Here is a 41,602-nt window from a genome sequence, read left to right as displayed (position 1 = left end):
TGTCCACCGGCTTGAGCTCGACCAACAGCAGCGTGAGCAGCTTGTCGACATCGACGTCGTCAGGGTTGAGCACGGCGACCAGTGGCATCTCCAGCCTCTCGACCGGCTTGAGTTCGACCAACAGCAGCGTGAGCAGCCTGTCGACTTCGACGTCGTCGGGGTTGAGCACGGCGACTAGCGGTATCTCCAGCCTCTCGACCGGTTTGAGTTCCACGAACAGCAACGTGAGCAGCCTGTCGGCCTCGACGTCCTCGGGTCTAAGCACAGCGACCAGCGGCATCTCGAGCCTGTCGACGGGTCTGAGCTCGACCAATAGCAGTGTGGACAGCCTTTCGACCTCTACTTCATCCGGCCTGAGCACCGCCACCAGTGGCATCTCCAGCCTCTCGACCGGCTTGAGCTCGACGAGCAGCAGCGTGAGCAGCCTGTCGACTTCGACCTCGTCCGGCTTGAGCACGGCGACCAGTGGCATCTCCAGCCTCTCGACCGGCTTGAGTTCGACCAACAGCAGCGTGAGCAGCCTGTCGACCTCCACATCGTCTGGTCTGAGCACTGCAACCAGCAGCCTCGACAACCTGTCTACGTCAACGTCCAGCGGACTGAGCACGGCGACGAGCGGCATTTCGAGCCTGTCCACCGGTCTGAGCTCCACGAACAGCAGCGTGAGCAGCTTGTCGACCTCGACCTCGTCCGGTCTGAGCACTGCGACCAGCGGCATCTCAAGCCTGTCGACTGGCTTGAGCTCGACCAACAGCAGCGTGAGCAGCTTGTCGACTTCCACTTCGTCTGGCCTGAGCACCGCAACCAGTAGCATCGATAGCCTGTCCACGTCGACGTCCAGCGGTTTAAGTACGGCGACGAGCGGCATCTCCAGCCTCTCGACCGGCCTGAGCTCGACGAACAGCAGTGTGAGCAGCCTCTCGACCTCCACGTCGTCTGGCCTGAGTACCGCAACGAGCAGCATCGGTAGCTTGTCCACGGGTCTGAGCACGGCAACCAGTGGCATCTCGAGCCTGTCCACCGGCCTGAGCTCGACGAACAGCAATGTGAGCAGCCTCTCGACCTCCACGTCGTCTGGTCTGAGTACTGTCACCAGCGGCGTCTCCAGCCTTTCGACAGGGCTGAGTTCGACCAACAGCAGCGTCAATAGCTTGTCGACCTCCACCTCGTCCGGACTGAGCACGGCAACCAGCAGCATCGATAGCCTGTCCACGTCGACGTCCAGCGGACTGAGCACGGCGACGAGCGGTATCTCGAGCCTTTCGACCGGGTTGAGCTCCACGAACAGCAATGTGAGCAGCCTGTCGACCTCGACGTCGTCTGGTCTGAGCACTGCCACCAGCGGCATCTCCAGCCTGTCGACAGGTCTGAGTTCGACCAACAGCAGCGTCAATAGCCTGTCCACGTCGACGTCCAGCGGACTGAGCACGGCGACGAGCGGTATCTCGAGCCTTTCAACCGGGTTGAGCTCGACCAACAGCAGCGTGAGCAGCCTGTCGACCTCGACGTCATCTGGCCTGAGCACGGCGACCAGCAGCATCGGCAGCTTGTCCACGGGACTGAGCACTGCCACCAGTGGCATATCGAGCCTGTCCACCGGCCTGAGTTCCACGAACAGCAGCGTGAGCAGCCTGTCGACCTCGACGTCATCGGGCCTGAGCACGGCGACGAGCAGCATCGGCAGCTTGTCCACGGGCCTGAGCACGGCAAGCAGCGGCATCTCGAGTCTGTCCACCGGTCTGAGCTCGACCAACAGCAGCGTCAACAGCCTCTCGACGTCCACGTCGTCTGGCCTGAGCACTGCGACCAGCGGCATCTCGAGCCTGTCGACCGGCCTGAGCTCCACGAACAGCAACGTGAGCAGCCTGTCGACTTCGACGTCGTCTGGCCTGAGCACGGCCACCAGCGGCATCTCGAGCCTGTCCACCGGCCTGAGCTCCACGAACAGCAACGTGAGCAGCCTGTCGACTTCGACGTCGTCTGGCCTGAGCACGGCCACCAGCGGCATCTCGAGCCTGTCCACCGGCCTGAGCTCCACGAACAGCAACGTGAGCAGCCTGTCGACTTCGACGTCGTCTGGCCTGAGCACGGCGACCAGCAGCATCGGCAGCTTGTCCACGGGCTTGAGCACCGCCACCAGCGGCATCTCGAGCCTGTCCACCGGTCTGAGCTCGACCAACAGCAGCGTGAGCAGCTTGTCGACCTCCACGTCGTCTGGCCTGAGCACCGCCACCAGCGGCATCTCCAGCCTCTCGACCGGCCTCAGCACGACGGACAGCACCGTCAGCAGCCTCTCGACTTCCACGTCGTCCGGCCTGAGCACCGCAACGAGCAGCATCGGTAGCCTCTCCACGGGCCTGAGCACTGCGAACAGCGGTATCGGCAGCCTGTCGGTCGGCCTGAGCACTGTCACCGTCGGCATTTCCAGCCTCTCGATCGGCCTGAGCACCGCCACCAGCGGTATCTCGAGCCTCTCGACCGGCCTGAGCTCCACGAACAGCAACGTGAGCAGCCTGTCGACTTCGACGTCGTCTGGGCTGAGCACCGCCACCAGCGGCATCTCGAGCCTTTCTACCGGCCTGAGCTCCACGAACAGCAATGTGAGCAGCCTGTCGACCTCCACGTCGTCGGCGCTGAGCACCGTGACCAGCAGCGTCGACAGCCTGTCGACCTCGACCTCGACCGGCCTGAGCACCGCGACCAGCAGCATCGGCAGCCTGTCCACGGGCCTGAGCACCGTGACCAGCAGCGTCGACAGCCTCTCGACGGGCCTGAGCACGACGAACAGCAACGTCAACAGCCTGTCCACGTCGACCTCGACCGGCCTGAGCACCGCCACCAGCGGTATCTCCAGCCTCTCGACCGGCCTGAGCACGACCAACAGCAACCTGGACAGCCTGTCGACCAGCGTGGGCTCGGCAACGAGCGGCATCGCGAGCCTGTCGACCTCCACCTCGACCGGCCTGAGCACGGCGACCAGCAGCATCGGCAGCCTGAGCACGACGGTCAACACCATCAACGACAAGGGCACGAAGTACTTCCACACGGGCTCGACGGCCGCCGACTCGGTAGCCAGCGGCCAGGACTCCGTGGCGATCGGCCCGCAATCGGTCTCCAGCGGCGCCAACTCCTTCGCCGCCGGCAACGGCGCGAAGGCAACGGCGGACGGCGCCGTGGCGATCGGCTTCGGCGCGCAGGCCACGGGTGCCAACGCCATTGCCATCGGCTCCGGCGCGCTGGCGACCGGTTCGCAGGCGATCGGTGTCGATTCCCGCGCGGGCGGCGGCGGCGTGGCGTTGGGCGACAAGGCCGACGCCGGCGGCACGGTGCTGAGCAAGGCGCAGAACGTCTCGCAGGGCACGGCGATCGGCTTCGGCGCGGTGGTCACGCAAAGCGGCGGCGTGGCGCTGGGTGCGAACTCGGTGGCATCGACCGCGGCAGGCGTGGCCGGCTACATCCCCGGCAGCGCGAATGCGCAGCAGGAAGCGGCCATCCGGGCCACGACCAGCACGCAGGCCGCGGTGTCCGTGGGCGACGCAGCCAACAACCAGTTCCGCCAGATCACGGGCGTGGCAGCCGGCTCGGCCGACAGCGATGCGACCAACGTCGCGCAGCTCCGGGCCGCATCCAGCGCGGCCAAGGCCAGCAGCGTGCAGTACGCGACCAACCCCGACGGGACGGTCAACTACAACCAGATCACGCTGGGCGGCGGCCAGGCACCGGGCGGCACGCGCATCAACAACGTGGCGCCAGGCATCCTGCCGAACGACGCGGTCAATGTGCAGCAGCTGAACCAGGTGCAGAGCCAGGTCGGCGACGTGGCTCGCATCGCCTACTCGGGCTCGGCCATGGCCTTCGCGATGTCGGGCACCTACCTGCCGACGCTGTACCCCGGCGAGAAGACCGTGGGCGTGGGCTTCGGCAGCTACAAGGGCTACAGCGCCGTGGCGCTGACCTTCAAGGCACTGTCGGACGACGGCAAGATGTCCTGGGGCGCGGGCCTGTCCACCACCGGCAAGGAGTGGGGCCTGAACGCCGGCATCGGCTGGAAGTGGAAATAAGCCACTAAAGTAGCCGCCGCAACGTGGCTCCCGCGCCGATGGTGCGGGAGCCATTTTCTTTTGGTACACACTTCGGCCCCATGCGTATTGGTATTTCAGTCCTCACCCATGCGGGGCAGAACATCTGGGAAAACGGGATGGGGCAGAACGTCCTCTTTCTGGCCCGGTTGCTGCAGCGCATCGATTTCGTCGAATCCGTCACGCTCGTCGATGCGGGCGACCAGCAGGCCATGCCGCCCCAGGTCGACCTGTCCGCCATGGGCCTTGCATTCGGCCGCGCCCGCGAGCTGACCGACGCGCTGGACGTGGTCATCGAGATGGCCGGCGCCCTCGACGTGCAGTGGCTCTCCTACTTCCGTGCCTGCGGCGGGCGTTCGGCCTTCCATTGCGTGGGGCAGCCCTTCGTGGCACTGGCCGAGCCGATCGTGTTCAGCGACAAGGGCCATTTCAGCAAGCCCGACCGCTGCGACGAGGTGTGGCTCTTGCCCAAGGACGCCGTCTTCGCGCCGATGATGCGAACCCTGCACCGCCGCCCGGTGCACGAGGTTCCCTACCTCTGGTCTCCGCAGTTCCTGGCCCAGCGCGTCGCCGAGGTCGAGGCGTCGGGCTATCGCTTCGGCTACACGCCGCGCACCGCGGAGCAGCCCGGGTTCCGCGTGGCGATCTTCGAGCCCAACATCTCGGTGGTGAAGTCCAGCAGCGTGCCCATGCTGATCTGCGACGGCGCCTACCGCGTCGACCCGAATGCCGTGACCTCGATGCAGGTGCTCAACACCCTGCACCTGAAGGACCATCCGACGATGCTCTACATGGCGAACTCGCTGGACATCGTGCGCCAGCACAAGGCCATCTTCCATGGCCGGCACGATTTCGCGGGCTTCATGGTGCAGTTCGCCGATGCGGTGGTGTCGCACCAGTGGCAGAACGACCAGAACTACAGCTATCTCGATGCGCTGTACGGCAACTATCCGCTGGTGCACAACTCGCCCTGGCTGCGCGATGCCGGCTACTACTACCCCGACTTCGACATTGCCGCCGGCGCAGAGCAGCTGCTGCAGGCGGTGCGCGGGCACGACGCGCAGCTGGACGACTACCGTGCCCGCAGCCAGCGCGTGTTCGACGCGATCGATCCGCTCCATCAGGCGAACATCGATGGCTACGCGCAGCGCCTGCTGCACCTGGTGGGCGGCGACCCCGCGTTCCGTGCCGATGGCGTGAGGACCGCATGAGCGCAGTGCAGAACACCCCTTCATCCGCAGCCATGCCCGCCAAGCTCAGGGTCGGCGTTTCCATCTTCATCCGCAAGGGCGAGCAGAGCCTCTGGGAAAACGGCGTCTACCAGAACTGCCTGTTCCTGGTGATGCTGCTGATGCGCTCTCCGCGCGTGGCCAGCACCGTGCTGGTGGCGGGCGGCGGCGACGGCGGCCCGGCGGACGCCACCAACTTCCTGGCCGATTCGCCGGTGCCGATCATCGACATGGCCACCGCCGCGCAGGAGCTCGATCTCATGATCGAGATGAGCGCGCAGCTGGCGCGCGAGTGGTCGGAGGCGTTCAAGGCGCGGGGCGGCAAGATCGTCTCCATGCGCGTGGGCAACGACTTCGTGATCGACATCGAGCGCATGATCTTCGACAAGCCGCACGGCATGCTCGTCTCGGGCGCGCCCTATGACGAGGTCTGGACGCTGCCGGAGTACGAGGCCTCGTGCAAGCCGTACTTTGCGAGCACGTTCCGCGCACCGGTGCGGCTGATGCCGCACCTCTGGAGCCCGATGGTGCTGCAGAAGGCCATGGCACGCGCCGGAACCAACGCCGATGGCAGCGCCAAGCCTTTCGACTACGAGCCCGGGCGCAAGCGCTGGCGCGTCGCCATCTTCGAGCCCAACATCTGCATGGTGAAGACCAGCTTCATCCCCATGCTCGGCTGCGAGGCGGCGCACCGCGCGCAGCCGCGGCTCATCGAGCGGGTGTGGGTGTACAACAGCTTCCACCTGAAGGAGAAGCCGCTGTTCGTGGGCTTTGCGCAGAGCCTGGACATCGTGCAGCACGGCCTGGCCACCTTCGAGGGGCGCTTTCCGCTCTACCAGGTGCTGCCGGGCAACGTCGATGCGGTCTTCGCGCACCACTGGGAAAACGCGCAGAACTACCTCTACTACGAGGCGCTCTACGGCGGCTATCCGCTGATCCACAACTCGCACCTCATCGGCGATTGCGGCTACCGCTATCACGGCTTCGACTGCGAAGAGGGCGGCCGCGCGCTGCAGCAGGCCTTTGCCGAGCACGATGCCAACCTGCCGGCCTACCGCGAGCGCGCACGCCAGCTCATCGCGAAGCTCGACCCCGAAAGCGAGGAGAACGTGCGCATCTACACCGCGGCCATCGAGAACCTCTACGCCTGAGAACCCAGATGAAGACACCCACACAACGACTCGCACGGCTGCTGCCTGCGGTGGCAATCTGGGCCCTGGCCGGCACCGCGTTCGCGCAAGGCGTGCTGGTGCCGCAGGCGCCGGCCGCGCCGCCGCAGGACACGCTCACGCGCGCGGCCACCAGCGTGGGCATCAAGCGCTGCCTGCCCGCCATCACGCGGCTTGCGACGCTCACCGTGCAGGGCAGCCGCGGCCACGACGTGCTGCTCGACTGGGACCGCAAGCGCCCCGACGACGGCCCCATGTTCTCGCTGGTCGGCATCCAGTACCCGAATGCCGGCGTGGCGGCCTCGATCACCGCGATTCCCGGCGACAGTGGCACCTGCACCGTGTCGGCCGAGCGCATCTCGGTCGCGCCCTTCACCTGCCAGAGCGTTGCCGAGCAGGAACTCAAGGACTACCAGATGACGCGCCTGCTGCCCATCTACGCGGTCTACACCGATGCCAAGGAGCCGACCTCGTCGGTCTCGCTGATCGATTCGCCGCCGGGCTGCCTCGTGATCCGCCGCTATGTCGAGTACGGCTGGCGGGACCCCGCGGCGGCGGTCGCAGCGCCGGCCTCTGCAGCGCCCGCCGCGCCTGCGGGACAGGCCCCCAAGCGCCGCTAGCCGGTCACTCGCGCCGCCGCCGGGGCGGGCCCGAATCCGACACGCAGGGCCGTCCTTCACTGGCCCCACGCACGCGGGGCGCGGCGCAACAATGGTCCTGATCCGCGCATCCGTCGCGGCGAAGGAGACCCGATGCCCCTGGCTTCACTGATCGGCCGCTGGGCCATGCAGCCGTTCTCGAAGGCGCTGCCGCCGCTGGGCGATACCGAGCGGGCCGCACTGGAGGCCGGCACCGTCGGTTTCGAAGGCCAGCTCTTCGCGGGCCACCCGGACTTCGATGCGCTCACGGCCATGGGCCCCAACCAGCTCACCGAGCGCGAGCAGGCCTTCCTGCACAACGAGGTGCGGGCGCTCTGCCACATGCTGGACGACCATGCCATCGACCAGGCGCACGACCTGCCGGCCGAGGTGTGGCGTTTCCTGCGGGAAAAGCGCTTCTTCGGAATGATCATTCCCCAGGAGTTCGGCGGGCTCGGCTTCGGCCACTACGCACACGCCACGGTGGTCGCGCGCATCGCCACGGTGAACGTCGCCACGGCCGTCACGGTGATGGTGCCCAACTCGCTCGGCCCGGCCGAACTGCTGCTGCGCTACGGCACCGACGCGCAGAAAGAGCACTACCTGCCGCGCCTGGCCGATGGCCGCGAGCTGCCGTGCTTCGGACTGACCTCGCCCTATGCCGGCTCCGATGCCGCGTCGATTCCCGATCGCGGCGTGGTGGTCGAGCGCGAGTTCGAGGGAAAGCCGACGCGCGGCTTCCTGGTCGATTTCGACAAGCGCTACATCACGCTCGCGCCCGTTGCCACCGTGGTGGGCCTGGCCTTCCACGCCGTCGACCAGAGCCGGCTCGAGGGCCAGCGCGACCTGGGCATCACCTGCGCGCTGATTCCCGTGCCGCACGAGGGCATGGAGATCGGCCGGCGCCATCGTCCGATGGACAGCGCCTTCATGAACGGACCGATCCACGGGCGCCAGGTCTTCGTGCCGATGGACTGGATCATCGGCGGCGAGAAACAGGTCGGCCAGGGCTGGCGCATGCTGATGGAATGCCTGGCCGCGGGACGCGCGATTTCGCTGCCCGCGCTCGGCTCGGCGATGCAGCAGACGGCGCTGTACGTGAGCAACGGCTACGGCCAGATCCGCGAGCAGTTCGGCCTGCCGGTCGGCAAATTCCATGCGATCGCGGGGCTGGTCGCGCAGATGTCGGCTGAGCTCTACGCGAGCGATGCGGCGCGCCGCTTCACGGCCGCCGCGCTCGACAAGGGCGAGCGGCCCAGCGTGGCGAGCGCGATCCTGAAGGTGCATCTGACCGAGGCGGGGCGCCGCGCGGTCAACCACGGCATGGACATCCTCGGGGGCAAGGGGATCATCTCGGGCCCGTCGAACCTGCTGGGCGTGGCCTACCGGCAGGCGCCGATCGCGATCACGGTGGAGGGCGCGAACATCCTCACGCGCGCGCTCATCGTGTTCGGGCAGGGCGCGGTGCGCTGCCATCCGCATGTGCTCGACGAGATGGCGGCCGTGCAGGCGAACGACGAAAAAGCGCTCGGCAGGGCGCTCATCGCGCACGGCAAGCACGTGATGGTGAACCTGTGGCACAGCCTCTTCGGTGCGCCGGTGCTCGGCACGCCGCCCGAAGCGCTGGCGCGCGAGGCGCGGCTCATCGCGCGCATGAGCGCCAAGTACGCGCTTACCGCCGACCTCGCGATGGGCATGCTCGGCGGCAAGCTCAAGCGCATGGAGCTGCTGTCCGCGCGCCTGGGCGACGTGCTGGCGCACCTGTACCTGGCGAGCGCGTGCGTCTGGCGCTATCGCGTCGACGCGGCGCCCGAGCTGCTGCCGTTTGCGCAGGCCGCGATCCGGCTGCAACTCGACGAGGCCGGCAAGATCCTGCGCGACCTGTATGCCAACCTGCCGACGGCCGGCCGGCGCGTGATCGGTGCGCTGGTGCTGCGCCGTACCGCGCACCTGGCGCCTCTGCGCGATGTGCAGCTCATCGAACTCGCGGACCTGCTGCGCACGAACCCGCGCATCGTCGAGCGCCTGGCGCCCGACCTCAGCGAACCGGCGGCCGGCGGCCTGCGCGACCTGATGCACGCGATGGAACTGGGCGCACAACTGGGCGACACGACGGCCGCGCTCAACAAGGTGCTGCGCCGCACGAATTCGCTGGAAGAGGCTGCGCGTTCGGCGCCCGATCCGGAACTTGCGCTGGCCTATCTGCGAGCCGCCGACAAGGTCATCCAGGTGGACGACTTCGAAGGCCCGTCGGCGCAGAAAGCCAAGGATGTGAGCCTCACGCCGCCGCTTGCTTCGCCATCTCCACCAGTGCCGCCGCCGTCTGCGCATCGGCCGGAAAGAACGACTCCACCGCCAGTTCCTGCAACGTGACATCGACCGGCGTGCCGAAGATCGTCGTGGTGCTGATGAAGCTGAGCACCCCATGGGGCGTGACGAGCTGAAAAGGCACGACCACGCCTGAAAGCTCCGTGTCCGTCGCGGGCGCATCGTGGCTCACGCTGGGGGTGGGAAAGGCCTCCAGTTCGTCGTGCAGCGCCTGCAGCACGGCATCGCCCGTCGCGGCAATTTGCTGCTGCAGCCGTTCGAGGAGGTGGGTGCGCCATTGCGCGAAGTTGGCGATGCGCGAGGCCAGGCCGTCGGGGTGCAGGCTCAGGCGCAGCACGTTGACGGGCGGTGCCACCAGCTCGGCCGCCGCGCCGGCCATGAGCATCGGCACCAGCGCGTTGTGGGCCACGAGGTTCCAGTGGCGGTCGACTGCGAGCGCGGGGAAGGGTTCGTGGCCCTTGAGCACCAGGTCCACCGCGCGCCGGGCCGAAGCCAGCGCCGGATCGTCGAGCGAGCGCTGCCGGTACATCGGCGCGAAGCCCGCGGCCACCAGCAGCGCATTGCGCTCGCGCAGCGGCACTTCCAGCCGCTCGGCCAGGCGCAGCACCATCTCGCGGCTGGGCGTGGCGCGGCCGGTTTCCACGTAGCTCAGGTGCCGGGTCGAGACCTCGGCCTCCTGCGCCAGGTCGAGCTGGCTCAGGCGCCGGTGCGTGCGCCAGTGCCGCAGGTGCGCGCCGAACGGATCGCGCGCGCCGGGCTGGCTGGCTTTGGACGAATGGGTGCTGCGGGTGGTGTTCATGGCCCGCATTCTGGCGTGGCGGCGGCGCGGCGCCATGACCTCCCAGGTCATCGACGCGGTGCATGGCCCGCGGAATCATTGGCTCCAACGCGGCAGGACTGGCTTGCGGCGTATCCACCCAGTGATCACCCGGTGATCACCCCAAGGAGATTCACATGTCCGTCTTCACTTCCCCCCGCTTCCTGCCCCACGTGATGTGGGCCGACGCCGCCTCCTGCGCCGCGACCGGTGCACTGCAGGTGGCATTCACCGACGCGCTGGCAGGGCTCACCGGGCTGCCCGCGGCGCTGCTCATGGGCACCGGCGTGTTCCTGCTGGCGTATGCGGCGCTCGCCGCCTTCATGGCCAGCCGCGCCACGTCGCCGCGCACGCTGATCGGCCTGGTGGTCGCCGGCAATTTCGGCTGGGCCGTGGCCTGCATCGCCTTGTTGGTGAGCGGCATGTTCGCGGTCACTGCGCTGGGCGTGGCCTGGGTGCTTGCGCAGGCCGTGTGCGTGGTCGTGCTGGCCGAGCTGCAATGGACCGGCCTTCGCCGCACCCGCGGCCGCGCCGGCATGGCGCTGGCCTGAACGCAGGCGACGCGAGAGGTGCCGGCAACGCCGGTCTACCCGGCATTTCTCGCCATGAGGAACATAGCGCGGAGAGAGCGCGGCAGGGAAGACCGACTACAACGATTGACATTGATCCCCGCTATCCTTGAGGAGCTTCCACGAAACAACAGGAGTTCCTCTATGGCCAAAGCACCGGCTCACGCCTTTGCGTCCACCCTCAAGACCTTCAAGACCGCATCGGGCAAATCCGGCAAGTACTGGTCCCTGAAGGAGCTGGCCAAGCAATATCCCACCATCGACCGGCTGCCCGTGTCGATCCGCATCGTGCTCGAATCGGTGCTGCGCAATTGCGATGGGCAGAAGGTCTCGCCCAAGCATGTCGAAGAACTGGCCCACTGGGCCCCCAATGCCGAGCGCACCGACGAGATTCCCTTCGTCGTCACCCGCGTGGTGCTGCAGGACTTCACCGGCGTGCCGCTCCTGGCCGACCTGGCCGCCATGCGCAGCGTGGCCGCCAAGCTGAACAAGTCGCCCAAGACCATCGAGCCGCTGGTGCCCGTGGACCTGGTGGTCGACCATTCGGTGATGGTCGACTACTACGGCACCCCCAAGGCGCTCGACCTGAACATGAAGCTGGAATTCCAGCGCAACAACGAGCGCTACCAGTTCATGAAGTGGGGCATGCAGGCCTTCGACACCTTCCGCGTCGTGCCGCCGGGCTTTGGCATCGTGCACCAGGTCAACCTCGAATACTTCGCGCGCGGCGTCTACAAGAGCCCGCACGACAAGGCGGACACGCCCACGTATTACCCCGACTCGCTGGTCGGCACCGACAGCCACACGACCATGATCAACGGCATCGGCGTGGTCGGCTGGGGTGTGGGCGGCATCGAGGCCGAGGCCGCGATGCTGGGCCAGCCGGTCTACATGCTGACGCCCGACGTGGTGGGCTTCGAGCTCACCGGAAAGCTGCGCGAAGGCGTGACGGCCACCGACCTGGTGCTGTTCGTCACCGCCATCCTTCGCACCGAAAAAGTGGTGGGCAAGTTCGTCGAATTCTTCGGCCCCGGCGCCGCATCGATCGCCGTGCCCGACCGCGCGACCATCGGCAACATGGCACCCGAATACGGCGCGACCATGGGCTTCTTCCCGGTCGACGAGATGACCGTGGCCTACTTCGAAGGCACCGGCCGCACCAAGGAAGAGGTCGAGCGCTTCGAGGCCTACTACAAGGCGCAGGGCCTGTTCGGCATGCCCGCGCCGGGCGACATCGACTACACCAAGATCGTCCGGCTCGACCTGGGCACCGTGTCGCCCAGCCTTGCAGGCCCCAAGCGCCCGCAGGACCGCATCGACCTGGGCCACCTGGCCACCAAGTTCTCCGAGCTCTACAGCAAGCCCAACGACGCCAACGGCTTCAACCAGCCGGCCGACAAGCTGAAGCTGCGCTACCCGCTCGCCATTGCCGGCCAAGGCAACGACGAAGAGGCCGCCGCGCCGCCGGCCGGGTCGCCGCGCGAACTGGTCGAAATGGTCGCCAACCGCTCGACCAAGGCCGCGGCGCACACCAGCGCCACCGCGCCGCCTGCGCCCAAGGGGCAGGTCACCATCGGCAACGGCGACGTGCTGATCGCGGCGATCACCTCGTGCACCAACACCTCCAACCCGAGCGTGATGCTCGCGGCGGGCCTCCTGGCCAAGAAGGCAGTGGAGGCGGGACTCACGGTCAAGCCGCACGTGAAGACCTCGCTCGCGCCGGGCTCGCGCATCGTCACCGAATACCTGGAGAAAGCGGGCCTCCTGCCGTACCTGGAGAAGCTCGGCTTCTACCTCGCGGGCTACGGCTGCACCACCTGCATCGGCAACGCCGGCGACCTCACGCCGGAGATCAACGAAGCCATCACCAAGAACGATTTGATCGGCGCGGCCGTGCTCTCGGGCAACCGCAATTTCGAGGCGCGCATCCATCCGAACCTGAAGGCCAACTTCCTGGCCTCGCCGCCGCTGGTGGTGGCCTTCGCGATCGCGGGCAACGTGATGACCGACCTCATGACCGAGCCGGTGGGCAAGGGCAAGAACGGCAAGGACGTGTACCTGGGCGACATCTGGCCCAGCCCCAAGGAAATCGACGAGAACCTGCGCTTTGCGATGAACGCCAAGTCGTTCCGCGCGAACTACGAGAAGGTGAAGACCGATCCGGGCAAGTTCTGGAGCAGCATCAAGGGCACCGACGGGCAGGTCTACGACTGGCCCAAGTCGACCTACATCGCCGAGCCGCCGTTCTTCGAGGGCTTCAAGATGAAGCCGCATGCGACGGACGCGGGCTTCAAGAGCGCGCGGATCATGGCGCTCTTCGGCGACTCGATCACCACCGACCACATCTCGCCGGCTGGCTCGATCAAGGAAAGCTCGCCCGCGGGCATCTGGCTCAAGGCGCACGGCGTGCCCAAGGCCGACTTCAACAGCTATGGCTCCCGCCGCGGCAACCACGACGTGATGATGCGCGGCACCTTCGCCAACGTGCGCATCAAGAACCTGATGATTCCGCCGGACGCCAACGGCACGCAGGAAGAGGGCGGCGTCACGCTGTTCCAGCCGGGCAACCAGAAGATGTTCATCTACGACGCCGCCATGAAGTACATGGAAGAGGGCACCCCCACGGTGGTGTTCGGCGGCGAGGAGTACGGCACCGGCTCGTCGCGCGACTGGGCCGCCAAGGGCACGCAGCTCCTGGGCATCAAGGCGGTGGTGGCACGCAGCTTCGAGCGCATCCACCGCGCCAACCTGGTGGGCATGGGCGTGCTGCCGCTGCAGTTCCGCGGCGCCGATTCATGGCAGACGCTGGGCTTGACGGGCGACGAGAAGATCGACGTGGTGATCGGCGGCGAGCTCAAGCCACAGATGGACGTGAAGCTCATCGTGCACCGCCCCGACGGCACGCACCAGGAGGTGACGGTGCGCCTTCGCATCGACACGCCGATCGAGGTGGATTACTACAAGCACGGCGGCATCCTGCCGTTCGTGCTGCGGCAGCTGCTGGCGGCCTGAGCTACGGACCAAGGCTTGATCCGCGTCGGGCTCATTTCCGACACCCACGGCCTGCTGCGCCCGCAGGCTGTGGCTGCCTTGCAGGGCAGCGACTTCATCGTGCATGGCGGGGACATCGGCGATGCCGGCATCCTCGAAGCGCTTTCGGCCATCGCGCCGCTCACGGTCGTGCGGGGCAACAACGACCGGGAACCGTGGGCCGACGGCATTGCCGAGACGGAATTCCTGAAGGTCGGCGGCGTGGTCATCTACGCCATCCACGACCTTTCGCAGATCGACATCGATCCCGCCGAGGCCGGCGTCCGCGTCGTCATTTCCGGCCATTCCCACAAACCGAAGATCGAGGAGCGCGGCGGCGTGCTCTATGTCAACCCGGGCAGCGCCGGCCCCCGGCGATTCAAATTGCCAATCGCCGTCGCCGAACTCATCGTCGATGGCGATTCGGTGTCTGCTCGCATCGTCGAATTGGCCTCGGCCTGAATGCGCCGCAAAAGTGCCAATCTGCATGGTCAAAGGGCTTTAGTCAGGTGCTTCCAATTGAGAATTGATAGCATCTAGGTTTTGCTTACAGGTGCGTCCGGATATCCAGGGCGCCGCCCCACCGTGCGAACCAACGAATTCGGCACCGCGCCGGCCTCCACCGCCGTCGCCCTGCGCCTCGACCAGCTTCCCAACAACCAGTGGGCCACCGTGCTCGACGTGGCGCGCCCCGAGGGCGCGGACGACCGCGAGCTCGTCCTGCGGCTGACCGAAATCGGCTTCGTGCCGGGCGAGGCCGTGCGCATCGTCGCGAGCGGCATCCCGGGCCGGGAGCCGCTGGCGGTTCGCCTGGGCCACACCACCTTCGCGCTGCGCCGCCACGAGGCCGCGCTCATCCACGTCACCCCCGGAGCCGCCAACCATGGCTGAAGCCGTCATCCAGGGACCCGGCGGCTTCGCGCCCACCGCCCAGCCGGGGCGCATCGCGCTGCTCGGCAACCCGAACTGCGGCAAGACCGCGCTCTTCAACCTCTTGACCGGCAGCCGCCAGAAGGTCGCCAACTACGCCGGCGTGACCGTCGAGCGCAAGGAAGGCACGCTCCGTACCCCCACGGGCCGCCGCGTCTTCGTGCTCGACCTGCCGGGCGCCTACAGCCTGAATGCGCTCAGCGCCGACGAGGCCGTCACCCGCGACATCGTCACCGGCCAGAGCAACGAGGCCCTGCCCGACCTCCTGGTGTGCGTGACCGACGCGACCAACCTGCGCCTGAACCTGCGCCTGGTGCTCGAGGCGAAGAAGCTCGGCCTGCCGATGGTGGTCGCGCTCAACATGACCGACATGGCCAAGAAGCAGGGCATTGCGGTGGACACCGCCGTGCTCTCGCGCGAACTGGGCGTGCCGGTGCTCGAAACCGTCGGCGTCCACACCGGCGGTGCGAAGAACCTGCTCGAAGCGCTCGACGCCCCGGTCGCCGCCGCCGCGCCGCAGCCCTGGCAGGCGCCGGGTCTGGACGACGTGCTCGCCACGCAGCGCGAGGTGCGCCGCATCCTCGGCCTGGCGGTGACCGAGCCGGTCGGCAGCCTGGCCACCAGCGACCGCATCGACCGCGTGGTGATGCATCCGGTCTGGGGCATGGTGGTGCTGGCCGTCACGATGTTCCTGATGTTCCAGGCCGTGTTCAGCTGGGCCAACGTGCCCATGGACGCCATCAAGGCCGGCACCGAGGCGCTCGGCGGCCTGCTCAAGACGGCCATCCCCGAAGGCATGCTGCAGAGCCTGCTGGTGGACGGCGTGATCGCCGGCGTGGGCGGCGTGATCGTGTTTCTGCCGCAGATCCTGATCCTGTTCCTGTTCATCCTCGCGCTCGAAGATTCGGGCTACCTGCCGCGCGCGGCCTTCCTGCTCGACCGCGTGATGGGCACCGTGGGCCTGTCGGGCCGCTCGTTCATTCCGCTGCTCTCCAGCTTCGCCTGCGCCATTCCGGGCGTGATGGCCACGCGCACCATCAGCAACTGGCGCGACCGCATCACCACCATCATGATCGCGCCGCTCATGACCTGTTCGGCGCGGCTGCCGGTGTATGCGCTGCTCATTGCGGCGTTCATTCCGGCGCGCACCGTGGGCGGCGTCTTCAACCTGCAGGGCGTGGTTCTCTTTGCGCTGTACGTGTTCGGCATCGTCTCGGCGATGGCCGTGGCCTGGGTGATGAAGCGCTTTCGCGACAACGCGCAGCACTCGCCGCTCCTGATGGAGTTGCCCGCCTACCGCTGGCCGAACCCTCGAAACCTGGTTGTGGGACTTTATGAACGAGCGTGGATCTTCCTCCAGCGCGTGGGCACGATCATCCTCACGCTCACGATCCTGCTGTGGTTCCTCTCGACCTTCCCGTCGCCGCCCGAAGGCGCGACCGGCCCGGCCATCCAGTACAGCCTGGCCGGCATGATCGGGCGCGGGCTCGAATACATCTTCGCGCCCATCGGTTTCAACTGGCAGATCTCGATCGCGCTGGTGCCCGGCATGGCGGCGCGCGAAGTGGCGGTGGGCGCGCTGGGCACGGTGTACGCGCTCTCGGCCACCGGCGACGACGTGGCCGGTGCGCTGGAGCCGCTGATCGCCGGCAGCTGGTCGCTGGCGACGGCGCTGTCGCTCTTGGTCTGGTACGTGTTCGCGCCGCAGTGCATCTCGACGCTGGCCGCCGTGAAGCGCGAGACGGCCTCGTGGAAGTACGTGTGGATCATGGCGGGCTACCTGTTTGCCCTGGCCTATGCAGCGTGCTTCATCACCTATCACGTTGCAGTGGCACTGGGCGCGGGTTAAAACCGCTCCCGGCGCTGAAAGGTTTGAAGAAAAAATGGCACAACAACTGATCGTCGGATTGATCGTCGCGGCGGCCGCGTTCTACGCGGTCTGGCGCTGGATGCCCGCTGGCTGGCGGCGCAGCGCAGCGCACAAGCTCGCGGCCGGCTCGCAGCGCGCGGGCCTGGTCGACCAGGAGCGCGCCAACCAGCTGGCCGCATCGCTCGCCAAGACCTCGGGTTGCGGTTCGTGCGACACCTGCGGCAGCTGCGCCCCCAAGAAGCCCGGCAACACCAACGCCACGCAAGCCGACAAGGCCCTCTCGAACAGCTGAGAGGCTGAGAGGCAATCCGGCATGACCGCTCATCCCCCGCAAATGGCCCCACTTCGCGTTGCAAATGCTCGCCATAGCCCGAGCTATGGCTGTGCTTCGCGCTTTGGTTGGGGCAGTTTGCGGGGGCTGCTCGGTCACGCCGAATTACCTCCCAGCCTCTGAGCCGATGCCCACGCACATCCTCGTCGCCGGAGGCGGCATCGGGGGGCTGGCCACGGCGCTGGCGCTTTCGCGGGGCCGGCACCGCGCCGATGTCTTCGAGCAGGCGGCGGTCTTCGGCGAGATCGGGGCCGGCGTGCAGCTCGGTCCCAACGTCACGCGGCGTCTTCAGCAACTGGACCTCGCTCAGGGCCTCGCAAAGATCGCGGCGCGCCCCGATGCATTGGTGGTCCACAGCGCCGACAGCGATGCCGTGCTGGCCCGCCTGCCGCTGGGCGACGCGATGCAGCAGCGTTACGGCGCCCCTTACTTCTGCGTGCACCGCGCCGACCTGCATGCGCTGCTCCTCGAAGCGGTGCGCGCGCGCGGCACCGGCACGTTGGTCACCGCGGCGCAGATCAGGCAGGTCGAGACCAGCGACGACCTGGTGTGCGTTTCGAGCACCGACGCCCGCGCCTGGGAGGGCGAGGCGCTCGTGGGCGCCGACGGCCTCTGGAGCATGGTGCGGCGCCAACTCGACACGCCCGCCGCCGCGGAGCCACCGCGCGTGACCGGCCATACGGCCTGGCGCGCATTGGCCTTGCAGTCCGACCTGCCCGCGGCGCTGCGGCGCCGGCAGGTCGACGTGTGGTTGGGCCCGCACCTGCATGCCGTGGCGTACCCGGTGCGTGGCGGCGACTGGCTCAACGTGGTGGTGATCGCCGAATCCGCGCCGGCCGGCGATGCGCGCGACTGGGACCAGTCCAGCAGCATCGCGGCCCTGCAACAGGCCACGGGCCGCAGCAGCGGCCGCCTGCAGGCATTGCTCGAAGCGATGCCCGGCTGGCGCGCCTGGTCGCTCAGCGACCGCGCGCCGTTGACCTCTGCCGCCGACATGGCGCACGAGCGCGTCGCGCTGGTGGGCGACGCGGCGCACCCGATGGTGCCGTACCTCGCGCAGGGCGCCGGCATGGCGATCGAGGATGCGGCCGCGCTGGCCGATGCGCTGGGCGACGCCGGTGCGGCCGACGTGCCCGCCGCCTTTGCGCGCTACGCCCAGGCGCGCTGGCAACGCAATGCGCAGGTGCAGGCGCGCGCGCGGCGCAATGGCGAGGTCTTCCATGCCACTGGCGCCATGCGCGTGGGGCGCGACCTTGCGATGCGCACGCTCGGCGCGCGGTTGCTCGACCAGCCCTGGCTCTATGGTGGCTGAGTGGCGGCTGAGCGGCGGTCCAGCGGCGGTTGAACGCTCCGACCTTCAGAGCCTGAAGGTCTGCAGGTGCTCGATGCGTTCCGCCAGGCCTTCAGGCCCCAGGTAGTGGCCGAGCGAGCCATCGCGCACTTTCGCGAGCGTCGTCTCCAGTTCCGTCAGCATCGCATCGCGGTCGGCCACAAAGGCCGGCGGCACGTCGATGCCGGTGTCCGCGCACGCATCCGCGATCAGGTGCGCGCTTGCAGGCGCACCGCACGCCACGCACTTGACGATGGCCGCCACGCTCGGCTCGGCGCCATTGGCCAGCAGCGCGCTGGTGAGTTCGGGGGCGATCTGGCCATCGACGTTGCGCAAGGCATCGACCGCCACCGGCGCACCTGCGCGCACCAGGGCCGCGGCGGCTGCGAAGGCGCTCTGGCCCAACGCAATGTCGGTCGCGAGGGCGCTGCCTTGCTGCGGCCCGTCGAAGCTCACGCCCGAGGCCGCGAGCTCGCCCACCAGCGGCGCGTCGTCGGTCGCGATCGCGTGGTGCAGCGCCGCGCGCGCGAGCGCCGGGCGATGGCGCAGCGTGCCGTCCGCCAGCGGCGTGCGCCAGTCGACCACGGCGCGGCAGTAGAAGGTGACCAGCTTGTCCATCAGGTCCAGGTCCAGCCCATGGTCCTGGTGGCGGTCGTCCAGGTACTGCAGCAGGGTCTGCCCCGAGAAATAGTCGCTCGTGGGGGCCAGCGGGTCTTCGTCCAGGTGCAATGCGGCGAAGGCGCCGTGCAGGTCCGGTGCGACGGTGCTCAGGGTGTCTTCATGCAGCGCGTGCGTCCAGGCCGGCGGCAGGCCCTGCTTCCACGCGATGACCCGGCCGTGCGCCTCGCCGGGCTCCACCACGGTGTAGATGCGGTCCAGGTACTCGAAGCCGCCGAAGGGCAGGTGGGTGATCTTGCCGCTCCAGGGCGCGCCGCCGTCGGCGGCGGCCTCCTGCGCCAGTTCCTGTTCGTGCTCGATCCAGCCCTGCAGGTCGCGGTAGCCGTCGCTGCCATCCCAGAAGATCTCCGACCAGCTCACGTTCTCGATGTTGCCGTTCATCGGCAGCGCCAGGTCGTAGTCCAGGCGCCCGCCCGCCGTCTCTTGCCACAGCGCGGCCAGTGCTTCGGGAATCGGTCCGGCACACAGGGCCTGCAAGGCCACGATCTGCTGCGCCGGCATCGGCGGCTGCGCATCGAAGATCACGCGGTCCGCGAACAGCACGACGCCGTGTGCCCGCAAGGTGGAGATCTCGTCGGGTGAGAACCGGATGTTGTGCATGGCAGTGGCCTCCGTCGTTGTTGCCAAAAATGTAGCGTTTTGCACAGGCGTGGCAAGCACTACATTCGAGCGTTCAGCGCGCAGGCTGGGGGACGGCCGGCCATTCGATGCGCTCGAAGAGGCGCATCAGCCTTGCCTTGCGGGCCGGATTGAACTGGCCGATCCACGCGATATGGCCGAACAGGTGGCTGCGGACGCCTGAGGAAGTAATCCAACAATCTGTTGGACTATTGGCGGTCCAACAACCAAGCGTCGTTCAGAGCTCGGTGCGCAGCTTCCAGATTTCCGGGAACAGCACCACGTCCAGCATCTTGCGCAGGTAGCTCACGCCGCCCGTGCCGCCGGTGCCGCGCTTGAAGCCGATCACGCGCTCGACCGTGGTCACATGGCGGAAGCGCCAGAGGCGGAAGGCGTCTTCCAGGTCGGTGAGCTTCTCGCCGAGCTGGTACAGGTCCCAGTGGTCGTGCGGATTGCGGTAGACCACGAGCCATGCCGCCTCGACGCCGTCGCTCGATTCGTAGGGCTGCGTCCAGTCGCGCTCCAGGCGGTCGGCCGGCACCGGCAGGCCGTGGCGCGCCAGGAGGCGCAGCGACTCGTCGTACAGCGATGGCTGGCGGTACGCAGCGTCGACCTGCGCGAGCAGATCGGCGCGGTGCATGTGCGGCTTGAGCATCGCGGCGTTCTTGTTGCCGAGCGCGAACTCGATGCAGCGGTACTGCGCGCTCTGGAAGCCGCTGGAGTTGGCCAGGTACGGGCGCATCGCCGTGTACTCGGGCGGCGTCATGGTCGAGAGCACGGTCCATGCGCTCACCAGCTGTTCCATGATGCGGCTCACGCGCGCGAGCATCTTGAAGGCGTCGGCCAGTTTCTCGCCGGCGATGCAGGTGGTGGCGGCGCGCAGCTCGTGCAGCATCAACTTCATCCAGAGCTCGCTGGTCTGGTGCTGCACGATGAACAGCATCTCGTCGTGCGCGGGCGAGAGCGGATGCTGGGCGTTGAGGATTTCGTCCAGGTGCAGGTAGTCGCCGTAGCTCATGGACTTGCTGAAGTCCAGTTGCGCCTTCTCTTCGTGGACGATGTTCTCGGTGTGCTTTTCGGCGGTCATGTCACTGCGTTCTTGCGGTTGAATTCTTCGCGCCGCCACTCGCCGGTTTCGAGCACCTGCACGAGGTGTTCGACCGAGCTCCACACGTCCTCGAAACCGATGTACAGCGGCGTGAAGCCGAAGCGCAGGATGTCGGGCATCTGCGAATCGCCGGCGCGGTAGTCGCCGATCACGCCGCGCGCGATCAGTGCCTGCACGATGGCGTAGGCGCCTTCGTCACGGCTCAAGCACACCTGCGAGCCGCGTTGTGCGTGATCGCGCGGGGTGATGAGCGAGAGGCCTTGTCCCGGGCAGCGTTCTTCGACCAGCTGGATGAAGAGATCGGTGAGCGCGAGCGACTTCGTGCGCAGCGCGGCCATCGCGCCCTGGTCCTTGTTGAAGGCTTCGGCTGCGAGCACGGTGTCGAGCCCGCATTCGAGCCCCGCGAGCGCAATGATCGGCTGCGTGCCGCAGAGGTAGCGGCCGACGCCCGGCGCGGGGCGGTAGTGCGGCGTGAACTCGAAGGGCGCCGCGTGGCCCCACCAGCCGGACAGTGGCTGCTCGAACTGGCCCGCGTGCCGTGTGTTCACCCACGCGAAAGCCGGCGCGCCCGGCCCGCCGTTCAGGTACTTGTAGCCGCAGCCGATGGCGTAGTCGGCGTTGCTGTCGTTGAGCGCGACCGGCACGGCGCCCGCGCTGTGCGCGAGGTCCCACACCGTGAGCACACCCGCGGCATGCGCGGCGGCGGTGATGGCCTTCATGTCGTGCATCGCGCCGGTGCGGTAGTTGACGTGCGTGAGCATCAGCACGGCCACCTCGTCGGTCAGCACCGAATCCGGGCCTTGCAGTTCGCTCGCGTCGATCAGGTTGAGCGTGAAGCCGCGCTCGCGGCACAGCGACTCGGCGATGTAGAGGTCGGTCGGGAAGTTGCTGCGCTCGCTCACCACCAGCTTGCGGCCGCTCGCCTTCTGCTGCGAGAGGGCCGCGAACAGCACCTTGTAGAGATTGACCGAGGTGCTGTCGGTGCACACCACTTCGCCGGGCGCCGCGCCGATGAGCCGGGCCACCTTGTCGCCCAGGCGCTGCGGCAGGTCGAACCAGCTCGCGGTATTCCATGAACGGATCAGGCCTTCGCCCCATTCCTTGGTCACCACTTCGGCGATGCGCGCGGGCGCGGCCTTGGGCAACACGCCGAGCGAGTTGCCGTCGAGGTAAAGCACGCCCTCGGGAATGAGGAATTGGTCGCGCAGGGCGCGCAGCGGGTCTTGCGCGTCGAGCGCGCGGCAGTCTGCAAGGGTCGTCATGGTGAAGGTTTCAGCGGGGAAGATCGCGCAGCACGGCGCGAACGGGGGAGGCATCGGCGCTCACCAGCTTGAGCGGCAGCGCGATGAGTTCGTAGTCGCCCTCGGGCACGTCGTCCAGCACGAGGTTCTCGAGCACGCGCAGGTCCAGGCGGCGGATGCGCTGGTGGCTCTCCAGCGTCTTGCTGTCGGCCGGGTCGATGCTGGCGGTGTCGATGCCGATGAGCTTCACGCCCATGGCCGCCAGGCGCTCGACGGTGGCGGGCGCGTAGGCCGCGAGCTGCGGGTCCCAGTGGCCCACGGGCATGGTGGCGTAGGTGCGCACCAGCACGCGCGGCGGCAGGTCGCTGGTGACGGCATGCGCGATGTGTTCCCACTCGATCAGCGGCCCCTTGGCGATGGCGTGGATCACCCGGCAGGGGCCTAGGAAAGGCGCGAGATCGACCTGGCCGATGGTCTGGCCCTCGGGGTCGTAGTGCAGGGGGGCATCGGCATGCGCGCCGATGTGGGGCGAGAGCTTGATCTCGCTGACGTTGACCGGGCAATCCGGCGAAATGGTCGCGGCCCAGCGCTGCTGGTAGGGCGTGTCGCCGGGGAACACCGGCGCGCCTTCATGCACCGGGGGAGAGATGTCCCAGATGCGGGGGTGGGGTTGCAGAGAACGCATGGCGCGAAGTTAGCGCCGGGCGAGGGGTCGTGGTGTCGGTTATTTCCAACACACCACGTGACCAGATGATGTGGCTCCGGAATCCAGGGACGAGAGCGCGGGGAGGCCGTGCCGGGCGCGGGCCCGTTCGCAGGCATCGCTGCCGGCCTGCAGTTCGTGGCAGGGGTTGGGGCGCCATTCGTAGATGCCGCAGGCGACCGACTGGCCGATCTTGCCGGTGAGCGCCGCGCAGCGCATCGGCGTGTGGTCGGTGCCGCGCATGCGGCAGAGGGCGTCGTTCACCTCGACCGCAAGGCCCGACGGCACGCGGCCGCCGTTCTCGTCGAGCTCATGCACGCTGAAGTCGACGCGGTAGCTGGCGCAGCAGGCGCCGCATTGCTGGCAATGGGACACGCGGCCGCGCCTTTTTCTTCTTCAGATGCTCAGAGCTTGCCCAGCAGCAGGAACTCCATCAGCGCCTTCTGGGCATGGAGGCGGTTCTCGGCTTCGTCCCACACGACCGATTGCGGCCCGTCGATGACTTCGGCCTGCACTTCTTCGCCGCGGTGCGCGGGCAGGCAGTGCATGAAGAGGGCGCCGGGCTGGGCGATGCGCATCATGTCTTCATCGACGCACCAGTCGGCGAAGGCTTTGCGGCGCGCTTCGTTCTCGGCTTCGTAGCCCATGCTGGTCCAGACGTCGGTGGTGACGAGGTCGGCGCCGCGGCAGGCTTCCATCGGGTCCTTGAAGACCTTGTAGCTGTCGCCCGAGCGGATGCCCGCGATCGACTGGTCGACCTCGTAGCCGCTGGGCGTGCTCACGTGCACGGTGAAGCCCAGGATCTCGGCCGCCTGCAGCCAGGTGTTGGCCATGTTGTTGCCGTCGCCCACCCAGGCCACCGTCTTGCCCTGGATCGAACCGCGGTGCTCGATGTAGGTGAAGATGTCCGCAAGGATCTGGCAGGGATGGAATTCGTTGGTCAGGCCGTTGATGACCGGCACGCGCGAGTGCGTGGCGAACGCGTCGATCTTGGTCTGCTCGTAGGTGCGGATCATCACGATGTCCACCATGCGGCTGATGACCTTGGCGCTGTCCTCGATGGGCTCGGCGCGGCCCAGCTGGCTGTCGCCGGTGGTCAGGTGCACCACGCTGCCGCCCAGCTGGTACATGCCGGCCTCGAAGCTCACGCGGGTGCGCGTGCTGGCCTTCTCGAAGATCATGGCCAGCGTGCGGTCGGTCAGCGGCTGGTGCTTTTCGTAGGTCTTGAACTTCTTCTTGATGATCGCCATGCGATCGAAGAGGTAGACGTACTCGTCGGCCGTGAGGTCGGCGAACTGCAGGTAATGCCGGATGGCTGGCGTTGTCGTGGTCGTCATTGCGCGGCAGGCTCCGACAGGAAGGCTTTGACGATCGGCGCGAGGATGGCGACGATCTCGTCGGCCTCGGCAATGCTCAGGATGAGCGGCGGCACCAGGCGGATCACCTTGTCGGCCGTCACGCTCAGCAGCAGGCCGGCGTCGCAGGCGCGGTTCAGGATCACGCCGCAGGGGCGGTCCAGCTCGATGCCCAGCATCAGGCCCTGGCCGCGGATGTCCTTCACGCCGGGCAGGCCGCCGATTTCGCGCTCCAGCGCGGCTTTGAGGTGCGCGCCCACGGTGGCGGCATTCTCGAGCAGCTTGTGCTCTTCCATGATGCGGATCGTCTCGACGCCGGCACGCATCGCCAGCGGGTTGCCGCCGAAGGTGGTGCCGTGGTTGCCCGGGCCGAAGATGTTGGCGGCCTTGGGGCCGGCCACCACGGCGCCGATCGGCACGCCCGAGCCCAGGCCCTTGGCCAGCGGCATCACGTCGGGCAGGATGCCCGCCCACTGGTGGGCGAACCACTTGCCGGTGCGGCCCATGCCGCACTGCACTTCGTCGATCATCATGAGCCAGTCGCGCTCGTCGCAAAGTGCGCGCACCTGCTTGAGGTAGTCCACGCGCATCGGGTGGATGCCGCCTTCGCCCTGGATGGTCTCGAAGAACACGGCCACCACGTTGGGGTTGCCTTCGGTGGCCTTCTTGAGCGCCTCGATGTCGTTCAGCGGCACGCGGATGAAGCCCTCGACCAGCGGTCCGAAGCCGGCCTGCACCTTGGGGTTGCCGGTGGCCGACAGGGTGGCGATGCTGCGGCCGTGGAAGGCGGCTTCGTAGACCACGATCTCGGGGCGCTCGATGCCCTTGTCGTGGCCGAACTTGCGCGCCAGCTTGAGCGCCGCTTCGTTGGCCTCGAGGCCGGTGCAGCAGAAGAATGCGTTGGTGAGGCCCGAAATCTCGGTCAGCTTGGCGGCAAGCTGCTCCTGGCCGGTCACATGGTAGTAGTTGGAGCTGTGGATCAGCTTGGTGAGCTGGTCCTGCAGCGCGGGCACCAGCTCGGGGTGGTTGTGGCCCAGCGTGTTGACGGCAATGCCGCCCAGGCCGTCGATGTAGGCCTTGCCCGTGGTGTCCCAGACTCGGCAGCCCTGGCCATGCGACAGTGCGATCGGCAGGCGACCGTAGGTGTTCATGACATGGGGCGAGGTGGGTTGGGCGGTGGCGCTCATTGGGTTCTCCAGATAGGGAACGCGGATTCTAGGCGTGCGATTTGACGGCTTCGTTGAGGATTTCGCATTACAGCAATGCCCCCGTTCAGGATGCAAAAAGTGCCCCGGATAGAATCCGTTGCTGCACCGCAGCACCTGTTTCGGTCGCCTCAATCAACGATGATTTCCCCCACTGCCAAAGAAATCTTCATCCAGGGCATCACGCGTGATGGCCGGACCTTCCGCCCCAGCGACTGGGCCGAGCGGCTGGCCGGCGTCATGAGTTCCTTCCGGCCCGGCGGCGCCTTTCCAGGCAGTTACCTGAGCTATTCGCCGTGGTGCGAGCCGACCACCATCAACGGGATCAAGTGCGTGATCGTGAACCGCGACCTGCGCGATGCCGAGCCCATGGCCTGGGACTTCTGCGTGAACTTCGCAAAAGACAACGACCTGCAGGTTTCCGAGGTGTGCCCGGCGCCGCCCGCACCCGCCGTGCCGAAGGCCGCGCAGACGCCGGTGGCGGCCGTGGTGCGCTCGGACCCCGCCGCGCCGGTGATTCCCGTCGAGCCGCCCAAGGCCGACTGATCCGACAAGAGCGCCCGACAAAACGATCGCCCATGAAAAACCGCCCGAAGGCGGTTTTTTACACTTTGCTGCAGCGCACCCCGATCAAACGGCGGACTGGAGAATTCCGGTCCGGGCTTGCCTGACAGGTGTCAGGCGGCGGCCTTTTCAGGCGCGAGGGCCAGGGCCTTGACCTTGGCCGACAGGCGGCTCTTGTCGCGAGCGGCCTTGTTCTTGTGGAAGATGCCCTTGTCGGCGACGGTGTCGACGATGCTCTGGGCCTTCGCGAAGAGTTCGCTTGCCTTGGTCTTGTCGCCAGCCAGAACAGCCTTTTCGACGTTCTTGACCGCGGTACGGTATTTGGAGCGCAGCGAGGTGTTCGCAGCGTTGAGCTTGGTGTCCTGGCGGACGCGCTTACGGCCGGAGGCGAGGCGCGGGTTCTTTTTCTTGGGCTTGGCGGATGCCATGATTTAGTTCCTTAGGTGTCTGAGGATGATGCAGCAAAGCCCTCCATTATAGGCTGGGTCGGCCTTTCCTCCGAATCCGGCCGTTTCGGGCACTTTCGGGGCCCTACACTCGCCCCCGTGTCCCTGCTCAAATCCGCCTCCACCGTCTCTTTGCTGACCCTCGCCTCGCGCATCACGGGCCTCGTGCGCGACGTGCTCTTTGCCTCGGTGTTCGGCGTCAGCGCGCTCACCGACGCCTTCAACGTCGCCTTTCGCATTCCCAACCTGTTCCGCCGGGTCTTCGGCGAAGGCGCCTTCAGCCAGGCCTTCGTGCCCGTGCTGGCCGCGCGCAGGACCGAAGGCGGCGAGGAGGGCGCCAAGGAGTTGATCGACCACGTCGCCACGCTGCTGACCTGGACCCTCCTCGTGGTGTGCGTCGCCGGCGTGGTCGGCGCGCCGCTCCTGGTCTGGGCCATGGCCAGCGGCCTGAAAGGCTTCGACGCGGCCATCGTCATGACGCGCTGGATGTTCCCCTACATCGGCTTCATGTCCCTGGTGGCGCTGGCGGGCGGCATTCTCAACACCTGGCGCAAGTTCGCGGTGCCGGCGGCGTCGCCGGTGCTGCTGAACCTGGCGCTGATCTTCTCCATCGTGGTCGGCGCGCCGCTGTTCCGGCGCTATGGCATCGAGCCGATCTATGCGCAGTGCGTGGGCGTGCTGGTCGGCGGCGTGCTGCAGCTGGCTCTGCAGATTCCCGCGCTGCGCGCCCTGAACCTGATGCCCCGCGTGGGCGCGAGCTTCAAGGCGCTGCGCACCGCCTGGACCGATCCGACCACCCGCAAGGTGATGAAGCTGATGCTCCCCGCCCTGCTGGGCGTGAGCGTGGCGCAGATCTCGCTGCTCATCAACACGCAGATCGCCTCGCACCTGGCGACCGGCAGCGTGACCTGGGTGGTCAACGCCGACCGGCTGATGGAATTTCCCACCGCGATGCTCGGCGTGGCGCTCGGCGTGGTGCTGATGCCGCAGCTGGCCGGCGCCCGCGCCGCCAAGGACGACGCCCGCTATTCGGCCCTGCTCGACTGGGGCCTGCGCCTCGTGGTGCTGCTCTCGGCGCCGTGCGCCGTCGCGCTGCTGCTGTTCGCGCAGCCGCTGGTCGCCGTGCTCTTTCACAACGGCGCCTTCGGCGACGAGGACGTCAAGCGCACCACCCTGGCACTGATGGGCTACGGCGTGGGCCTCGTCGGCATCGTGGCCATCAAGATCCTCGCGCCCGGCTATTACGCCAGGCAGGACACGCGCACCCCGATGCTGATCGCCGTGGGCGTGCTCGTCTTCACCCAGGTGCTCAATTTCTTCCTCGTGCCGGTGCTGCAGCATGCGGCGCTCACGCTCACCATCGCCATCGGCGCACTGGTCAACGCGACCTGGCTGCTGGTGGGGCTCATGCGCCGCGGCAGCTACGTCCCCGAACCCGGCTGGGGCAAGTTCACGCTGCAGGTGCTGGCCGGCACGCTGGTGCTGGCGGCTTTCCTCGTGTGGGGCGCGCGCTATTTCGACTGGATCGGCCTGCGCGCGCAGCCCCTGCACCGCATCGGCCTCCTGGCCGCGCTCGTCGCGGGCGCCGCGGTGATCTATTTCGCCATCCTGGCGGCGGTCGGGGTGCGGTTGCGCAGTTTCATGCGCCGATGAGTCGTTTGGCGGCTTGGCAATACGCATGTGTCCCGCCTTGACGCTCCCCGGATGCTCCTCTACAAAGACACATGACGTTCACATTTCAGGTCCCGACCGCTCTGGAATATTTCGAATCGCTCGTCCACAGCGATGACCATTTCCCGCTGCTCGAAGCCGCCGCCAGCCTGGCGCAGGACGAGTACCCCGAGCTGGACGTCCAGCAGGTCCTGGGCGACGTCGACCAGCTCCTGGCCCGCCTGAAGCGGCGCCTGCCGGCCGATGCCGCACCGCTCGCCCGGCTGCGCGCGCTGAACCAGTTCTTCTTCAACGACCTGAACTTCGGCGGCAACGTCAACGACTACTACGACCCCGACAACAGCTACCTGAACGCCGTGCTGCGCACCCGCCGCGGCATCCCCATCTCGCTGGCGGTGTTGTGGATGGAACTGGCGCAGGGCCTGGGCCTGCAGGCGCGCGGCATCGGTTTCCCGGGGCACTTCATGCTCAAGGTCACGCTGCCCAAGGGGCAGGTGGTGATCGACCCGTTCACCGGCAAGTCGCTCTCGCGCGAAGAACTGGGCGAGCGGCTGGAGCCCTACAAGCGCAGCAACGGGCTGGTCGGCGACTTCGACGTGCCGCTGGGCCTGTACCTGCAGCCGGCCAGTTCGCGCGAGATCATCGGCCGCATGCTGCGCAACCTGAAGGAAGTGCACCGCGCGCAGGAAGACTGGCAGCGCGCCATCGCCGTGCAGGACCGCCTCATCGCGCTCTTGCCCAGCGCCTGGGGCGAATACCGCGACCGCGGCATCGCGCACGCGGAGCAGGGCAACACGGCGCTGGCGGTGCGCGACCTGGAGGTCTACCTCACCAACGCCGAGGACGCCCTGGACATCGACGCCATCGCCGAGCGCGTGGCCGCCTTGCGCCGAACGGCCAACGGATGAGCGCCAAGGCCGGTGCAAGCGGCGTGGGTGGCGTGGGCGGCGCGGCGCCCGACCTGGGCACCCTGCACGAATTCCATGGCGTGCAGCCGGTGCTGCCGGTGTCGGACGTTTCCCGTGCCGCGCGCTGGTTTCGCGACGTGCTGGGCTTCGAGCTCGATTTCATCGCCGGCGAGCCGCCCAGCTATGCGCGGGTGAAAAAGGGCGACGGCAGCCATGGCGATCCGGTCTACCTGCGCCTGTGGCAATGCAACACGCGCGGCACGCCGCCCTGGCGCGGCGAAATCGTCATTCACGTGGGCAAGGACATCGACGGCCTGCACGCCGCCTACGTGAAGCGCGGCGTGACGGTGATCGAGCCGCCGGTCTCCCAGCCCTGGGGCCTGCGCGAATTCGCGATACGCGAACCCGACGGCCACGTGCTGCGCTTCTGCGGCTACCTGCCCTGAAATTAAGAAACACAAAATTACATCTGGGCCGATGCAAACGTGTCGATCCGGCTTCCGTTCGTCCGACGTGAGTACAGGAGCACGCAATTGCAGCGGCTCCCGACTTCATCAACCTTCAGGAGAAACGACATGCGATTCATGATTCTGGTCAAGGCGAACAAGGATTCCGAAGCGGGCGTGATGCCCAGCACCGAGATCCTCACCGAGATGGGCAAGTTCAACGAGGAGCTGGTCAAGGCCGGCGTGATGCTGGCCGGCGAGGGCCTGCACCCCAGTTCCAAGGGCGCGCGCGTGCGCTGCGAGGGCTTGAAGCGCACCGTCATCGACGGTCCCTTCGCCGAAACCAAGGAACTGCTGGCCGGCTTCTGGCTGCTGCAGGTCAAGTCCAAGGAAGAAGCCATCGAGTGGATCAAGCGCAGCCCCTTCCAGGAAGGCGAGATCGAGATCCGCCAGGTTTTCGAAGCCACCGATTTCGGCGATTCGATGACGCCCGAATTGCTGGCACAGGAAGACCGCCTGCGGGCCGAATCCGCCAAGCGCGCCGGCGCTGCCGGCTGAGCCCATCGAACCCCAAGGAGAAAACACCATGCGATTCATGATGCTGATGATTCCCCACGGCTACGAGACCGCCGCGCCCGGCACGATGCCTGAAGACCTCGACGCGATGACCGCGATGATGGCCTACAACGAATCCCTGCAGAAAGCCGGCGTGCTGATCAGCTGCGACGGCCTGCATCCGCCCTCCATGGGCGCGCGCGTGAGCTTTCCGGGGCGCAAGCCCAAGGTGGTCGACGGCCCCTTCGCCGAAGCAAAGGAAGTGCTCGGCGGCTACTGGATCATCGAGGTCGCCTCGCGCGCCGAGGCCATCGAATGGGCCACGCGCTGCCCGGGCGGTGAGAACGAGGTCATCGAGGTGCGGCAGATCCAGGAGCTGGAAGATTTTCCGCCCGCTCTTCAGGCCGTGGGCGAGAGCATTCCGTCGATGCAGACCGTCAGGAAATAGGTGTTCCTGCCTTCCTACTCTTCGCGCACCAGCCGGATTCCCACGAGCGTGTAGCGCGTGTCCGGCGCGTTCCAGTTGCGATACGAGGCGCGGGCATAGAAGGGCCAGGTGTGCCAGGAGCCCCCGCGGCGCACCCGCACCGTGCCCTCGGCCGGGCCCTGCGGGTCGTCGACCGGGGAGCCCGCGTAGTATTCGTCGCCATGCCAATCGGCCACCCATTCCCAGGCATTGCCGTGCATGTCGTAGAGCCCCCAGGCGTTCGGCGCGAAGCTGCCGACCGGGGCGGTGAAGGCGTAGCCGTCATCGCCTTTCAGCGCCATCGGCGCCCAGCGCGGCCAGTACCCGGCGGAGCGCGCATCGAACACGTTGGCCGCGCGCAGCAGCGATTGCGGATCGTCGCCCGCGCTGTAGCGCGTGCGGCTGCCGGCGCGGCAGGCGTATTCCCACTCGGCCTCGGTCGGCAGCCGGTAGCGCTTGCCCTCGGCCTTGCTCAACCACGCGGCCAGCGCCTGCGCGTCGTTCCAGGTCACGTTCACGACCGGGTGGTCGTCCCCCTGCGCAAAGCCCGGGTTGCGCCAGGAGTAGCGCGGGTCGCGTCCTTCGAAAGCATCGCCGCGCCTCGTCGTGGCGGGGTCGTAGCCGGCGCGCCAGCCGTAGCCGCCGGTGCCGTCTGCGATCGACTCCGGCACGTAGCCCGAGGCTTCGACGAAGCGCCGGAACTGCCCGACCGTCACCTCGTGCCGGCCCATCCAGAAAGACCGTGTGATGCGCACCCGGTGAACCGGCCCTTCGTCCTGCAGTTGCGAGAAGCGTTCCCTGGGCAGCTCGGGGTACGCGGCGGCCAGCGCCTCGGGAGGCTCGTCGCTGCCCATCATGAATTCGCCGGCCGGCAGCTTGACGAAGGCCATGCCGAGGTCGTTGAGCGCGACGTCGATCTCGGAAGCCCGGACGGCGCAGCCCATGAACAGGCACAGGATCAGGAAGCATCGTTTCATGGCCGCATGCTAGCGAGCAGCCAAGGAGCGGTCGAGTGAGCGGCCAGGACGAAGCCGCCATCCACCGCGCCATCGACGCCGTCTGGCGCATGGAGTCGGCAAAGATCATTGCCGTCGTCGCGCGCATGGTGCGCGATGTGGGCCTGGCCGAAGAGCTGGCGCAAGACGCGCTGGTCGCCGCGCTCGAGCAATGGCCCGGCGCCGGCGTGCCCGACAACCCCGCCGCCTGGCTCACGCAGGTGGCCAAGCACCGCGCCCTGGACCGCCTGCGCCACGGCCAGCTGGCCGAGCGCAAGGCGCCCGAGATCGGCCGCGAACTGGACGCGCAGCACGAGATGGCCGAGGTCGATTTCGCCGAAGCGGTCGATGCAGCGCTGGACGACGACATCGGCGACGACCTCTTGCGGCTGGTGTTCACCGCCTGCCACCCGGTCCTCTCGACCGAGGCGCGCGTGGCGCTCACGCTGCGCCTGATGGGCGGCCTCACGACCGACGAGATCGCCCGCGCCTTCCTCGTGCCCGAGGCCACCGTGGCACAGCGCATCGTGCGCGCCAAGCGCACCTTGCTCGAGGCGCGCGTGCCGTTCGAAGTGCCGCGCCGGCACGAGCTCCAGGCGCGCCTGGCCTCGGTGCTGGAGGTGCTCTACCTGATCTTCAACGAGGGCTACTCGGCCACCGCCGGTGACGACTGGATGCGCCCCGCGCTCTGCGACGAGGCGATGCGCCTGGGCCGCATCGTGGCCGAACTCGTGCCCGATGCCTCCGAGGTTCACGGCCTGGTGGCGCTGATGGAAATCCAGGCTTCCCGCACGGCCGCGCGCGTCGGCGCCTCGGGCGAACCGGTGCTGCTGCTCGAACAGAACCGCGCGCGCTGGGACCAGATGCTGATCCGCCGCGGCCTGGCGGGCCTCGCGCGCGCCGAGGCGCTCGGCGCGCTCGGTCCCTACGCCCTGCAGGCCGCCATCGCCGCCTGCCACGGCCGCGCGCGCACCGCCGATGAAACCGACTGGCCGCGCATCGCCGCGCTCTACGACGCGCTGGCCGAGTTGGCGCCATCGCCCATCGTGGAGCTCAACCGCGCGGTCGCGCTCTCGATGGCCTTCGGGCCGGCCGCGGGGCTGGAGGTGGTCGATGCGCTCATGGACGAGCCGGCGCTCAAGGGCTATCACCTGCTGCCGACGGTGCGCGGCGACCTGCTCTTCAAGCTCGGCCGCCGCGACGAGGCGCGCAAGGAGTTCGATCGCGCCGCCTCGCTCACGCGCAACTCGCGCGAGCAGGCGTTGCTGCGTGCGCGTGCGCGGGCCTGCTCGGCCTAAGCTTTTATTGCCGTGTTCGCTTCCGATGGCGAGCCGGGCAACCCGAACTGGTGCCACGCGCGACGCAGTTGCGTGTCGGAGCCGAAGCCCGACAGCTCCGCCGCCCGCGTGACGCTCGCGCCCGACGAGAGCGCCAGCTGCGCAGCCGCGAGCCGCAGCCGCCGCAGATAGGCCAGCGGCGCCACGCCCGCATGCTCCACGAAGAGGCGCGTGAGGTGCCGCGCCGAGGTGTGGGCCACGTCCGCCATCCGCGGCACGCTCCAGTCGGCCTGCGGCTGTTCGCTCACGGCGTCCTGCACGCGGTGCAGCGCGGCGTGCAGGTGGTTGCGGTAGGCGAGAAAGGGCGAGAGTTCGGGGTCGTGCGGGCCGCGGCGCAGCGCCACCACCATCGTCTGCGCCACCTGGGCGGCGAGCGCTTCGCCGCAGATCTCGGCGATGCGGTGCAGCACGAGGTCGATGCCGGTCGTGACGCCCGCGCTGCTGTAGAGCGGCGGATCGATCACGAACACGCGGTTGCTCACCACGTCGCAGCGCGGCTCGATCGCGCGCAGTTCGTCCAGGTGGTGATGGTGCGTGGTCGCGCGACGTCCCGCGAGCGCGCCGGCATGCGCCGCCAGCACCGCGCCCGCGCAGACCGTGACCAGTTCGACGTGGCCGCGCTCGAAGCGCTGGCCGCGCAGCCAGTGCAGCAGGTCCTGCGTCTCGGGGTTGTCGATGGCGATGGTGTCGCCGGGCAGGCCGACCAGCACCACCCAGGCCGGGCCGCTCCACTGCGTGGGCAGGGGCGAGAGCCCGGCGAGCGCGACGCCGACCGAGGCGATGGAGGTCGGCCGCGGGCTTGCGAACTCGATCGCGAAGCGCTCGGGCTGGCCCGACGCCTGCAGCCGCTGGTTCGCGATGCGCAGCGCCTCGGCCGGCCCGGCCCAGTCGAGCACCAGGCTGCCGGGGAGCAGCACGAAGACTACGCGGATGGGTGGCGGGTGTCGTGGGTCCATGCGTAGTCCATCTGGCGCGCGGTGCGTTCGGCCAATTCGCGGCCCTCGCGGCCCGCGAGGCGTTCGACCAGATGCAGGCTCATGTCGATGCCCGCGCTGATGCCGGCCGAACTGACGATGCGGCCGGTGTCGACCCAGCGCACGTCTTCGCGCACGTCGAGTTGCGGGAACTGCTCGCGCAGGTCGGCGATGTCTTCCCAGTGCGTCGTGACGGCCTCCCGTGCCACGACGCCGCTCTTCGCGAGCAGGAAGGCGCCGGTGCAGACCGAGGCGACGACTTGCGCGTCGATGGCGCAAGCGGCGATCCAGCGCAACGTGTCGACGCTGGCCATCGGCGCGTCGACCACGCCGCCGGGGACGATGAGCACATCGGCCGGCGGGTTGTCCGCGATCGCGTGGTCGGCCAGCAGGCGCAGGCCGGCGCGCGCCTGCACGGACTGGCCTCGGGGCGCATGCGCCACCGAAGCGACTTCGAATGGCGGGCGCGTGCCGGGCGCCATGCGCTGGCTGACCCGGCTCGCGGTGGTGAACACCTCGAAGGGGCCGGCGAAGTCCAGTGCCTCGACCCCGTCGTAGGCCAGGATCAGCACGCGCAACGGGGTCATGCCGCCGCGCCCGCGCGCTCCAGCGCCTGCGGCACGCTGCAGACCGTGGCGAAGCGGCCGGCCAGCACGGTCGCCGTGCGCGCCTTGATGTCGGCGGCCGAAAGCGGCTGGCCGTCGGGCTGCACCATGTCGAAGGTCAGCGTGGCATCGGTCACGTAGTCGACCTCCCAGCCCAGGTCCGAGGCGTGGCGGGTGGTGGTTTCGCAGCACTGCTCGGTGCGGATGCCGCTCACGATCAGCCGGCGGATGCCGTTCTCGGTGAGCCAGATGTCCAGCCCGCTGTTGACCAGCGCGCTGTGGCGGTGCTTGGTGAAAGTGGCCGCGGCCTGGAACGGCGCGAGCCCGTCGATGGGGTGGACATGGCCCGACTCGACGGCGAACGGGTTGCTCGCATCGCTGGGCGCGTCGACGTGGAAGATGCGCACGATCGGCAGGCCGGCCGCGCCAGCGCCTTCGATCAGCGCGTTCTGGGCGGTGAAGTAGGGCGCCGCGACGGCTTCGTTCCAGTAGGCGCGCTGGCGGAACGATTCCTGGGCGTCGATCACAATCAGACAGGTTTTCATGGCGTTGGCGGGCTCGCAGAAGCGCAGTGGATGATGCCGCCTATTCTTCTGCGCTGACAGGGGTTCGGTCCGCGCCGAAGCGGACCAGAACCGATCAGATCAGGACATTGCTGCCCTGCCAAGCCGTCAGACCAGCGATGCGGCCTGCAGCTCTTTCTTCAGGTACGCGTAGTACAGCGGCGCCGCCACCAGCCCGGCCGGCCCGAACACCGCCTCGGCCACGAACATCACCGCCAGCAGTTCCCACACGCTCATCTGCGTGCGCGCGCCGACCACCTTGGCGTTGATCACGTACTCGGCCTTGTGGATCACGACCAGGAAGATCAGGCAGGCCAGCGCCGTGATCGGCGAGACCGACAGCCCCACCAGCGTGATCACCGAATTGCAGACCAGGTTGCCCACGATCGGCACCAGCCCGGCCAGGAAGGTGAGGGTAATGAGTGCCGGCGTGTAGGGCAGGTGCGCGCCCCACAGCGGCATCAGGAACAGCAGGAAGATGGCGGTCAGCAGCGTGTTGAAGGCCGCGATCCAGAACTGGGCCGCCACGATCTGGGCGAAGGCCTCGCCGAAGGTCTCCACGCGCTGGTGCAACTGCTCGGCCAGGGGCTTGCGCCGCAGCGGTGCGGTCGCCACGGCGGCCAGGCTGCCGACGATCAGCCCCACGTAGGAAAAGAGCAGCCCGTGCAGCCAGGCGCGCCCGGCCATCGCGAGCGAGCCGGCCTGCGCGCGCAGGTAGTTGGCGATCACGCGCTGGATCTCGGCCGCGCCTTCGGGCAGGTAGGTCGCGATGTCGGGCGGCAGCTTGGAGCGCAGCTCGAGCACCGTGCGGGCGGTGTAGTCGAGCAGTTCGCGGTACTGGTCGGGCGCATCGACGATGTACTCGCGCGCCTGCGACAGCCCCAGCGTGACCAACGCGGCCGGGGCCAGCAGCACCACGATCACCGCCAGCACGCCGGCCCAGCCTGCGGCGCTGGCGCGCATGACCGGAATGCGCAGGAAGCCCTTTTCGAGCAGGCGGGCGAACCAGCGCGTGACCAGGAAGCCGATGCACACGCAGATCAGGCCCGGCAGCAGGTGCTCCCACATCACCAGCATCAGCGCGCCCAGCATCAGCAGGTAGCTGGCGAGCATGACGCCGCGCGAGGCCGTGGGCCGGGCAATGGACGCCGTGGGTGTGGGCGCCGCGGGTGCGGCGGCGGTGAAGATGGGTTGCGGCTTCTTGGCCATCCGGGGGGCGGGTGCGGTGCGCGAGTGCTGGGTGGGGTGCGGAACCTGGGCCGATCAGCCCACGACCACCGCGGCGCCTTCGCCGCGCTCGGCGATGACGCCGATTTCGTGCACCTTTTCACCCGAGGCGCGCAGCGTGGCGGCGCAGGCGGCCGCCTCGGCCGCGTCGATGACCACGACCATGCCGATGCCGTTGTTGAAGGTGCGGTTCATCTCGATGTCGTCGATGCCGGCCACCTTCTGCAGCCAGGCGAAGAGCTCGGTCTGCGGCCAGCTGCCCTTCTTGAGGTGTGCGGCGGTGCCTTCGGGCAGCACGCGGGGAATGTTTTCGAGCAGGCCGCCGCCGGTGATGTGCGCCAGCGCCTTGATCGGGTGCTTGCCCAGCGCTTCGAGCACCGGCTTCACGTAGAGGTGGGTGGGCTCCATCACGGCTTCGCGGAAGGGCTTGCCGTCGAGCGTGGCGGGCAAATCGGCGCCAGCGCGCTCGATCACCTTGCGCACCAGGCTGAAGCCGTTGGAATGCACGCCGGCCGAGGCCAGGCCGAGCACCACGTCGCCGGGCTTCACGTCCTGGCCGGTGAGGATCTTCGATTTTTCGACCGCGCCGACCGCGAAGCCCGCCAGGTCGTATTCGCCGGCCGGGTACATGCCGGGCATTTCGGCGGTTTCGCCGCCGATCAGGGCGCAGCCGGAGATTTCGCAACCGCGGGCGATGCCGCCGATCACGGCCGCGGCCGTTTCGACGTCCAGCTTGCCGCAGGCGAAGTAATCCAGGAAGAAGAGGGGTTCGGCGCCCTGCACCAGCACGTCGTTGACGCTCATGGCCACCAGGTCGATGCCCACGGTGTCGTGCATGTTCCACTCGAAAGCCAGCTTGAGCTTGGTGCCCACGCCATCGGTGCCGCTCACCAGCACCGGCTCCTTGTAGCGCTTGGGCACCTCGAACAGGGCGCCGAAACCGCCGATGCCGGCCAGCACGCCTTCGCGCATGGTCTTCTTGGCCAGGGGCTTGATGCGGTCGACCAGCGCGTCGCCGGCATCGATATCGACACCGGCATCCTTGTAGCTGAGCGGGGTGGGCGTAGGGGAGGTCATGGGTGTGCGAAAGCGAACAAGAGAGCCCACAAGAGGCGGGGTGGTAGAGGCGCCGGCAACCGGAGCGGCCGGGCCGATAGAATTCCTGTTGATTTTAAGGGCCCCAGCGGCCCCCTCCATGAACCTTCCCGGGATGAAACAGCTCGCGCTCGATATCGGCATTGCGACGGGCCCCAGCTTCGACGCCTTTTTTGCCGGCCCCAACGAGGCGGCGCTGCGCCACCTGCAAGTGTGGGTGGGCAGCGCCGGCAGCCCTGCGCTGCACTCGCCGGTGCCTACCTATCTTTGGGGCGAAGGCGGCAGTGGCAAGACCCATCTGCTCGAATCGGTGCGTGTCGCACTGCGCGAGCAGGGCGCCAGCGTGGGCTGGCTGCACGCGGGCCTCATCGAGCCGCCCGAGTTCGACGAGCGCTGGGGCGCCGTGCTGCTGGACGACGTGCACCTCTACACCGCCGTGCAACAGCACGCGGCCTTCAACTGGTTCGTCAATGCCCAGACCCTGCAGCGCGGCGTGGTCGCCGCCGGCGCGCTGCCGCCGGCCGACCTGCCGCTGCGCGAAGACCTTCGCACCCGCCTGGGCTGGGGCCACGTGTTCCACCTGCAGGTGTTGAGCGAAACCGAACGCCGCGCGGTGCTGCGCCAGGCCGCCGACGCGCGCGGCGTGATGCTGTCCGACGACGTGCTCGATTTCATGCTGCACCGCTTCAGCCGCGACCTGGGCAGCCTGATGGAGCTGCTCACCCAGCTCGACGGCTACGCCCTCCAGACACAACGCGCGATCACCATCCCGCTCATCCGATCCATGCTCGAAAACGAATAAGAAGAGCTTTCACAACCAATGATCAAGACATTCATCGACAAGCTGCTGGGCAAATCCGCCGGCAGCACACAGGGCAAGAGCCGCTTCGGCAAGCGCCAGGAGGTGCCGGCAGAGGTTCACAAGATCGATCCGGCCCTGGTCGACGAACGCGCCAGGAACGTGGTCACCACGCTCCAGCAGGCGGGCTACGAGGCCTACGTGGTGGGCGGCGCGGTGCGCGACCTGCTGCTGGGCCTGCGCCCCAAGGACTTCGACGTGGCCACCAACGCCACGCCCGAGCAGGTCAAGTCGCTGTTCCGCCGCGCCTTCATCATCGGTCGGCGCTTTCGCATCGTGCACGTGGTGTACGGCCGGGGCCGCGAACATGAAGTGATCGAGGTCTCGACCTTCCGCGCCTACATGGACAGCGCCGCCGCCGAGCAGGTGGCCGGCAACGAGCGCACCAGCAAGGGCGAGCTCGCGAGCATGAAGCACGCCGTGGACGCCAGCGGCCGCGTGCTGCGCGACAACGTCTGGGGCCCGCAGGAAGAAGACGCGGCGCGCCGCGACTTCACGGTCAACGCCATGTACTACGACCCGGCCAACCAGGTGGTGGTGGACTATCACAACGGCATCAAGGATGCCCAGAAGCTCACGCTGCGCATGATCGGCGACCCGGTCACGCGCTACCGCGAAGACCCGGTGCGCATCATTCGCGCGATCCGCTTCTCGGCCAAGCTCGCCGCGCTGGGCTTCAAGATGGAAGCCAAGACCGCCGCACCGCTGATCGAGTCGAGCAAGCTCCTGGCCGACGTGCCGCAAAGCCGCATGTTCGACGAGATGCTCAAGCTCCTGCAGACCGGCCACGCCATTGCAACCATCGAGCAACTGCGCAAGCTCGGGCTCGCCACGGGCATCTACCCGTTGCTGGACGTGGTGGTCGAGCGTGCCGACCAGCCGTTCGTGAAGGCGGCGCTGCAGGACACCGACCGCCGCGTGGGCGAAGGCAAGCCCGTGGCGCCCAGTTTCCTTCTGGCCTGCGTGCTCTGGGCCGACGTGCGCGACGGCTGGGCCCAGCGCCAGGAAGGCCGCCACGGCCAGCGCCCGCAGCCGCCGTTCCCGGCGCTGCAGGACGCGATCGACGACGTGTTCAATTCGCGCATCGGCGACGTGTCCGGCCGCGGCAAGCTGGCCGCCGACATGCGCGAGATCTGGATGATGCAGCCGCGCTTCGACAAGCGCACCGGCTCCACGCCCTACAGCCTGGTTGAGCAGGCGCGCTTTCGCGCCGCCTTCGACTTCATGCGCCTGCGCGCCGACGTGGGCGAGGTCGGCGAGGCGATTGCCGAGTGGTGGCAGGAATTCAGCACCGCCGACGACGTGCGCCGGCAAGACCTGCTGGAGCAGGTGCGCGACGAGCAGAAGACCCGCCAGCGCGTGCGTGTGCGCGAGACGCCGCCGTCGTCGCCGTCGCCGAAGCCCCGCAGCGAGCCGGCCGGCCGGCAGCGCCAGGGTGAAGCCCAGGATTCGGAACAGGACGAAGAAGTCGAAGTCGAGGCCGGCGCCGTGCCGCCCGATGGCGAGGCGCCCGCAGCGCGCAAGCGCCGGCGCCGCCGCAAACCCCGCACCGGTGGCGGTGGTGGTGAGGGCGGCGGGGGCGCCGCAGGCGAATGAGCGCGTCCGACCAGCCGAAGGACGGCAAGAAGAACCCCAAGGCCGGTGACAAGGCCAAGGCCGCACCGCCGCGCGCGGGTGGTGCCAGGCCCGCGCCGGCCGGCGCCAGGAAGGGCCCACCCGGCGGCCCTCCCGCACGCCGTGCGCCCGCCCGTGCCCCCACGAGCCGCCCCCGCGGTCCGCGGGAGGACTACCCGACCGTGCAGGCTTTCGTCGCCATCGGCGCCAACCTGGGCGATGCCGAGGCCTCCGTGAAGGCGGCCATGGCTGCCATCGGCGCGCTGCAGCGCACCACGGTGACCGCCCGTTCGTCGCTCTACCGCAGCGAGCCGGTGGAGGCCGAAGGCCCCGATTTCGTCAACGCCGTGGTGGCCGTGCGCACCGGCCTGGATGCCGAGCAGTTCCTGGTGGCGTTGCAGCGCCTGGAAACGCAGGCCGGCCGCGAAAGGCCGTTCCCCAATGCGCCGCGCACGCTCGACCTGGACCTCCTGATGCACGGCAACTCGGTGATCGACACGCCCACGCTGACCCTGCCGCATCCCCGCATGCGCGAGCGCGCCTTCGTGCTGAAGCCGCTCGCCGAGATCGCCCCCGACAAGGTGCCGCGCGCGGCGCTGGCACGCGTCACGGGCCAGGTGGTCAAGCGCATCGTCTGAAGACAAGGCCCGAGGCCGTGCTGCTCTACGTCCTCGATCTCGCCGGCGTGGCGGTTTTCGCGGTCAGTGGGGCGCTGGGGGCCGGTCATGCGGGCCTGGACTGGCTGGGCGTGGTGGTGATCGCCTCGGTCACCGCGGTGGGTGGCGGCACGCTGCGCGACCTGCTGCTCGACCGCCATCCGGTGTTCTGGATCCGCGACACCCGCTATGTCCATGTGATCCTGGCGGCCGCGGCGCTCACGATTGCCTGGGTGCACCTGCTGCCGATGCCCGAGCACGCCCTGGCGCTGGCCGATGCGCTCGGGCTGGCCCTTTTCGCCATCACCGGGGCGCAGATCGCCGAGGAGCGGCGCCTGCCGGCCGTCATCGTGATCCTGGTGGGCACCATGACCGGCGCGGCCGGCGGCTTGCTGCGCGACGTGTTCACCGCCCGCGTCCCGCTGCTGCTGAGCAGCGGCATCTACGGCTCCGCGGCAATCGCGGGCATCGCCGCCTACCTGCTGCTGCAGGCCGCCCGAACGCCCCGGCGCTGGGCCTTTCACGCGGGTGTGCTGCTGATCGTGGCGCTCCGGATGGGCGGCATCTACGGCGGCTGGCACCTGCCGGTATTGCAGCTGCCGGGTTGAATCCGGGGCCATCCGGCGGCCCCGAAAAGCCGGCCGGCCCGGACACGATCGTCGCTCCCGTTAAACTTCGCCGGTTTTTCATGAAGGCGTCATCCCGTTGTGGTTGGCGCACCCCAGGAGTTTCCATGTTCGGCAAGCTGCTGCCCCGCGAGGGCAATTTCTTCGAGATGTTCAACCAGCACGCCGAGCGCATCGTGGAGGCGGCGAGGGCTTTCGAGCAACTCGTCGCCAACTACAACGACGTGCACCTGCGGGAGCAATACAACCGCGACGTCGACAACGCCGAGCGCGCCGCCGACCGCGTGACGCACGACGTCAACCGGCTGATCCACAAGACCTTCATCACGCCCATCGACCGCGAGCAGATCCACAAGCTCATCAACACGATGGACGACGTGGCCGACCTGATCCAGGACTCGGCCGAGACCATGGCGCTGTACGACGTGCGCCACATGACCGACGAGATCGTGCGCCTCACCGCCCTGAGCGTGAAGTGCTGCGACCGCCTGAAGGACGCCGTCAAGTTCCTGGGCAAGATCGCCGACCCGGCCGTGGCCGAGGCGGTGCTCAAGACCTGCGAGGAAATCGACCGCCTCGAGTCGGACGCCGACCGCGTGATGCGCAGCGCCATGAGCAAGCTGTTCCGCGAGGAGCCCGACGTGCGCGAGGTGATCAAGCTCAAGGCGATCTACGAGCTGCTGGAGACGATCACCGACAAGTGCGAGGACGTGGCCAACGTGATCGAGGGCATCGTCCTCGAGAACTCCTGAGCGGGTAGCCATCGA

At 68.1% G+C, this 41,602-nt stretch carries 41 protein-coding genes and 1 pseudogene (1 of these 42 running past the window's edge); 27 read left to right on the top strand and 15 right to left on the bottom strand.

The features are described 5' to 3' along the window. The 6 genes and pseudogenes from BM133_RS15135 to BM133_RS15115 all read left to right on the top strand — a co-directional run. A pseudogene (locus tag BM133_RS15135) lies at nt 1-2,813 on the top strand (hypothetical protein); the annotation flags it as partial. A gap of 96 nt (nt 2,814-2,909) precedes the next feature. Next, the gene (locus BM133_RS35755; protein ID WP_371286339.1) at nt 2,910-4,061 is read left to right on the top strand and encodes a YadA-like family protein; all 1,152 of its coding nucleotides are present in this window, start codon (nt 2,910-2,912) and stop codon (nt 4,059-4,061) included. Between the two features lie 80 nt (nt 4,062-4,141). Next, the gene (locus tag BM133_RS15130; RefSeq protein ID WP_093434796.1) at nt 4,142-5,290 is read left to right on the top strand and encodes a DUF2827 domain-containing protein; all 1,149 of its coding nucleotides are present in this window, start codon (nt 4,142-4,144) and stop codon (nt 5,288-5,290) included. Beyond that, nucleotides 5,287-6,459, top strand: a complete 1,173-nt coding sequence (locus BM133_RS15125) for a DUF2827 domain-containing protein (RefSeq protein ID WP_093434794.1) — start codon at nt 5,287-5,289, stop codon at nt 6,457-6,459. The genes BM133_RS15130 and BM133_RS15125 overlap by 4 nt, the downstream gene beginning before the upstream one ends. An 8-nt stretch (nt 6,460-6,467) precedes the next feature. Then, nucleotides 6,468-7,097, top strand: coding sequence for a hypothetical protein (locus BM133_RS15120; protein ID WP_093434792.1), 630 nt, complete (start codon nt 6,468-6,470; stop codon nt 7,095-7,097). Between the two features lie 132 nt (nt 7,098-7,229). Further along, a complete protein-coding gene (locus BM133_RS15115) occupies nt 7,230-9,488 on the top strand; it encodes an acyl-CoA dehydrogenase (RefSeq protein ID WP_093434790.1) in 2,259 nt (752 codons plus the stop codon). On the opposite strand, the gene BM133_RS15110 is transcribed toward BM133_RS15115, so the two are convergent. Continuing rightward, nucleotides 9,394-10,242: a helix-turn-helix domain-containing protein gene (locus BM133_RS15110; protein WP_093435357.1), complete on the bottom strand. Its 849-nt coding sequence runs from the start codon at nt 10,240-10,242 to the stop codon at nt 9,394-9,396. The genes BM133_RS15115 and BM133_RS15110 overlap by 95 nt on opposite strands. Nucleotides 10,243-10,397: 155 nt before the next feature. Here BM133_RS15110 and BM133_RS15105 point away from each other — a divergent pair, with 155 nt between their 5' ends. The 7 genes from BM133_RS15105 to BM133_RS15075 all read left to right on the top strand — a co-directional run bounded on the left by BM133_RS15105 (nt 10,398) and on the right by BM133_RS15075 (nt 18,302). Beyond that, nucleotides 10,398-10,811 (top strand): hypothetical protein, encoded by a 414-nt coding sequence (locus BM133_RS15105; RefSeq protein WP_093434788.1) that lies wholly within the window; start codon nt 10,398-10,400, stop codon nt 10,809-10,811. Between the two features lie 162 nt (nt 10,812-10,973). Then, a complete protein-coding gene (locus BM133_RS15100) occupies nt 10,974-13,841 on the top strand; it encodes an aconitate hydratase (RefSeq protein WP_093434787.1) in 2,868 nt (955 codons plus the stop codon). 15 nt (nt 13,842-13,856) lie between these two features. Then, on the top strand, nt 13,857-14,321 hold the full coding sequence (locus BM133_RS15095; RefSeq protein WP_093434785.1) for a metallophosphoesterase family protein: 465 nt from the start codon (nt 13,857-13,859) through the stop codon (nt 14,319-14,321). Nucleotides 14,322-14,444: 123 nt separating this feature from the next. Continuing rightward, nucleotides 14,445-14,750 (top strand): FeoA family protein, encoded by a 306-nt coding sequence (locus tag BM133_RS15090; protein WP_093434784.1) that lies wholly within the window; start codon nt 14,445-14,447, stop codon nt 14,748-14,750. Next, a complete protein-coding gene (locus tag BM133_RS15085; RefSeq protein ID WP_093434782.1) occupies nt 14,743-16,638 on the top strand; it encodes a ferrous iron transporter B in 1,896 nt (631 codons plus the stop codon). Before BM133_RS15090 ends, BM133_RS15085 begins: the two co-directional genes overlap by 8 nt. A gap of 34 nt (nt 16,639-16,672) precedes the next feature. Then, on the top strand, nt 16,673-16,951 hold the full coding sequence (locus BM133_RS15080) for a DUF6587 family protein (protein WP_093434781.1): 279 nt from the start codon (nt 16,673-16,675) through the stop codon (nt 16,949-16,951). Nucleotides 16,952-17,117: 166 nt separating this feature from the next. Beyond that, nucleotides 17,118-18,302, top strand: a complete 1,185-nt coding sequence (locus BM133_RS15075; RefSeq protein ID WP_093434779.1) for an FAD-dependent monooxygenase — start codon at nt 17,118-17,120, stop codon at nt 18,300-18,302. Nucleotides 18,303-18,347: 45 nt separating this feature from the next. On the opposite strand, the gene BM133_RS15070 is transcribed toward BM133_RS15075, so the two are convergent. Then, entirely contained in the window at nt 18,348-19,598 is a 1,251-nt protein-coding gene (locus BM133_RS15070) for an SMI1/KNR4 family protein (RefSeq protein ID WP_093434778.1), read from the bottom strand. On the opposite strand from BM133_RS15070, the gene BM133_RS34625 reads away from it, so the two are divergent. Then, nucleotides 19,597-19,800, top strand: coding sequence for a hypothetical protein (locus BM133_RS34625; protein ID WP_143100135.1), 204 nt, complete (start codon nt 19,597-19,599; stop codon nt 19,798-19,800). The genes BM133_RS15070 and BM133_RS34625 overlap by 2 nt on opposite strands. A gap of 54 nt (nt 19,801-19,854) precedes the next feature. Here BM133_RS34625 and kynA read toward each other — a convergent pair whose 3' ends face one another. The 6 genes from kynA to BM133_RS15040 are packed head-to-tail and all read right to left on the bottom strand — an operon-like array spanning nt 19,855 to nt 25,210. Continuing rightward, nucleotides 19,855-20,703, bottom strand: coding sequence for a tryptophan 2,3-dioxygenase (kynA, locus tag BM133_RS15065; RefSeq protein ID WP_093434776.1), 849 nt, complete (start codon nt 20,701-20,703; stop codon nt 19,855-19,857). Next, a complete protein-coding gene (gene kynU / locus BM133_RS15060; protein ID WP_093434774.1) occupies nt 20,700-21,986 on the bottom strand; it encodes a kynureninase in 1,287 nt (428 codons plus the stop codon). Before kynU ends, kynA begins: the two co-directional genes overlap by 4 nt. Nucleotides 21,987-21,996: 10 nt before the next feature. Beyond that, nucleotides 21,997-22,650 carry an arylformamidase gene (gene kynB, locus BM133_RS15055; protein WP_093434773.1) on the bottom strand — a complete coding sequence of 218 codons (654 nt, stop codon included), beginning with the start codon at nt 22,648-22,650 and terminating at the stop codon, nt 21,997-21,999. A gap of 39 nt (nt 22,651-22,689) precedes the next feature. Further along, nucleotides 22,690-23,043: a YkgJ family cysteine cluster protein gene (locus tag BM133_RS15050; RefSeq protein WP_093434771.1), complete on the bottom strand. Its 354-nt coding sequence runs from the start codon at nt 23,041-23,043 to the stop codon at nt 22,690-22,692. Nucleotides 23,044-23,072: 29 nt separating this feature from the next. Continuing rightward, nucleotides 23,073-24,005 carry an ornithine carbamoyltransferase gene (gene argF / locus BM133_RS15045; protein WP_093434770.1) on the bottom strand — a complete coding sequence of 311 codons (933 nt, stop codon included), beginning with the start codon at nt 24,003-24,005 and terminating at the stop codon, nt 23,073-23,075. Next, nucleotides 24,002-25,210, bottom strand: a complete 1,209-nt coding sequence (locus BM133_RS15040) for an aspartate aminotransferase family protein (protein ID WP_093434768.1) — start codon at nt 25,208-25,210, stop codon at nt 24,002-24,004. Before BM133_RS15040 ends, argF begins: the two co-directional genes overlap by 4 nt. Nucleotides 25,211-25,369: 159 nt before the next feature. Here BM133_RS15040 and BM133_RS15035 point away from each other — a divergent pair, with 159 nt between their 5' ends. After that, nucleotides 25,370-25,774, top strand: a complete 405-nt coding sequence (locus tag BM133_RS15035; RefSeq protein ID WP_093434767.1) for a DUF3579 domain-containing protein — start codon at nt 25,370-25,372, stop codon at nt 25,772-25,774. A 131-nt stretch (nt 25,775-25,905) separates the two neighbouring features. Here BM133_RS15035 and rpsT read toward each other — a convergent pair whose 3' ends face one another. Next, nucleotides 25,906-26,220, bottom strand: coding sequence for a 30S ribosomal protein S20 (rpsT, locus tag BM133_RS15030; protein ID WP_007831346.1), 315 nt, complete (start codon nt 26,218-26,220; stop codon nt 25,906-25,908). A gap of 117 nt (nt 26,221-26,337) precedes the next feature. Here rpsT and murJ point away from each other — a divergent pair, with 117 nt between their 5' ends. The 5 genes from murJ (at nt 26,338) to BM133_RS15005 (ending at nt 30,266) form a co-directional block, all read left to right on the top strand. After that, complete coding sequence (murJ, locus tag BM133_RS15025; protein WP_093434765.1) at nt 26,338-27,891, top strand: murein biosynthesis integral membrane protein MurJ; 1,554 nt, start codon at nt 26,338-26,340, stop codon at nt 27,889-27,891. Nucleotides 27,892-27,962: 71 nt separating this feature from the next. Then, nucleotides 27,963-28,817, top strand: coding sequence for a SirB1 family protein (locus BM133_RS15020; RefSeq protein ID WP_093434764.1), 855 nt, complete (start codon nt 27,963-27,965; stop codon nt 28,815-28,817). Then, the gene (locus BM133_RS15015; RefSeq protein ID WP_093434762.1) at nt 28,814-29,263 is read left to right on the top strand and encodes a bleomycin resistance protein; all 450 of its coding nucleotides are present in this window, start codon (nt 28,814-28,816) and stop codon (nt 29,261-29,263) included. The genes BM133_RS15020 and BM133_RS15015 overlap by 4 nt, the downstream gene beginning before the upstream one ends. Before the next feature lie 129 nt (nt 29,264-29,392). Then, entirely contained in the window at nt 29,393-29,821 is a 429-nt protein-coding gene (locus BM133_RS15010) for a YciI family protein (RefSeq protein ID WP_093434761.1), read from the top strand. 28 nt (nt 29,822-29,849) lie between these two features. After that, on the top strand, nt 29,850-30,266 hold the full coding sequence (locus tag BM133_RS15005; RefSeq protein WP_093434759.1) for a YciI family protein: 417 nt from the start codon (nt 29,850-29,852) through the stop codon (nt 30,264-30,266). Between the two features lie 14 nt (nt 30,267-30,280). Here the strand turns inward: BM133_RS15005 and BM133_RS15000 are convergent, their stop codons facing one another. Beyond that, nucleotides 30,281-31,228 (bottom strand): formylglycine-generating enzyme family protein, encoded by a 948-nt coding sequence (locus tag BM133_RS15000; RefSeq protein WP_256219219.1) that lies wholly within the window; start codon nt 31,226-31,228, stop codon nt 30,281-30,283. A 122-nt stretch (nt 31,229-31,350) separates the two neighbouring features. On the opposite strand from BM133_RS15000, the gene BM133_RS14995 reads away from it, so the two are divergent. Further along, nucleotides 31,351-32,577, top strand: coding sequence for an RNA polymerase sigma factor (locus BM133_RS14995; RefSeq protein WP_218158383.1), 1,227 nt, complete (start codon nt 31,351-31,353; stop codon nt 32,575-32,577). Here BM133_RS14995 and BM133_RS14990 read toward each other — a convergent pair. The 5 genes from BM133_RS14990 to purM all read right to left on the bottom strand — a co-directional run bounded on the left by BM133_RS14990 (nt 32,574) and on the right by purM (nt 37,062). Continuing rightward, nucleotides 32,574-33,572 carry a GlxA family transcriptional regulator gene (locus tag BM133_RS14990; protein ID WP_093434755.1) on the bottom strand — a complete coding sequence of 333 codons (999 nt, stop codon included), beginning with the start codon at nt 33,570-33,572 and terminating at the stop codon, nt 32,574-32,576. The two genes, BM133_RS14995 and BM133_RS14990, sit on opposite strands and share 4 nt — an antisense overlap. Continuing rightward, entirely contained in the window at nt 33,539-34,177 is a 639-nt protein-coding gene (locus tag BM133_RS14985; RefSeq protein WP_093434753.1) for a DJ-1/PfpI family protein, read from the bottom strand. The genes BM133_RS14990 and BM133_RS14985 overlap by 34 nt, the downstream gene beginning before the upstream one ends. Further along, nucleotides 34,174-34,740, bottom strand: coding sequence for an isochorismatase family protein (locus tag BM133_RS14980; RefSeq protein ID WP_093434752.1), 567 nt, complete (start codon nt 34,738-34,740; stop codon nt 34,174-34,176). The genes BM133_RS14985 and BM133_RS14980 overlap by 4 nt, the downstream gene beginning before the upstream one ends. A gap of 126 nt (nt 34,741-34,866) precedes the next feature. Continuing rightward, complete coding sequence (locus tag BM133_RS14975) at nt 34,867-35,967, bottom strand: AI-2E family transporter (RefSeq protein WP_177224806.1); 1,101 nt, start codon at nt 35,965-35,967, stop codon at nt 34,867-34,869. A 54-nt stretch (nt 35,968-36,021) separates the two neighbouring features. Continuing rightward, nucleotides 36,022-37,062 carry a phosphoribosylformylglycinamidine cyclo-ligase gene (gene purM / locus BM133_RS14970; protein WP_093434750.1) on the bottom strand — a complete coding sequence of 347 codons (1,041 nt, stop codon included), beginning with the start codon at nt 37,060-37,062 and terminating at the stop codon, nt 36,022-36,024. A gap of 133 nt (nt 37,063-37,195) precedes the next feature. On the opposite strand from purM, the gene hda reads away from it, so the two are divergent. The 6 genes from hda to BM133_RS14940 all read left to right on the top strand — a co-directional run. Next, entirely contained in the window at nt 37,196-37,882 is a 687-nt protein-coding gene (gene hda / locus BM133_RS14965) for a DnaA regulatory inactivator Hda (RefSeq protein WP_305728065.1), read from the top strand. Between the two features lie 18 nt (nt 37,883-37,900). Further along, entirely contained in the window at nt 37,901-39,535 is a 1,635-nt protein-coding gene (pcnB, locus tag BM133_RS14960; protein WP_093434747.1) for a polynucleotide adenylyltransferase PcnB, read from the top strand. Then, entirely contained in the window at nt 39,532-40,191 is a 660-nt protein-coding gene (folK, locus tag BM133_RS14955) for a 2-amino-4-hydroxy-6-hydroxymethyldihydropteridine diphosphokinase (RefSeq protein WP_093434746.1), read from the top strand. Before pcnB ends, folK begins: the two co-directional genes overlap by 4 nt. 17 nt (nt 40,192-40,208) lie before the next feature. Then, entirely contained in the window at nt 40,209-40,817 is a 609-nt protein-coding gene (locus BM133_RS14950) for a trimeric intracellular cation channel family protein (RefSeq protein WP_093434744.1), read from the top strand. 125 nt (nt 40,818-40,942) lie between these two features. Beyond that, complete coding sequence (locus BM133_RS14945) at nt 40,943-41,587, top strand: DUF47 domain-containing protein (RefSeq protein WP_093434743.1); 645 nt, start codon at nt 40,943-40,945, stop codon at nt 41,585-41,587. 14 nt (nt 41,588-41,601) lie between these two features. Beyond that, nucleotide 41,602: a 1-nt sliver of an inorganic phosphate transporter gene (locus BM133_RS14940; protein WP_093434741.1), read on the top strand. It continues 1,010 nt past the right edge of the window; only 1 of the gene's 1,011 nt is visible here; only part of the start codon is in view: it crosses the right edge, with 1 base visible at nt 41,602; the stop codon falls past the right edge of the window.

This window comes from Variovorax sp. 770b2, assembly GCF_900115685.1.
Classification (GTDB): Bacteria; Pseudomonadota; Gammaproteobacteria; order Burkholderiales; family Burkholderiaceae_C; genus Variovorax.
This window is presented reverse-complemented; position numbering and strand designations above follow the sequence as displayed.

Excerpts from the sequence above, each read along its gene's own strand:
- BM133_RS15130 (WP_093434796.1), top strand. The coding sequence starts at position 4,142 with ATGCGTATTGGTATTTCAGTCCTCACCCATGCGGGGCAGAACATCTGG.
- BM133_RS15125 (WP_093434794.1), top strand. The coding sequence starts at position 5,287 with ATGAGCGCAGTGCAGAACACCCCTTCATCCGCAGCCATGCCCGCCAAG.
- BM133_RS15120 (WP_093434792.1), top strand. The coding sequence starts at position 6,468 with ATGAAGACACCCACACAACGACTCGCACGGCTGCTGCCTGCGGTGGCA.
- BM133_RS15115 (WP_093434790.1), top strand. The coding sequence starts at position 7,230 with ATGCCCCTGGCTTCACTGATCGGCCGCTGGGCCATGCAGCCGTTCTCG.
- BM133_RS15110 (WP_093435357.1), bottom strand. The coding sequence starts at position 10,242 with ATGAACACCACCCGCAGCACCCATTCGTCCAAAGCCAGCCAGCCCGGC.
- BM133_RS15105 (WP_093434788.1), top strand. The coding sequence starts at position 10,398 with ATGTCCGTCTTCACTTCCCCCCGCTTCCTGCCCCACGTGATGTGGGCC.
- BM133_RS15100 (WP_093434787.1), top strand. The coding sequence starts at position 10,974 with ATGGCCAAAGCACCGGCTCACGCCTTTGCGTCCACCCTCAAGACCTTC.
- BM133_RS15085 (WP_093434782.1), top strand. The coding sequence starts at position 14,743 with ATGGCTGAAGCCGTCATCCAGGGACCCGGCGGCTTCGCGCCCACCGCC.
- BM133_RS15080 (WP_093434781.1), top strand. The coding sequence starts at position 16,673 with ATGGCACAACAACTGATCGTCGGATTGATCGTCGCGGCGGCCGCGTTC.
- BM133_RS15075 (WP_093434779.1), top strand. The coding sequence starts at position 17,118 with ATGCCCACGCACATCCTCGTCGCCGGAGGCGGCATCGGGGGGCTGGCC.
- BM133_RS34625 (WP_143100135.1), top strand. The coding sequence starts at position 19,597 with ATGGCAGTGGCCTCCGTCGTTGTTGCCAAAAATGTAGCGTTTTGCACA.
- BM133_RS15070 (WP_093434778.1), bottom strand. The coding sequence starts at position 19,598 with ATGCACAACATCCGGTTCTCACCCGACGAGATCTCCACCTTGCGGGCA.
- kynA (WP_093434776.1), bottom strand. The coding sequence starts at position 20,703 with ATGACCGCCGAAAAGCACACCGAGAACATCGTCCACGAAGAGAAGGCG.
- kynU (WP_093434774.1), bottom strand. The coding sequence starts at position 21,986 with ATGACGACCCTTGCAGACTGCCGCGCGCTCGACGCGCAAGACCCGCTG.
- kynB (WP_093434773.1), bottom strand. The coding sequence starts at position 22,650 with ATGCGTTCTCTGCAACCCCACCCCCGCATCTGGGACATCTCTCCCCCG.
- argF (WP_093434770.1), bottom strand. The coding sequence starts at position 24,005 with ATGACGACCACGACAACGCCAGCCATCCGGCATTACCTGCAGTTCGCC.
- BM133_RS15040 (WP_093434768.1), bottom strand. The coding sequence starts at position 25,210 with ATGAGCGCCACCGCCCAACCCACCTCGCCCCATGTCATGAACACCTAC.
- BM133_RS15035 (WP_093434767.1), top strand. The coding sequence starts at position 25,370 with ATGATTTCCCCCACTGCCAAAGAAATCTTCATCCAGGGCATCACGCGT.
- rpsT (WP_007831346.1), bottom strand. The coding sequence starts at position 26,220 with ATGGCATCCGCCAAGCCCAAGAAAAAGAACCCGCGCCTCGCCTCCGGC.
- BM133_RS15020 (WP_093434764.1), top strand. The coding sequence starts at position 27,963 with ATGACGTTCACATTTCAGGTCCCGACCGCTCTGGAATATTTCGAATCG.
- BM133_RS15015 (WP_093434762.1), top strand. The coding sequence starts at position 28,814 with ATGAGCGCCAAGGCCGGTGCAAGCGGCGTGGGTGGCGTGGGCGGCGCG.
- BM133_RS15010 (WP_093434761.1), top strand. The coding sequence starts at position 29,393 with ATGCGATTCATGATTCTGGTCAAGGCGAACAAGGATTCCGAAGCGGGC.
- BM133_RS15005 (WP_093434759.1), top strand. The coding sequence starts at position 29,850 with ATGCGATTCATGATGCTGATGATTCCCCACGGCTACGAGACCGCCGCG.
- BM133_RS15000 (WP_256219219.1), bottom strand. The coding sequence starts at position 31,228 with ATGGGCTGCGCCGTCCGGGCTTCCGAGATCGACGTCGCGCTCAACGAC.
- BM133_RS14995 (WP_218158383.1), top strand. The coding sequence starts at position 31,351 with ATGGAGTCGGCAAAGATCATTGCCGTCGTCGCGCGCATGGTGCGCGAT.
- BM133_RS14990 (WP_093434755.1), bottom strand. The coding sequence starts at position 33,572 with ATGGACCCACGACACCCGCCACCCATCCGCGTAGTCTTCGTGCTGCTC.
- BM133_RS14985 (WP_093434753.1), bottom strand. The coding sequence starts at position 34,177 with ATGACCCCGTTGCGCGTGCTGATCCTGGCCTACGACGGGGTCGAGGCA.
- BM133_RS14980 (WP_093434752.1), bottom strand. The coding sequence starts at position 34,740 with ATGAAAACCTGTCTGATTGTGATCGACGCCCAGGAATCGTTCCGCCAG.
- BM133_RS14975 (WP_177224806.1), bottom strand. The coding sequence starts at position 35,967 with ATGGCCAAGAAGCCGCAACCCATCTTCACCGCCGCCGCACCCGCGGCG.
- purM (WP_093434750.1), bottom strand. The coding sequence starts at position 37,062 with ATGACCTCCCCTACGCCCACCCCGCTCAGCTACAAGGATGCCGGTGTC.
- hda (WP_305728065.1), top strand. The coding sequence starts at position 37,196 with ATGAAACAGCTCGCGCTCGATATCGGCATTGCGACGGGCCCCAGCTTC.
- pcnB (WP_093434747.1), top strand. The coding sequence starts at position 37,901 with ATGATCAAGACATTCATCGACAAGCTGCTGGGCAAATCCGCCGGCAGC.
- folK (WP_093434746.1), top strand. The coding sequence starts at position 39,532 with ATGAGCGCGTCCGACCAGCCGAAGGACGGCAAGAAGAACCCCAAGGCC.
- BM133_RS14945 (WP_093434743.1), top strand. The coding sequence starts at position 40,943 with ATGTTCGGCAAGCTGCTGCCCCGCGAGGGCAATTTCTTCGAGATGTTC.